The following is a 57,671-nucleotide window of genomic DNA, read 5'->3' as shown; positions in this document are numbered from 1 at the left end:
GCGAAGCTTCTGCCCTTTTTCGTTCTTGATATAATGCTGCTAATTTTCCTTTTTCTTGTTTCCATTCTTGCAGGAGAAAAGAAACGTATTTCTCCACCTCTGTCCATGGCTTAGGATCAACCGGTCTGTATATGGACCTTATTTCAGCATAGAAAGGGTATTTCCGGATGCCTTCTTCAATGGGGACAGACAATGAAATCACCTCAGTCACCGAGCTGGAATAAAAAGGGGCTTCACAATAAGGGTCAGGAACAGGTACATCATTCACGCTGTCCCCTCCTTTTTTTCATCCGTTTCTTTCCTTCCCGGCATAGATCCAGGAGCGGACAAACATCACATTTCGGCGACTGGGCCTTACAATGATACCTTCCAAAAAAGATTAAACGATGATGAGTCACAGACCATTGATCCTGAGGAATTTTTTTCATCAGTGTCTCTTCCACCTGAGTCACATTATCTTTCCACCTGCAGATTCCTAGCCGTTTAGAAACCCGTTCAACGTGGGTATCCACTGCAATTGCAGGGAAGTCAAATGCTACAGAGGATACAACGTTTGCTGTTTTTCTTCCGACACCTGCTAGCTTCATTAATTCATCCCTTGATTCGGGAACTTCGCCATTATACTCTTCAACAAGCGATCGGCTCAGCTTTTTGATGTTTTTGGCTTTGTTTCGATAAAGCCCAATGGAACGGATATCCTGTTCAAGCTCTTCCTGTTCCACAGCCAAGTAATCTTCTGGTTCTTTATATTTAGCAAATAATGAAGGAGTAACCTTGTTTACAAGAGCATCCGTGCATTGAGCAGAAAGAACGACGGCTATTAATAATTCAAAAGGATTCGTATGGGTAAGTTCACATTCTGCTTCAGGAAACATTTCTCCGATGGTTTGCAGAATCTCTTCCACCTGTTTTTTGTCAGCATTTCCATTTACTCCTTTCTGCAGATTGCACCACCCATTCTTTAGGAATCAAGCCAGTTAAAACCGGGATAATGGGGGGTTTTCTCACGCTCCTGAACTGGTCGTCGATTTGTTTGGTACTTGCGGAATTTTTCCCCGTGCTTCCTTGCTTCCTCCGCTGTTTTCACTCCGTTTTTTTGCCATTCGAACAAAATACGGTCTATGTAACGTAAATTAAGTTTTCCAGAGATCACCGCTTCTCGGAGGGCGGCATGAATAATTTCTTTTTCATATTGATCCTGCTCAAGCCACATGGCTATCGTTTCGCATTCCATTGGTGAAAGGGGCCTGCTGAATTCATGCTCAAACAGCTCATACAGCTCTCTTTCAGCCGTCTCCTTCTCTTCCTGGCATCCTTCTTCAGTTTCCTGTGCAAACATAGTAAGAAGCTGATTATAGAGCGGGTCAAGAGAATACGTTTCAAACATTACCTGATTTTCGTCCTCTTGTTCTTCGATATGGAGAAATCCCCGCTTTATTAACCCACGAAGATGGCCGGCACATGCTTTTGCTTCAAGTGTCATTTTCGCAGCCAAGTCATCTGGAGTAGGAAACGCATGGCCCTCTTCCATATAACGATGGACATGGATAAGCACCATCATTTCTTCCTCTTTTAGGCCGAGCGCTGCGTAATAATCTAAGAACAGCTTTGGTATCGAGATGTGGCCTGCTTTAAGCCATCCGATCAATTGTTTTCTTTCCATCCTTTTCCCTCCCCTGCCATGGATCGTTCCAGATCCTGCTTTTATATCAAAGAAACACCATTATTTTTAGCTCTGTACAATGGGTCCTGGACCAGTACTCTTCAAGAAGTCTTCTCACGCGCGTTTTCTCGTAAATTACTTAATAAGAAACAACATAGGTCTTTAACAGAGCTGATTTAAAATAAAATCCCCCGCATAACGGGGGTAAGGTTCTGGTATTTATCCGATGATCATCTAAGCATCAGGTCATTGAGAGATCATTTTACCATTGATTATTGAAATAAAGTAGTCTTGATTTTTTTCCTTTTATGGATATAACCGATTTAAGAGACGTGGAAATGGAATGGTTTCCCGGACATGTTCCGTCCCTGAAATCCATGCAACTGTTCTTTCTAATCCAAGGCCAAATCCAGAATGAGGAACCGTGCCGTATTTCCGTAAATCTAAATACCATCCATACGCTTCTTCAGAAAGATTATGTTCGTTATAGCGATCTTTCAGCAGCTCCAAATCATCAATTCTCTGGCTTCCGCCGATGATTTCACCATAGCCCTCAGGCGCTATAAGATCGGCACAAAGTACAACATCTTCCCGGCCAGGATCAGGTTTCATGTAAAAAGCTTTGATATCTTTTGGATAATGAGTAATAAACACTGGTTTATCAAATTTTTCAGCAATGATTGTTTCATGAGGGGCACCAAAATCTTCTCCCATTCAACCTCTTGGCCTTCTTTTTTCAAGATATCAATTGCCTCATCATACGTAATCCGTGGAAAAGGAGCACTAATTTGTTCCAGCTTGGATGTGTCACGCTCAAGAGCCTTGAGCTCCTGCCTGCAATTTTTAAGTACAGCCTGAACCACATAACTTACATATTGCTCCTGAATTTCCAGACTTTCTTCATGTTCGACAAAAGCCATTTCTGGTTCAATCATCCAAAACTCGATTAAATGGCGACGGGTTTTGGACTTTTCTGCCCTGAAGGTCGGTCCAAACGAAAACACGCGGTTAAATGCCATGGCAGCCGCTTCCATGTACAGCTGTCCTGATTGAGACAAGAAGGCATCTTCATCGAAATACTTGGTGTGAAATAAATTAGTCGTTCCTTCTGCTGAATTTCCTGTCAATATCGGAGGATCAACCTTGATAAAACCTTCCTTATCAAAGAATTCATATGTTGCCTGGATAATTTCATGTCTGATCCGGAGTGTGGCATGCTGTTTTTTTGAACGAATCCACAAATGACGATTGTCCATTAAAAATTCCGTGCCATGCTCTTTTGGAGTAATAGGGTAATCTTCTGCTTGCTGGATCACTTCAATTCCGGTAACTGTCAATTCATATCCGGAAGGAGCACGGTCATCCTCTTGAATGACACCTTTTATATATAATGAACTTTCTTGTGTGATCTCCTTTGCTTTTTTAAACAACTCCTCGCCAACTTCATTTTTGACAACGACTCCTTGAATAAATCCTGTCCCATCGCGAAGCTGTAAAAAGGCAATTTTTCCGCTGGAGCGTTTATTTGCAAGCCAGCACCCAATCGTTACTTCATTACCTACGTGACTGCCTGCTTTTTTAATGGTCGTTTTCACGTTTTTGTCCCTCCTGTCGGTTCTCGGTTCACTTATCCACAAGCCTCATTATACATGGGCTTAAAAATGGAAGTCAACGAGACCACAAAAGGACGGCTCTCTCTTAGAACCGTCCTTGTTGTTTACTGCTTTTTCTTTTCAATAAAGCGTCCAATACGTTCAATTGCTCCTTCTAATAAATCCAGTGAAGTGGCATAGGATAATCTTACGTTATCTGGTGAACCAAAGCCTGATCCAGGAACCAGAGCTACTTTCTCTTCTTCGAGAAGATCCTTTACCCACTCATCTACGTCATCATAGCCGTTCATTTTTGCAGCTTCCTTCACGTTAGGAAAAAGATAAAAGGCTCCTTTGGGTTTAACACACGTTACTCCCGGAAGCTCCACAAGCTTATCGTAAATCGTATTCAAGCGATCCTCAAAAGCTTTCCTCATGTTTTCTACAGAACCATCATCCTTCTCGTAGGCAGCAATGGCACCATACTGTGCATTGGCTGTCGGGTTGGATGTGGAATGACTGGCAAGGTTGGTCATTGCTTTAATAATCTCTTTTCTTCCAGCTGCGTAGCCAATGCGCCAGCCAGTCATAGAGTGAGACTTAGAAACACCGTTTATAATAATCGTCTGTTCTTTCAGCTTCTCAGACAGCTGAGCTACTGATGTATGTTCTGCTCCGCCATACACAAGCTTTTCATAAATTTCATCGGATACAATGAGTATATCGTTATCTAAAGCTGCTTCTCCAACCGCTTTTAACTCCTCCGGGTCGTACATGGAGCCTGTAGGGTTGCTTGGAGAGTTCAGGATAAATGCTTTAGTTTTGCTGGTTATAGCGTCTTGAAGCTGTTCAGGAGTTACTTTAAAGTCATTTTCTTCTTTACCTTCAATGTAAACTGGCTTTCCTCCAGCAAGCTTGACCTGCTCCGGATAACTTACCCAGTAAGGAGTCGGGATAATAACTTCGTCTCCTTCATCTAAAAGAGTTTGAAACAGCGTATACAGGGCATGCTTTGCTCCGGTACCCACAATAATTTCTTCAGAGGTGTAAGTAAGGTTCTGGTCTTGCTTAAATTTATGGGCGATCATTTCCTTTAATTTCGGCAGGCCGCCTGAAGGAGTGTATTTTGTATGTCCTTCCTCCATGGATTGAACAGCTGCTTTTATGATGTAATCAGGAGTGTTAAAGTCTGGTTCTCCAGCTCCCAGACCTATGACATCATGGCCCTGGGATTTTAATTCTTTCGCTTTTGCTGTGATTGCTAATGTTGAAGATGGTGTTAGTGTTGATACTCGCTTAGCTAATTTCATCTTATGGCCTCCTCTAGATTCCTTGCAAACGTCCATGACTTTATAAAAGGTTATTTTTTCAGAAAAATCACCTAAGATAAGTTTACGGAATGAGCGGGTTGAATTCAAGCTTCATCCCTTCTCCTGTATCTGAGCATACAAAGAAGAGAAAGCGCATCAGCCGGTCAGCCCATTCAGGTTGTCTCTTGCAGGCTGTACCGTTTAACGAAGGAGGCATCTTCAAAAGTAACGTAGTAATAATGAAATCTTCCTTCCTGACTGCGATACGTTATTTCATAAACAGGCTGGTTTTGGTCATAGCCTAAGCGCACCGAACGAATATCCACGCCTTCTTCCGCTTCCTCCACCATGGAACGCACCTGCCCTTTGGTTACTCCTTCACCAGCTGATCGGCGGTCAATCAGCTCCCACTCTTCATCATAAAATAATATCTCTTCTTCGCCTTCGTCATTGATAGCTCTTGCTACCCTGTATTGTTCCTCGCCGTTGTATATTTCTGCTTCTTCCACCGAAGTTATTCCATCTTCCCCCTGCGCAGCTTCTATTGTCCGGGTTTCCAGACTGGCCAGAGGGGAACGTGCACTTTGGTAAAAAAGAATACCTACAACAATAAGGGCCACGACAATTGCGACACTGAGAATCGCAACCAGATTCCGCATGCCCTTCACTTCCTTTCTATGTGCGGTATATTGTAAAAACCATCTGCTCTTTATCTTCTTCGTCCAATGCCAGTCCAAACATCAGATCTTCTTTTTTTAATGTCCGATTTAAAGAATCAACAATTTTGTAAAGGTCAGGAGTTGACTGAACCTTCACTGTCGATAATACCTCGATTTTGCTTTCCATGTTCATCCCTGCCTTCCTTTTGTTTCTGCCCCCATTTTGCATGTCTGCACTTTATCAGGGGAACTATAAAAACATACCCGTTAAGGGAGTGAATGAAAACAAACCCGCCCGTACCTCATTCATGCCTGCACCTGCCTATGGTGCAGGTTAATTTCGGTACAAACCGTTTAAACGACGGTACTGATTATTTGCTTCATAAACAATCTTCTCTTCATCAAGGGTGATAAGCTCCTTATTCCTCATTACGGCCCTTCCATTAACGAAAACGTCTGTTACATCCTGTCCAGAAGCTGAATAAACAAGATGAGAGACTCTATTCTCCACGGGCTGAAGATGAGGTTTGGAAGAATCCACTAGTATAAAATCTGCCTCGTACCCTTCTTTTATTAAGCCGCTTTCAGTGAAACCGGCTGCCTTAGCTCCATGTATCGTCCCCATTTGCAGCGCTTCTCTGGCTGTAACCAGGGATGCATCATGAAAAAAGCCCTTTTGCAGTATTGCAGCTGTCCTGACTTCCTGGAACATATCAAGGTTATTGTTGGACACAACACTGTCTGTCCCAATTGATAAATGAAGACCTTGCTTCATCATTTCTCCAACAGGCGCCACACCCGAACCAAGCTTTAGATTGCTAAGGGGGTTATGGCTGACTGAAACGTTCTTGTCTGTCAATAGCTTTATCTCAAAAGAGTTTACATGAACCCCATGGGCAGCCAGAACCGGACTTTCAAAAAAGCCCAGGTCATCTAAATGTTCAACCGGTCGTTTTCCGTATTCTTCTTCATGGCGAGCGACTTCTTTTTTTGTTTCTGCTAAGTGAATGCTTAAAGGAAGATTTTCACTTCTCGCTCTGTCTGCCACCGCCTCCAGAAAATCAGGAGTGCAGGTATAAGGAGCATGAGGGAACAAAAACCCTTTCAGTCTTTTCGATTCATGGCTTTCCCACCCTTTCGCAAGGACAGCAGCTTCATTTAGCTTGTCTTTTAATTCCTGAGGAGTAAATCCAAGGGCAATCATGCCTCTTGATAAGGCACCCTTTAATCCTGCTTCCACTACTGCTTCCGCAACGATGTCCATATGTAAATGATACATGTCTAAAAAACCTACAGTGCCTGAACGGATCATTTCCACCAGGGCAAGAGAAGTTCCTGCATGGATCATGTCCTTATCTAAAAACTTTTCCCGTGGCCACACTTCCTCTTTCAGCCACTGATCAAGGGGTAAATCATCAGCGCTCCCCTTAAAATCGACATAGGCGTGTGACAGTGAGTATTAAAAAACCCAGAGAGCAGCCATTTTCCTTTTGCATCTTTTATATTTACGGCCTTCTCTTTCAGTGCTAAAGGAGGGGGGCCTTCACTCACTTGGATGAATCTCCCCTCATGAACCAGCACAAAACCATTGTCGATCATCTCTTCGTTGTCCAGAGTGATTACCGCTGCATTGTGGATTAACAAATCATACATCTTATCTGCCCTTACTGCCATGTATATCTTATTTCCTGGATATTAATGTGAACCATTCATTTTTTTCTTTGCTCCATTTAAAAGAGATAGTGCCGTGCTTGCCAGTTTGATACACATCAATCCAGCATCATTCAGCCGTTCCAATAGCCCTTTGTCCGCCCGGTCTCCACCCAATAGAAAAACGATTGCTATCTGGGGATCCACATGGTCCAGGAACATAAGATTGGCTCCAAAATGACTCCCGAAATCTCCTACTTTTAAAAACGTTGATTTAATTCTGGGATGATCTGTCAGCGCTTCTTCTACTTCTTCCTTTGCTGTCCCCATGTATAAAAGGCTTTCTCTGCCGTAGGAAAATTTAAGGACGAGCGCGCCCTCCTCATCTTCTCCCGCAAAAAGAACCTCGGTTTCCATCCCGATAGCAGGAAAATTCACTTTCCCTTCCTCCCAATATATCACTTTAGATGAAAGTGCCGGAAACCGGTCTGCAATCATTTCAGAAGATTTCCGGCTTCCAATAATGGTGTCTATGCCGTATTGGGCGGAAAGCCAGTCGGTGTTAGCTGTATAAGCCTCATCCTCATTTGTAAGAACCAAAGCATCAATCGCATACACATCAAAGGCCTGAAGACTTTCTTCAAGCTTTGGTCTGCTTCTTTGTCCCCCGGTGTTTATCAGAACATTTTCTCCTGCACCTGATTGAAGAAGGGTAGCCTCTCCATCGGGCAAATCCATAAAGGTTATTAAGAATTCATCAGCTTCCAGATGGATGTCCATTTCTAAGGCAGGACTTGCCTCAGTGCTGGCAGGATAACTTTCCTGACAGCCCGTCAAACCAAGCAGCAAAAAGCAAAACAAACAGACATATAGCAATACATCACGCACCTGTGTCGCTCCCCTTCCTTATAAAGAGCCTCCTGAACCTTCCTTAGTGTACGTGATTTTATAGCAGCTTATGAACTTACTCATTTAAAAAACGATCAATTTCATTTAATACTTCGTCCATTGGTTTCTGAATAACCGGTACCTTTGGAAGAGACCTTATAAAATCTTTGCCATAGGATGATTGCAGCAGCCTTTTATCAAGGACCACCACCACCCCTTTATCGTTTTCCCGGCGAATCAGACGTCCGAATCCCTGTTTAAATCTCAGCACAGCCTGTGGAAGAGACAGTTCAGAAAATGGATTTTTCCCCTCTGCTTTCACTTTTTCAGATTTAGCCTGCAAAACAGGCTCGTCAGGAGGAGAAAACGGCAGGCGCACGATTACAAGGCAGCTTAAAGCGTCACCTGGAATATCAACACCCTCCCAAAAAGTGCTTGTTCCCAAGAGAATGGACCTTTCATGCTGTCTGAATGTTTTCATTAGCTTTGTTCGGCTTCCTGTTTTTACCCCTTGGCCGATCAGGACAAAATCACCTTCATCATCCCATTCTCGCAATAACCTGTACGTTTTTCTGAGCATATCGAACGATGTAAATAGTACAAGCATACGGCCTTGCGTAATAGAAGCACTATGATAAATAAACTCTGCTGTTTGCTCGATAAAAGCTTTTTCATCTGCCTTTTAATGCTGCCCATATCCTCTGGTATTAACAACTTGGCCTGTCTTTGGTAGTTAAAAGGAGAGGGAACAGATAAGGTTTCAACTCCAAAGTCATCAAGCCTAACCGTTTTTTTATAAACCGAAAAGAATTTTTAACGGTCAAGGTTGCCGAAGTCATAATCACGCTGTCTTTTTTTGCAAAAAGTTTATCAGCCAGCAGTTCGGAAACATCGATTGGACGGGCATACAAATACGTGGCATTTTGAGCGCCTTTGCTTTCTGCTTCCATCCAATACACCATATTAGGATCTTCTTCAAGGAGCAATTTTTCAAGCATGGTTCCTTCTGCCAGCAAGTCTCTTACTGCTGATAAAAAATCTGAGACAATCCCCCGTTCTTGAAAGGAGAGGAGCTCTTGATCTATATGATCACCGACTTCCAGAAGCTTCTTTCCCTCTTCTTCAAGAAGCATAACCACTCTTTTGGCCCCTTCCTGGATAGCCGACAATCCCTTTTCCTCTGATGGGGAAAAACGTATGGAAAGCCTTCCTACTTCAGAGCTTCCTCGTTTGGAGCGGCCCAGACAAAAACCATGAAGCATTCGAAAGAGCTCATCTATTTCAAATTTCAAATCAGCCAGTTTTTCAGTTCTTGCCTTTACCCATCCCTGCTCTTTTATCGGGGGACCGTCAGGAATAATGGCTACACTTTGAGCAAGAAGACCCTCATTATCCATTGTTCCAAGGCGATGAATGAGATGAGTGAACCTGGTGTAATCTGTTTCAATTCCCAGGTGCTGGCTTGCCAGCTGCTCTAAATGATGGGCTTCATCAATTACAGCATGCCGGTACCCAGGCAATAGAGACTGGTCATGTACCATGTCCGTAAACAACAAAGCATGATTAGTTACCACAATATCTCCATGAAAAGCCCTTTCTCTTGCCTGTTGATAAAAGCAGCGTGAAAACCATGGGCAGGAAGGACCCGTACATGATTCCCCGTCGCTCTTTACTTGATCCCAGAACCTCCGGGAAGCTCCACCCACAAGGTTAAGTTCTTCAACATCCCCATATTCTGTTTCTGTAAGCCACACGAGAAGCTGTCCCAGTGCCAAAGCCTGCTCATAATGTTCGGGCTGTTCATCAAGAAGCTGTTCAAACTTCCGCAAGCATAAGTAATGACTTCTGCCTTTTAACAGGGAAACATCAAAGGTATAAGGAAGAGCTTTTTGCAGAAGGGGGATTTCCTGAGCCATCAGCTGGTCCTGCAGCGTGATCGTTTGCGTAGACACAATTACAGGACGGTTCGTTTGCTTGGCAAACTCGACGGCAGGAAGCAGGTAAGCCAGTGATTTTCCTGTTCCTGTACCTGCTTCTACAAGTAAATGGCTGTTCTGATTAAAAGCATCATGTATTGAAGCTGACATATCTTCCTGTCCGGAACGATATTCATATTTGTTCATCGCACGAGCCAGGTGCCCTTCTTGCTTGAAAAATTCATTGCTGTTTATTCTCTGTTCCCCATCCGGCTGTTTTTGACTTCTCTTTTGAAAGGGAGTCTTCCTTTTAAGAGCTATTTGGCGATACACTTCAATATGAGCCGGGTCTTCAGCATCTGCTTTCACTTTTTCTCTGAGAGCACTTTGAATGATAGGCTCAATCTCGCTTTCCAGGTGTTTTGATAATGGAAGCAGACGATGCAGCGTAGCTGCTGGCAGCTCTTCAAGTTTTTTCTTCAGTTTCATCCAGATAATAGCTGTAACTTCTGCATCACTGTCCGCCTGATGAGGGCGGTCATGAACGACAGAAAAGGTGTCTGCGAGCTGATTCAGCTGATAACTTGCTTCTGTCGGGTAAAGAAGGCGGGCGCATTCAACGGTATCTATCACCGGGCCTCCAAATGGCTCATAACCTGCCCTTTCTAATTCCCCATTAATGAAAGAGAGATCAAAAGGAACGTTATGGGCGACAAAATAGGAACCTTCCAAAAACGTAAGGAGTCTCGGCACCTGTTCTTCAAATAATGGAGCGTCAGCCACATCATTATCAGTGATACCAGTTAGCTGCTGTATGAAGGAAGGAATGCTGTGCCCCGGGTTAAAAAAAGAAGAGTAGGAATCAACAATTACTTCGTTTTCTACAGCGACTGCACCGATTTGAATAATCCTGTCTCCTTTTTTGGGAGCATTTCCAGTTGTTTCTACATCTATAATTACGTATCTTTCAGTCAATTTTTTCACCCCTGCTGCCTTTCACGATGGCTAAAAACTATAGGTGCATTTTTCCACACTCATTTATTATAACAGATTAAAAACATGGATTATCTCTCGACCGTTACCAACTTATATTTCTCTATCAGGTAAAGCACCAATTACGTTTAAGTTTTGAAGCAGGGTCCTTATCTTTCGGAAGTTTTCCACAAGGGCGGGCTGAAAAAGGTACATGCGGCCAAGTATAGTAAAACATATGCTGATGGTAATGAACGATCCCACGCCTTCTGAAAACATACAAACAAACGAGCTGGAGTGAACCCTTCCAGCTCGCTTAACGAGGAGTCGAGACTTTTAAGACAACCGCCTCTCCTATTATAAAATTGTATGTGCTGGTTCTGTGGCCATTAATGTCTCAATTTCATTCTTATCATTCATTATGGCTACTTTTGGTTCAAACTTCTCCAAGTTTTTCTCTTCGACCATCGCATAAGCAATCACAATGATAAGATCCCCGGGCTGGACAAGACGGGCAGCTGCTCCATTTAAGCAAAACACTCCGCTGCCTCTTTCGCCAGCGATCACATACGTTTCCAGCCGTGCGCCATTATTATTGTTTACCACTTGAACCTTTTCATTTTCAATAATGTTTACAGCCTCTAATATATCCTGGTCAATCGTTATGCTTCCTACGTAGTTCAGATCCGCTTCGGTGACAGTTGCACGATGAATTTTCGACTTCATCATAGTACGAAACATATTCTTTCCCCCAATAAATTTAATAGGCGGCCGCAGCTTTGCGGCTGGCCTCTAATGTGATATTGTCAATCAGGCGAGCTTTCTCAAAACGCAGAGCAGCAGCTATAATTACTCTGCCCTCTATCGACTCAACAGGCTTTAAATCCGGATAAGAAAGAAGCTCAACATAATCTATTTCTCCGTCTGTTTTGGCCTCAATCATGTCCTTTACTTTTTCAATGACCTTCTCCGGCCGATCTTCCCCTTCTTTTATCAATGCTGCTCCCTGAACAAGACTCTCATACAAGGCAGGGGCCTGACGCCTCTCTTGTTCAGAAAGATACACATTTCTTGAACTCTTGGCCAGTCCGTCGTTTTCCCTTATTGTTTCACACGGCACTACCGTCACAGGGATGTTTAAGTCACTGACCATCTTTTCGATGACTGCTACTTGCTGAGCATCTTTCATACCAAAATAAATACGAGACGGCTCTACCATATGAAGGAGTTTCAATACGACAGTCGCCACCCCATCAAAATGACCCGGACGATGCCTGCCGCATAAAACGTCTGTCCCCTCCTTTACCTGCACTGTGACAGAAAGGGGCGAGGGATATATCTCCTTCGTTTCGGGGCAAAACAGTATATCTACACCCCGTTCCTCTGCCAATTTCTTATCTCTTTCAATGTCTCTTGGATAGCGGTCAAAATCCTCATTAGGACCGAATTGAAGAGGGTTAACAAAAATACTCATCACCACGGTGCCGTTTTCCTGGCAGGCTCGATCCACCAGCCGTAAATGCGCTTCATGCAAATATCCCATTGTAGGAACAAAACCAATCTCATGTCCCTCGTTTTTCTTGCGGGAAAGTTCTGTTTTAAGCTCCGCGATTGTTCGTACGACCCGCACTACTTCACACCTCCGTAAAAACTTTTCAGCTGTTCTTCTTTCATCGTAAAGGTGTGCTGTTCTTCGGGGAATCTCTGTTCCTTCACTTCGTTTACGTACTCTGCGATGGCTTTTTCGATGATAGAATCCACATCACTGTATTGTTTCACAAACTTTGGCACAAACCCATTCCCGTAACCAATGACATCATGATAAACAAGCACTTGTCCGTCTGTATCTTTTCCAGCTCCTATACCAATCACAGGGATAGAAAGTTGTTTTGAAACCAGCTCAGCAAGCTGCTTTGGCACGCACTCTAATACAATTGAAAAAGCTCCGGCACTTTCAATCTCTTTTGCCTCTTCAAGCAATGCATGGGCTGCCTCATCACTTTTCCCCTGTACTTTGTAGCCGCCTAGGACTCCCACAGACTGCGGGGTGAGTCCTAAGTGAGCCATGACAGGAACACCGCCGGATGTTAAAGCAGAAATACTGTCGACAACGTTTCCGGCCCCTTCCATTTTTACCGCATGGGCTCCGCCTTCCTGAATAAGGCGTCTTGCATTCTGAACAGTTTCTTTTGTTCCTTCGTGATAGGTTAAAAAAGGCATATCTGTTACTACAAAGGTATCCGGCGCTCCGCGGCGTACGGCCTTCGTATGCAAAATCATATCCTCCAATGTAACTGGCACAGTAGAATCATAGCCATGGACTACCATACCTGCTGAATCACCGACAAGAATTAGGTCAACCCCCGCCTGTTCTGCACCCCTTGCAGAAGGCGCGTCATAGGCAGTCATCATTGCAATCTTTTCGCCGGATGATTTCATTTTCTGAAAACCTGAAGTTGTTTTCACTACTCTTCTCCTCCTTTTTTAGCAGAGAAGATACAAAAGAAACCACAGAATGGAGTAACCACAAAAATTCCTTCTCCCTGGGGAAGAAGGATTTATACCATTTAAGCAGGATAAACTAAACCTGCTCGAGCAGATCACTCTGATAAACGGTTTCTTGCATCCCTCTGTCCCTGTCCTAATGTTGGATCAAGGCAGACATAATAATAAAAATAGTCTGGATACTGTGCTGGCACAGCCAGCTGTCATGATGGGCCAGTGCAATTCACTTGGATATTGCCTGTCCATTGATTATACCAAAATTTTAATTGGTATCGTTGTTAAATTCAATATCTGCACTGTAAATATATTTTATTTCACCGTCTTCTTTTTCCAGGATGAGGACACCGTCATCGGTTATTCCCTTTGCCGTTCCATATTCTGCTCCTTGAACGGTGCGAGCTGTGATTTTTTGGCCAAAAGAAATAGCAAGGGCCTCCCATCGTCTCCGCACTCGATCAAATCCCTCGTGCAAAAAGTGCTGATACCAATATTCATACCTTTTGAGCACTGAAGTCAATACGTCAGCCCTGTGAAACGGTGTCCCTTTTTCAATAGCCAGAGATGTGGCGATAGACTGAAGGTCTTCGGGGAGACTGCTTTTTTCCTGATTCACGTTAATGCCCACTCCTACAATGACAGCTTGTACTCTGTCTGGTTCTGACTGCATTTCTGTGAGTATGCCAGCTATTTTTCTCCCTTGTACCAAAAGGTCGTTAGGCCATTTAATTTCTGCTTTTACACCAGTTGCTTCCTCAATTCCTTCAATGACAGCTACTGCTGTCAGCAAAGTAAGCTGGGGCGCTTGCTGGGGAGGAATATCCGGTCGCAGCAACAGACTGAACCAGAGGCCTGTCCCTGACGGCGAAAACCATTCTCTGCCCAGCCTTCCTTTTCCCTTAGTTTGTTCATCAGCCACTATCACTGTTCCTTCCGCAGCTCCGTCCCTTGCCAATTTGTGAGCGACTTCCTGGGTGGAGGGTACAGACTTTTCATAATGAACCTGAGCTCCCATGATAGAGGTTGTCAGTCGTGAAGAAATTTCTTCCGCACTTACTGTGTCCGGTGTAAAAAGAAGACGATACCCTTTTCGAGGGACCGCCTCTAGTTCGTACCCGCTTTTTCTCAATTCTTCGATATGCTTCCACACAGCTGTTCTTGATATTCCCAGCTGCTCGCTTAAATACTGCCCGGATGTAAACTCATTTCCGGCTTCTGTAAGTACTTGAATCAGTTTGCCTCTCATGGATCCATCTGCTCCTTTATCCAAGTTATAAGGTCTTCTTTACAGTTCCTTACTTTGCTATTTATTACGGCTGTTTCCAGTTCCTTTAGACATTCACTTATCCAGGGCCTGGTGTTCTTTCAAGCGCCTCTGCAAGTTCACTGCCATTAACAGACAAATCTTCCCGAGAAGCAATAGGAAAACTGTCAAACCTGGCATGTAATTCTTCTTTGCTCCAGGCGTCATTTTTCTTAAAGAACACACCGTACAGTTCCTCGGCAGCCAGTGCCCCAGTCTTCCCTGCCCTGTACAAGGCTTCGTTCGTCCATTCATTAGCCTTTCTCCAGCAGCTCCAAAACATCACTTGTTTGACCTTTTTTTGCAGCGAATTAGATCGCTTCCACTTCTTTAAACGAAAACCAGGTTCCTGTTCATTCATTAAAAGTAAAAATGCAGCCCAGCTTTGGACTTCCCCCTCTACCCTTACTACTGGCTCCCAAGAGTCTGGGATTTCCCAGTTTTCAGGAAACAAGTCTTTCCTTAGAGAAGTCAGGGGCAAACAAGTAAAAAAATCATTCAGAGCTCGCTGGCTGTAAGGACCTGTGAGAATTTTCCCCCATTCACTGCCTATACGCTCTGCTGCTGTGTTGTCCAATTCTTTTGCTAAGCAGCGTATCGCGTTTTTTGTTTGTGGTTCAATGAGAAAATTATATTGGGCAATGAAGCGAAAGGCACGTATCATCCTCAAAGGGTCTTCGAGTATGCGTGCATTAGGATCTTTGACTCCTCGTATGAGTCCCCTTTCAAGATCCTTTTTCCCACCGAAAGGGTCAATAACAAGTTCATCTCCTGTTAGAGCCATAGCGTTCATTGTAAAATCTCTTTTTTCTAAATCGGCTGATAATGTGCTGCTTTCATCATTCTTTCCCCGAAACGTTGTCACTTCATAGGGTAAGCCACGGTGCAACACTAAAATGGTTCCATGTTTTTTTCCCAGAGCTGCCGTTTTCGGGTACATTCTTTCAATTTCTGCTGGCCGGGCATCTGTCGCAATATCAATATCATTTACTGGTCCATTTAGCAAGTAGTCGCGTACTGCCCCGCCAACAATATAACCTTCAAAACCGTGAAGCTTTATTTCACTCAATAATTCCTTTGCACCTCTCCAAATATCCTGCTGGCGGTCCATTTAATTTTCCTCGTTTTCTAGTGCTGTTTTGTAAATTGATTCATATTGCTCAACAATGGAAAACGATGAGAACTGCTGCTGCGCCCTTTCCTTTGAAGAAACCGACAGCTTTTTGTATAAGCTTTCGTTTCCTAAAAGCTCAACAGCTTTTTCACCTGCTGTCACAGGATCTTCTGCCGGAGTGATAAAACCTGTTTCTCCATCGAGAACTACTTCCGGTATTCCCCCGACCGCTGTGCCGACTACAGGAACTCCGCATGCCATCGCTTCTAAAGCTGCCAGGCCAAAGCTTTCTTTTTCAGATAACAGAAACATGACATCAGAAATAGATAACAGGTCTGCTATATGTTTTTGATTGCCTAGAAATTTAACTTTATCTTCAATACCTAGTTTTCTGGAAACTTCTGCTGCCTTGTTTTTTTCCGGCCCGTCTCCTACCATTAAAAGCCTGGCTTCCATTTGCGAGGCTACGACTGAGAATGCTTCGATTACATCTGTTATCCTTTTCACCGGCCGAAAGTTGGAAACGTGGATAATCACTTTTTCCCCTTCATTTATTCCGTAGGCCTCCCGTAAACCTGGTACTTCTTTTTCCTGATACACACGTTCGTCAATAAAGTTGTACACTGTTTCTATTGCTCTGTCCGTGTGAAACATTTCCCTGGTCTGCCTGACCAGGTCAGATGAGACGGCTGTGACCACATCAGAGCGGTTAATACCGTATTTGATAATTTCTTTTAAGGAAGGGTCATACCCTAAAACCGTTATATCTGTACCATGCAGAGTCGTGATAATTTTAACATCCTGCTCGGTCATATCCTTGGCAAGCAGAGCACAAACTGCGTGAGGGACTGCATAATGGACATGAAGAATATCAAGGTCCTCCTCATTAATTACTTCTGCCATTTTACTTGCCAGCGTCAAAGAATAAGGAGGGTATTTAAACACTTCATATTGGTTTACTTCTACTTCATGATAATAGATGTTTGAATACACTTTATTTAATCGAAAAGGAAGGCTCGATGAAATAAAATGGATTTCATGGCCCCTTTCAGCTAACAATTTTCCCAATTCAGTTGCAATCACCCCTGAGCCTCCGACACTTGGATAACAGGTAATTCCTATTTTCAATTTTCTCATGGCTATACTCCTAATAGATTGTCAATAAGAAGAGGGCTGTCTTTTATGAATGCTTCTGCGTACCCCACACCTGCTTGTTTACCAAAAACGTATTCCCGGGCACGAACCCCTTCCACATATCCATTCGTCAACGGGGTTTCAATTGTTCCTTCTCGTCTTTCAAACTGGCTTTTATAGCAGGAAAGGGCTTTAATCTTTTTCTCTATGTAAGCTGATACGTCCACATAAAAGTCCGCTTCCTGGATACCGTTTATCATGTAAAAATGCAAAGCATCCACTTTATGAGATTCGGTGTGAAAGGCTTGATATTTTTTGATTTTGGCGTTAAAGACGGCTTCCTTTACGATCTTTCCGCACATGCCGTGGTCAGGATGCCGATCAGGCATTGGAGCAAATACCACCTTAGGCTTTACAGCTCGAATTAAAGCCACGAGTTCTGTAAAATCCTCCCCTTCTGTATGCAAGGAACGATCACTAAATTCAAGCTGATACCTTTGTACGCCCAACACCTCAGCAGCCTCTCTTGCTTCCTGCTGTCTTTCTTCTACTGTACCATTTGATGACAGCTCTCCTTTGGTAAGAGAGCAAAGGGCCACCTTTGCTCCTTTCTCCACGTGTTTTGCAAGGGTCCCTCCCATACCAATTTCTACATCGTCCGGGTGGGCTCCGACAGCTAATATATCAGCTCTATTCATTCCGCTCCTCCGGCAATATCTTGTCTAGATGGAATCAGCCCCTCATGAAGGGCTTTTATCATTACTCTGGCACTGACTGGATTCGTGGCAGCAGGCACGTTATGTACATCACATAAACGCAACAAGGCTGAAATATCCGGTTCATGGGGCTGGGCCATTAAAGGATCGCGGAAAAAAATAACCAAATCAATATCATTACTTGCGACAAGTGAACCAATTTGCTGGTCTCCTCCAAGAGGTCCAGATAAAAAGCGAGTTACATCCAGATTCGCAGCTTCTGTAATTCTCTTTCCTGTAGTTCCTGTTGCATATAGTTTGTGATCTTTTAATATCTCTTTTGCTTCTATAGTAAACGTGACCATATCCTGCTTCTTTTGATCATGAGCAATCAAAGCTATATTCATCAGATCACCTTATTCCATTATATTTTCTAAGCCGTATACAAGAGTATCAAGTTTCATTGCAGTTTCCACTGCGAGCTTTACACCAGGCATAAACGATTCTCGGTTAATGGAATCATGCTTTATGGTAAGAGTCTGTCCACTGCTGCCAAACATCACTTCCTGGTGTGCCACAAGGCCCGGCAGACGGATGCTGTGAATGTGCATACCTTCCATACCAGCTCCTCTTGCACCTTCCCATTCTTCTTTTTCGTCTGGATGCCCCTGCTTTTTCTCTTCTCTTACTTCACTAATTAGTTGCGCCGTTTTGATTGCTGTGCCAGAGGGTGCATCAAGCTTTCTGTCATGGTGCTTTTCTATAATTTCAACGTCTTCAAAATACTTTGCTGCCATCTGGGAAAATTTCATCATTAATACAGCACCTACAGCAAAGTTAGGGGCAATGATCGCTCCAAGCTCTTTGTCCTCAGCTTTCTTTCGCAGGCGCTTTACATCCTCTTCTGTAAACCCTGTTGTCCCGACTACCGGACGGACATTATAATCTAACGCTAAATCCATATGTACTTTTCCTGCTTCAGGGTTCGTAAGATCTATGAGACATCTGCTTCCACGTCCTGAAGGCATCGTTCCATATCTGTGTACACTCTCGCTGATTCATCAGGCATCCCTTCAACTTCTCTTAATTCCTTTCCTTCGTTTCTTGAATCAACTGCTGCTACTAACTCAAGGTAGGTGTCCTGTTAACTAATAACACTGCCTCTTTCCCCATGTTTCCTCGCGGCCCTGCTATAATCACTCGAATCGTTTCAGCCATTACTGATCATCCCCTTCATTTATTTTCGTCCATCGATCCTTATCTCTCGTATTAAACTTTTCCATTACCAGATCAAAGGATTCTTCCATATTAATATCCAAAGAATTAGCAAAGCAAATAAGGACAAACATCATGTCTCCAATCTCCTGCTCCATTGCTTTTACATCTTCAGTGGACTTTTTAGGCTTTTCTCCATACAGATGATTAACTTCGCGGGCAAGCTCACCCACTTCTTCTGTCATCCTTGCAAGCATAGCAAGCGGGCTGAAGTACCCTTCTTTAAATTGGCCAATATACTCATCAACTTCTTTTTGCATTTGTTCCATGGTTTTTCTCTCCATTGTTTCCACCTCGCACTTCTCCCTTATGGTAGCGAAAGAAAAGCTGTTTGACAATCATGTTGTTCGTTGCTCGCCCTTTTTCAATCCCTTATAATGAATAAGGCTTTACTAAGTTTTCGTTTCATGCGAGGAGGCAGTAATTTTGAGCATAGGAATACATCTGAAAAATTGTTTTTTTGTTTTACTGGGTTCTGGGGTGATGGCCTTTGGGCTCGTCTACTTTAATATGCAAAATAACCTGGCAGATGGAGGCTTTACAGGTATTACCTTAATTTTATATTTTATGTTTACGATAGACCTGCGTTTTCTAATTTAGCATTAAACATTCCTCTTTTCGTCATTGGTTATCGAATACTGGGAAGAACGGCATTTGCTTACACTGTCATTGGCACCATCGGTCTTTCTTTTTTTCTGTGGCTTTTTCAAGTCTACCCCGTCGTACATCTTCCTCTTGATGAAGATATGACTCTGGTCGCCTTATTTGCAGGGGTGTTTCTTGGTGTCGGATTAGGTATTGTCTTTCGCTACGGAGGAACCACTGGTGGAGCGGACATTATTGCCAAGCTGGGCTTTCGCTATTTTGGATGGAGTATGGGGAAAACGTTATTTGCCTTTGATTGTATAGTCATAGCTTCCTCTTTGATTTACTTGAATTACCGGGAAGCCATGTATACACTGCTTGCAGTTTTTGTTGCCGCAAAAGTCATAGACCTTATCCAGCAGGGAGCCTATTCTGCAAAAGCTTCATTTATTATTTCTGAAAAAGCTCCTGAGATCGCGGAGGCTATTTTAAAGGAAATGGATAGAGGAGCGACGACATTACAAGGAAAAGGAAGCTTTACCGGTTCAAGAAAAGAAGTTCTTTACTGTGTGGTCGGAAGAAGTGAGCTAATGAGGCTGAAAAACCTGGTTACTCGCATTGATCCTCATGCCTTTGTCACCATTAACGACGTTCAGGATGTTTCTGGTGAAGGATTCACGCTCGATGAAAACAAAAAGCCATTAGGGCACCAGTAAGCCCTGGCAGGTGCCCTTTATAAAGTGGACCAACTAAAAAACCTCCAGATTGGAGGTTTTTTTAGTCGTCGTTCATCATGAAATACATCATCACAAAACGAACCAATTCAAGAACTGCCACTAGTGCTGCTGCAACGTATGTCAAGGCTGCTGCATCTAGTACCTTTCTCGTTTCACGTTCTTCATCATTTCTTATAATCCCAGTGGCTACGACCTGGTGCATCGCACGACTGGAAGCGTTAAATTCAACCGGCAGAGTTACCACTTGGAAAAGCACTGCTGCAGACATGAAAACAATCCCTAACAGCAACATACCTGAAGCCTGCATAAGGATACCCGCAAGAATGAGGAAGAAAGAAATATTGGATCCAAAGTTTGCAATGGGAACTAAGGCATGGCGGAAACGAAGGAATGCATAGTCTTCTGCATCCTGAATAGCGTGACCAACCTCATGGGCTGCCACAGCTGCACCAGCTACAGACTGACCGTAATAGTTTCCTTCTGAAAGCCTTACAACTTTGGAACGGGGATCATAATGGTCAGTAAGCTGCCCTTTGACCGGCTCAACCGCTACATCAAACAGTCCATTTTCGTCGAGGATCTTCCTTGCCACGTCAGCTCCGCTCATCCCTGAGGAGTTCTGAACCTGTGAATACTTTCTATAAGCGCTTTTCACTCGCATTTGCGCCCAAATCGGGATCAAAATGAGAAGCCCGAAATAAATAATCATCATTGTTAAACTCATAATTTCACCTCCACCCTCCAATCTATCTCTATTTACCTATTATTTTACTGAATCCGCTGTAAGGCGTCAATCGAAACGTTTTAAGCCTTTGTGACAGATTCTACTGCTTCATTTTTTCCCGTCCTTTTTCTCCCTTATATTTCTTCCACCCTGCATAGGTAAGAGAAAGAATGACCATTCCTCCTACGGATATCATCACCCAAAGCAGGGATGGATCAATAGCAGAATCTCGGTTTTCTGGATGAAAAAGAGACTTCATTTCCTTTTCCAGCTTTTCTAAGTGTTCTCCCCCATCTTCCTGAAGCCATTCCCTTCTGTTTTGATCCATAAACTTTACATAAGAAGAAACCCGTTCATAAACAGCCGGTTCTTCACGTATTGTAAAAGCAGGGCGAATGATCTCAAACTGTCTCAGCCACTCATTAAAAACACGCTGGGCTTCCTGCTCTTCCTGATTCACTGCATGCTGGTACACTTCCTTCAGCTTTTCTTGAAGCGTAGGCTCTGTTTTTTTCCATAAGGGGTTTTCCCTGCTGATTACACTGTCTAGAGCAAGTCTGAAAGTAAGAAGATGGCGGACTCTCTCTTCCGGCGGAAGATCAGCAGCTGTCACGCCCTCCTGTGCTCCTTCATAAGCTCGTATTAGGGTGCCCATATCTCTTGAATTCAGATCTTCCTTTTCATAGTCCATTTCCGGAAGCCTGTCTCCTATCCAGTTAAGTACCTGCTTGCCCTCTTCATATCTTTCTTCTTGCACGAGGCGCAATGCCATATCCGCTTTTTTATTTAGTGAATGGAAGTCAACTGTGTCATCAGCCAGCGCTTGACCATTGAACAGAAAGCTTATATGAACAACGACTAATAGGAAGCATACACAAACACGCAACGTTTTCCCTCCTTTTTCCTCTCTCTCATCCTTATGCTTTTTGGACAAGAGTAGAACAAAGGAAAGGGTTGCTAAGGAAGCTGCAGTTTTTTGCGCTCGCTTCTGACACCAGTTACATACACGATCCAGATAGAACCGATGGAAAGCCAGAATGTAAAGTATGCAACATGGTGGATGTGATCTGTTAAAAGCCCGGAAACCCATGGATGCATGCCGTAGATGTAATCTATAACATCATTGTGCAGCGTCCAAACCGACACAACAGCCAGGTGCCATACCTTTATACGGTAAAAAGGAGCAAACAACAGACCTTGAATGGCCATGCCAAGGTGAGAAGCGATCAGCAGATAATTCTGCCACCCGAGTTCTGCACCCATAAAACCGGGCACGATGTTCATTACGACAGCCATATCCCATACTTTACCAGCGTTACTGCCGCCAAAGCTTCGATTAAACCGTTATTTTTTCTAAACAAAAACAAAAGCAAGTACAAAGCAAAAAAATAAACTTGCGGTCGGGCTGTCTGGTACAAAAATCAAAAAGTGAGTGGGGGTGATCGCAAGTTGATCTTTGTACCACCAGTATCCATAAATCGTCCCAAGGATATTTATAATCAGCAGAACGGCCAGCATGAAGGGAGAAGCCAGCCAGTACAGCAATTTTGACATGAAATATCATTCCCCGTTTCCAACTTTGTCATCCCGTGTTGCTCCCTGCTCTTTTCCTGATCCTCTGCAGAATCTGCTGCATTAGCAGAGGTTTTATGTACAGTGGGGTACACTCATCTACAAGAAAAAGCTGACCTTTCAGTCAGCTTTTCCAGTAATTCTTATTCTTCTTCGTCTTCTTCTTCCTCTTCATCATCTCCGCCGTTGCCTTCTCCATCAGGCTGTCCGTTAGCGGCGATGTATTCAGCAAGAATTTCAAGCTCTTCGTCACTGCCGTCAAATACTCCAGGCATTTCTCCAATACCTTCTACGGCAATTTCAGCAATTTGATCAACATCATAAGGTACATCATACAGGTCAGGACCTGCTGCTCCGGCACCTTCCATCTGGTCACCGTGACAGCCGATACAGCCTTGCTCAACGTATATGTCATAACCCTCATGATCTTCCACAATATCAATCAAATCGTCCTCGTCCATCATCTCACCTTGTTCAGCTGCCGCTTCCCAGTCATGCTGGTCTACAGATTCCCAAGTAAGATAAATGGTAGCAATAACACCAAGAAACATCATTGCACTTGCAATCGGACGACGAGACGCTCTTCTTTCTTTCCCTGTGTCAAGCCAAGGTGCAAGAAGAAGTGCCCCAAAAGCAAGTCCCGGGATAATTACAGCTCCAACAACCGTATAGGCCCCGGCAGCAAACTCATACTTTAAAAGCTGGTATAAAAACAAGAAATACCAGTCCGGCAATGGAATATAGCCAGAGTCCGTTGGATCAGCCACGCGCTCCAGTGGTGCTGGATGTGCAATAGTTAAACACAAATACCCAATGAGAAAGACAGCCCCGACCATCCATTCACGCAAAAGAAAGTTTGGCCAAAAGGCTTCGGTCTTACCCGGATATTCCGAATAGTCTTTAGGAATATTGGGTTTACGGTCAGCAGGAACACGGGAGTCCCCAACGAACCTCATACCTTTTCCACGATGCATCGGTTTCCCTCCTCAGTCTCAGTACAAAAAACAAATAATCAGTAACGCTGAGGCCTACAATGGGCCAGAGATACCTTGTCTTCTGATCATAATAAAGTGTGCCGCCATAAGTCCCAATAAAGCGCCAGGCAAGAAGAATACATGAATAGCGAAGAATCGGGTCAGAGTCTGGGCACCAATAATTTCACCGCCGGCAAGCAATGTAGCTGCCAGTTCACCGACAAACGGAACGGCTTCAGCAATCTCAAGTCCTACGACAGTTGCGAAATATGCTTTCATATCCCAAGGCAATAAGTATCCAGTAAAACCTAAAGCGAGCATTGTAAAGAAAATAAGTACACCTACAACCCAGTTAAGTTCACGCGGTTTTTTGTACGCTCCTGTGAAGAATACGCGCAGCGTATGTAGGAACATCATTACAATTACTAAACTAGCTCCCCAGTGGTGCATGCCCCGGACAATCATTCCAAAAGCAACCTCACTCTGGAGATACCTTACAGATTCATAGGCATTAACGATATCGGGTACATAGTACATGGTCAAGAACATCCCGGACAAGATTTGAATAACTGTAATAAAGAAAGTTAGTCCGCCGAAGCAGTAAACAAATGCCGAAAAGTGATGTGCCGGGTTAACATGCTCAGGCACCTCATGATCGGCAATATCTCGCCACATCGGTGTAATGTCCAGGCGTTCATCAATCCAATCATAAACTCGTTGAAGCATGGATGACGCCCCTCCTAAATTTGTGGTTCTGGTCGACTAGATAAACAGTGCCATCGCGAACTTCTAGTTCATAGCATGAAGTGGCTCTGTTGGAGGTCTACCTGGCACATTAGTTCCATCTTTTTCAAATAAGCCAAAATGACACGGACAATAGAAATGCTCAGGGTAATCGTCGCTACCCTCCCAGTTAACTGTACATCCTAAGTGAGTACAGATTGGAGAAAGAGCTACGATTTCGTCGCCTTCCTGATAAATCCAAGCTGTATTAGTCGTTTCAGAAGTGTACCAGCCGTCTTCTTGTTCAAAACTAAAGTCAAAACGCTGAGGCTCCTCAGTCAGCTCATCCACTTCCGCTACAGCAATAAAGTCACCTTCCGCTCCTACCTGCAATACAGGATCAATTGCAAACCGAGCCATAGGTAAAAGCATTCCAGCCGCCATGAATCCACCTACACCCGTTAAAGTGTATGTAAGAAATTGACGTCTTGAGACATTATGATTCTTTTCACTCACCACATTTCCCCCCTACTATATAGGTTAAGTCCATCCGGACACGTTTATCACACACAATATAACACTAGGACATACTCATGATAGCCTAGTAAAGCTTTGCCTGTCAATCTTTTGCTGAAGGAATTTAAGATCAATTTCACTCTAATGGATTGTTCTTCCATTTATCGACCATTAAGGGAAGGAGCTGCTTGATCTGCTCAGAAATGATTTGCTTTCTATATGCATATCCAGGTGCTCAAAAGGGATAACAGGCATCCAGATAAGCATGTTGTGGAGGTCTCCTTCTTTCTTTTTCCACTCATGATCAGATGTCACAAAGAAGACATATTTAAGACCTTGTTCTCTCATTACTGAAACCCATTTCTCGAGCCTCTCTATTCTCGTATCCAGATCTTCATCTGCCATGTACGTAAATGGAGGAACCTGAAATACTCTTCCTTTAAACTGCTTTTCTACTTCATCACAAATCACTGTAATAAACTCTCCCATTGCTACATGGTTCTTCATTTCACTGCCAAAGCTTACTGGCACGAGAGGAAGCACTGCAGTATCAACATACTCCCTCGCATCCAGGTAGGTTTTTACATCTTCGGTTGTCCACTTTCATGGCCTCCACCCTTTCATTCAATTGAATGCGCAAGAAAAAAGCCTTATTGTTAAGGGCTTTGTATCATTTTCTTTTTAATTGTATCATTTCCAAGGACAATCTTTCAAAAGAGTCCCTGTCCTTTTTTAAAAGTGCTTCATCAATCTCCACTTTCAGAGACTGAAGGCGAAACGAGCGAACTGCCTCTTCTGTAATTATTTCAGCCATAAGCCTGAAAAATACATTTTCTTCCGTCCGGTTTGGAAGGTAAGGGTTCTCTTCGAGCACTGAGATATACTTGTGACTGCCTTTGGAATCCTGAAAATTTAACTGTAGATAAATATCTTCATCAGGATTCAAGCGTATATCATGAAATGAACGTTCTGCGTTCATGGTTACATGCTGGTTTTTGTGGAAGGAGAAGGGTATATGGTCTACATCATTTGCAGAAATAACCAAGGCTTTAGGGCAAAATTCAGCTTTTTCAACTATGTGCACTTTTTCAAGCAAAGTGTCCTCACTTATCAAATAATTTAAAAGCCATGCACACTCTCTTCTCTTTAGCTCGTGTACATTAAGAAACCAACGTAAAAAGTCGCGCTTTTCAATGAGTGATTTAGTGCTGCCCATGGTAAGACCCTCCAATACGTTGAAAGACAAGATTCAGAGAATCCAGTGTCCTATCTTAATATTATAGGAAGACTCTTCGACAATACGAACTAAATGTCCTTTAATTTTCAATAAAAATGTGACCATTTTTAAAACATTGCTTCTTCTAATTCCATTATAAGCTCTTCAATATCATGACGGGAAGGATTCTTTTGTAAAAGAATTCTAAATTGATGCAGAGCCTTTTCTTTGTGTCCCATTTCTAAAAGTATACGTCCATATTCTTCAATAAATTCTATATCCTCTGAAAAAGCCGGAAACGCATTCTCATAGCTTGTTAATGCTTCCTCCAGCTCATCCATCAGGTTTTTCGCTTTGCCTTCATACCACGTAAATACTGGATCTTCCTCTCCCATTTCCCTCAAATGAGAAACCAGCTCAAGGAGCTCTTCTCCTTGTTCCTGCTCTTCCAGGTAACTTAATAATGTCAAAAAAGCTTCCTGATTGCCTGGGTTGATGGCAAGAGCTTCTCTAAGCATTTTTTCCCCCGGCTCTTTTTGCCCTGATTTTACATAAAGTTTTCCGGCCTCCACGTATAAATCATCATTAAATTCATCAACTTTGATTCCTTCTTCTGCGACCTCCAGAGCCTTCTTAAAATCATTGACTCCTTCGTACGCTCTTGCCAGGTAAGGATAAAGGCTGGCAAATTCTTCATCCATGCTCCTTACTTCTTCAAGCTTTTTTGCCGCCAGTTCATAATCTCCTACCTGAAGAGCTGTATAACCATATCCAAACAAGGAGCTGAGCTCTGTTTTCTCCTTTAATCCTTTTTCATAAAAAGAAAGAGCCTCTTCAAATTGGCCGGTGGCACTGTATGCTTCCGCCAGACGAAGGGCCAGGCTCCCTTCTGGAAATTGAAAGCCTTTTTCATTCGCTTGCTTTAAGTAAGGAATACTCTTGTTAAAGTCTCCTCTTTCAATATAAAATTCACCTAGTCCAGCCAGCAGCACTGGTTCTTCAGGAGCATGCTGCAAGGCTTTTTCATTTGTCTTCCGCAACTTCATCCAGACCCTGGAGCTGGTACAAGTCAGCAAGAAGCAATTGGGCTTGAAGGAACGTACTATCCTCTTCCTTTATCTCAAGAAGCCATTCAATCGCATCCTCTTCTTCATCCAGATCAATAGCAATCTCGGCTGCCAGTATATATAACTCCCCTTCATCGATAATAAGTAAGAAGCTCTTCAACAAGAGGACGTGCACGATCAGACCGGCCCAGCTCCTGATAAAGCGCTGCCAGATCATACTTCGTTTGATGGTCAGCCTTTTCTTCGAGCGAATGGAGATGGGCGAGCCCTTCCTCTACGTTCCCTTTTTCAATTACCCTTAACGCTTGTTCTAATTCACTGTTCAATACTTGATCCTCCTTTATTATCCTTCGGCTCTACTCTTCTTTACCAGAGTATTTTCCCTTATGGCTTTTTTTTAACCTTAAAACGTCCATAAATCCTAGCAGCGATTGAAATCTTGCCACTCGTCATTTTATCAACTTTTTAGTATAGCAGAAAATAATCACACACCATAACTAGAAGCATAAGTAATTCCCAAAAAAAGCAAAAAAAACTGATTTGTAAGAAAACGCTTACAAATCAGATTAGCAAAAAGCTATAAATGAGTATGGATAGGAGTGGAGAGAAACCATACACTACCTTTATTATATCTTTTTTCCTCAATATGTCAATATATTTAAAAAAAGAAATGTAGAATTCCAAAAGAAAGGGCTGTCCCTATCAGCCTTTCTTTTGGATATGAATCTTCTTTTTTACTTTTCAGTGCCTCTAAGCTTGTCAATATGCTCGTAAAAGGTTGGATAAGAAACATTAATTGCTTCTGTATCGAGGATTGTGCTCTCCCCTTTTGCAATTAAGGCAGCAATGCTCATGGCCATTCCAATGCGGTGATCCCCAAAACTATCGACCTCAGCTCCTTGCAATTGTGCAGAGCCGCGAATGATCATACCATCTGGAGTAGCTTCGATATCAGCTCCCATTTTCTTCAATTGGCTGACTACCGTATCAATTCTGTTGGTTTCCTTTACCTTCAGCTCTTCAGCATCTTTAATTACAGTGGTGCCCACAGCCTGGGAAGCCATGACTGCAATAATAGGAATCTCATCGATTAAACGAGGGATGAGATCTCCTTCAATGGTTGTCCCCTGCATGTTTGAAGTTTTCACCACAAAATCTGCCACGGGCTCCCCGTTGACATCCCTTTTGTTTTTTTCCTTAAAAGACACTCCCATTTTTTTCATTACGTCAACAATTCCCGTTCTCGTCGGATTCACTCCTACATTTTCGATAGTAATGTCACTGTCGGGAACAATGGCTCCTGCTGCAAGCAGAAATGCAGCAGAGGAGATATCACCTGGTACAAACACCGAGCGTCCCTTCAGAGCTTGCCCGCCTTCTACAGAAACAGTCTTGTTGTCACGGGTTACTTCCACTCCAAAAGCCTCAAGCTTCGTTCTGTATGGTCTCTTGAAAGTGAAGGTTCTTCAACGGTCGTTTGGCCTTCGCTTTGAAGCCCCGCCAAAAGAATGCATGACTTGACTTGAGCGCTGGCAACTTTTGAGACCCAGTGAATACCTTTCGTCTCTCCGCCACGAATGGAAAGCGGTGTGTAGGTCCCATCTTCCCGGCCGTCTATTTCTGCCCCCATTTGCCGTAAAGGCTCTGTCACTCTGGACATTGGCCGTCTCGCTATCGACTCATCGCCAATGACTACAGAGTGAAAAGGACGACCAGCAAGAATGCCAAGCATGAGCCTTGTAGTCGTTCCTGAGTTTCCCACATCAAGTATTTCTGACGGCTCATTTAATCCACTCCATCCTTTTCCGTAAACAGTCACCTTATCCCCCTTCTGGAGGATATCAATTCCCATTTTCTGAAAGCATGCGATTGTACTTAAGCAATCAGCCCCTGGGAGGAAACCAGTGATTTCTGTTTTGCCTTCAGCTATTGCTCCAAACATTACTGCCCGATGGGAAATTGATTTATCCCCGGGCACCTGGACGGATCCCTGTAATCCTTTTTGCAAACATGTTAATGACTTATTGCTCATCTTCCAGCCTCCTATTCCATCACGTATGTTTCGTACAGCTCCCGCTGCAAACATTTTTCCCTCGTTCCCGGTCTTCATCAGATCGGAACGTAAGGCGGAGTACCCCCATAATATCCTCACGAGTTTCGATAATTCGAATGTTTGTTATACTGATTCCTTCTGTAGCTAATAACCCGGTTACATCAGAAATGACGCCGGGATGGTCAGGCACGTCCACGTACAGATCATAAAAGGAAGGGATGGCACCTTTTTTTCTCGAAGGCAGGCCATCTCTAAACAGCTTGGCTCTTTCAAAAAACGATATATTTCTTCTTTGTCACCCTGTTTAATAAATGTATGAATTTTATCCATTTCTACCTGCCACTTTTCAAGAAGGTCAAGGAGAGGCTCTTTGTTATGTAAAAGAATGTCCCGCCACATCACAGCTGGCAGAAGCAATCCTCGTAATATCACGAAATCCTCCAGCTGCGAGGGTCTCTACCATATCTTCTTCCTCTTTCATTGACGCGACCTGGTGAACAAGCCCGGCTGCAACAATATGAGGAAAGTGACTGACAACACCAACTAATTTATCGTGCTGGTCTGGAGTCATTTCAATAAATTTAGCTTTCGTTCCTTTCAGCCAGTTTTGAAGCTGAATGACTTTTTTTAAAGGCGTATCCTTTGCAGGGGTCAGGATGTAATAGGCATTTTCAAACAGGTGAGCCTTTGCCGCCTGCACTCCCGTTTTATGGGAACCTGCCATAGGATGCCCGCCAATAAAGGTAATGTCATGTTTTTGAAACCCCTGGGACTTTTCAAAATTTTCTTCTTGGTACTCCCTACGTCTGTAATGATCACTCCAGGTTTCAGCTTTTCATCCTTCAAACTCTCCACTAACTCTTCTGTCTTGGTCACAGGGGTAGCAAAAATAATAAGGTCAGCTTCACATACTCCTTCGGCTAAAGACCTTGTTCCCTGGTCGATAATCTTTAGTGATTCAGCCAGCTTTAACTGGTTCTCATCAACCTCTACCCCTATGATAAAAGCGTCATGTTCTCGTTGAATGGCAAGGGCGATGGAACCGCCAATCAGGCCTAACCCTACCACGCATACTTTCCGGCTCAATGAAGGTTCCTCCTTTAGATTCCCATGCTTAGTTCCTCGGTAAAAAGGCATGGAGAAAGCCCCACGCATGGGCTGAACTCCTTTATCTCTCGGCTACTGTTTTTGCTTCCTCGATCGTTTCTTTTAAAGCCTTCATGCATTTACGGTTTTGCTCTTGATCTCCAACAGTGATTCTTACACAATTTGGAAATCCGAGCGCTTCCCCGGACCTGAGGATAAAACCTTTTTTAAGCATCGAATCAAATACAACATCTCCGGAGATACCTGTGTTGATTAATAGAAAGTTAGCCTGAGAGGGATAATAGTATAGTCCTTCTTCTTTACAGAAAGCAGTAAATTCCTTAAGGCCTTGTTTGTTTTTCTCATGACACTCTCTGACATAATCTTTGTCCTGCAAAGCTGCAATGGCCGCTTCATGAGCCATGACTGTCGTATTAAATGGAGGACGGACTGGATCAACCGTACGAATTAATTCCCTTGATGCCACACCAAAACCTATGCGAAGAGCTGCCAGGCCATAAGCTTTAGAAAATGTTCGGAGAACCATCAGATTTGGGTAATCATCAAGAAGTTCAATGGTGTTTGGATAATCTTCCGCTGTTACGTATTCAATATACGCTTCATCAGAAACGACTAAAACGTCTTTAGGTACCTGTTTAAGAAAACGTAGAAAGTCCTCCTCATTATTATAGGTTCCAGAAGGATTATTAGGATTGCATACCCATACAATTCTCGTTTCCTCATCTATTTCTTTGAGCATAGCGTCTAGATCATGCACACCATCAGTTAGAGGAACTTCTCTGATTTCAGTACCTTCCACAATTGCATTATGCTTATATTGTGAAAACGTTGGGGCAGCCATGACGGTGTTCGTTTCAGGTGTTAAAAAGGTGCGGCAAAGCATTAAAATGACCTCATCGGATCCAGCTCCAAATATCAGCTGTTCTTTCTCTACTCCAAGTTCTTTTGCCACTGCTTCCCGCACGCGGGCTGCATACCCGTCCGGATAAATTTCAGGTGAAGACGAAGCCGCGACCATCGCTTCCTTGGCTTTTGGAGAAGGACCAAAAGGGTTTTCATTAGAGGCCAGCTTTATGATTTCATCCAGTCCCAATTCTTCCTTTACTTCTTGAATGGGCTTCCCCGGCTTGTATGGAGTCAGGCCCAGTACTTGTTTTTTTGCTTTCATGTTAATAGCACCTCACCACGTAAATTCATTGCTTCTTCTATGTTACGATGAAATAATGCCGGCGACAAATTCTTTCAATGAATTTATTGCTTCTTCCCTTTCGCTTTCCTTCTTCAGCCTGTCCTTGTGTTTTTCAACCTCTTTCATAATTGCACTGCCGATAATTACTCCGTCGCAGGAGCCTTGCAAATCTTTTACATGTTCTTTTTTTGAAATCCCAAACCCAACAGCAACCGGGACTTCGGCGTGTTTCTTTACCTGCTTAATAAAAGAAAATGCTTCAGGAGGGAAATTCTCTCTCGTTCCGGTCACTCCCAGACTTGATACACAATATAAAAATCCTTGAGCCTCTTTTGCAATCTTTTCTATTCGATGCTTTGAGGTAGGAGCGACGAGAGAAATAAACGACAACCCATTTTCTTTTGCGTTCTTTGCGAACTCCTGACTTTCTTCAAAAGGAAGATCAGGTACTAACACACCATCTGCCCCTGACTCTTTGGCACAGTTGATAAATCTATCCTCGCCAAACTGAAGGATCGGATTATAATAGGTAAAAATAACGACTGGAATCGTAAGGCCCCTTTTTCTCATTTCCGGAATAAGAGTAAGGGACTTTTCAAGGGTTATTCCCTGTCCCCGGGCCCGCTCAGCCGACCGTTGAAGGACCGGACCGTCTGCCAGGGGATCCGAGTATGGAATACCAAGCTCTAATATATGAGCCCCTTGTTCTTCAAGAGCCAAGGCTAATTGGATGGTGGTTTCTTTGTCTGGGTCTCCTGCCATAATGAACGGAATGAATAATGGGTAGGAAGCTTTTTTTGCAGCTACCTGTACATTGTCCCTAAGGGTTTTCATTGGCTCTCCCCCTCTGTTTTTAACTTTTCACGGATCGTATGGACATCTTTATCCCCTCGTCCTGAAAGGCAGATAATCAACGTTTCTTCCTTACTCATTGATTGAGCGGTTTTAAAGGCAAGGTGAAGAGCATGGGAGCTTTCCAGTGCTGGCAGGATCCCTCTGTCTTTGAAAGCTTCTTAAGAGCCTGCAGCGCTTCTTCATCCGTGACTCCCTCGTACACAGCCCGGCCGCTGTGAGCCAGGTGGGCATGTTCTGGCCCGATGCGGGATAATCTAATCCTGCTGAAATAGAATAAGGTTCGATGATCTGGCCTGCTTCATCCTGGATTAAGTAGGTCAGGGATCCGTGAATAACGCCTCGTGTTCCTTTCGTGATTGTAGCAGCATGCTCATCAGTATGAAGGCCTTTACCTGCTGCCTCTGCTCCGAAAAGCTTCACATTATCCTGAAGGAAAGGATAGAATAAGCCAATTGCATTGCTTCCCCCTCCTACACAGGCAACCGCTGCTTCTGGCAGGCGGCCTTCTTTTTCTATAATTTGCTCTTTCGCTTCATCTCCGATCACTCTTTGAAAGTCCCGGACCAATTTTGGATAAGGATGGGGACCGACAACCGAACCAATTAAATAAAAAGTATCCTCCACGTTTGCCACCCAGTATCTTAGCGCTTCATTTGTAGCGTCTTTGAGTGTTTTACTCCCTGAAGAAGCAGGTACGACCTCAGCACCTAACAGCTCCATGCGAAATACATTCAAAGCTTGCCTTCGAATGTCCTCTTCACCCATAAACACCTTACATTCCATTCCCATTCTTGCTGCAACTGTCGCAGTAGCGACCCCGTGCTGTCCTGCTCCTGTTTCGGCTACAATCTTATTTTTTCCCATCCGTTTTGCAAGGAGAACCTGTCCGATTGCATTGTTCAGCTTATGAGCTCCAGTATGGAGAAGGTCTTCCCGTTTTAGATAGATTTTCGCTCCGCCAAGCTCTTCTGTCAGCCTTTGGGCATACGTAAGCGGAGTAGGTCTGCCTGCATATTCTCTTAACGTATCAGCATACTCCTTTTGGAATGCTTCATCAGCCAAAGCTTCTTCTAAAGCCTGCTCTAATTCTTCAAGGGCATACATCAGTGTTTCAGGAACAAACTTCCCTCCAAATTCACCGAATCTGCCTTTATGATCTGGATACATTACGCTCATGAGTTTCCAACCTCTTTTCTATCTCCTGAATGATTGCGGGATCTTTTTTGCCTGCTCTTTCTGTTCCGCTGGAAATATCCACTCCATAAGGCGAAAAAGAAAGGAGATCTGCTATATTGTCTTTATTGATGCCGCCTGCAATAAAGAGAGGCAGATTATATTCACAGCCTGCTTGCTTATAAAAAGGAACAGCCTCCCAGTCAAAGGAGGTTCCTGTTCCTCCCCAGGCCCCTTTGACCCTGGCATCAATAACTATCCCATCGGCCTCCTTATACTCCTTCAGCTGAGAAATCGTTTCTTCCCCGTGGTGAAGAGCTTTCCACACCAGGCAGCCTGTCCGCTGCTGCACGGTTTTAAGGAAGCTGCCTGATTCTGTCCCATGCAGCTGGATAATATCAATGGGCACTTCATCTAGTACCGCTTCTATTTCTTCAATAGACGGGTTCACAAATAAAGCGACAAGCTCCTTATTTCCTTTCTCAGCTGTTTCGATCCAGGGTTTTACTTGGCTTGCCGTGACCTTTCTTTTGCTTTCTGCAAAGACAAACCCTAAATAATCTGCTCGGCTCCCCATAGCCGTTTCTACATCCTCTAAGGAATGAAGACCGCACATTTTAAATTTAGTCTTCGCCATGAAGTGTTTCCCCTTTCAGCCGTTTCACAGCCTCGCCGGGATCCCTTTGTCTCATTAGTGACTCACCTACCAGCACAGCATTTGCTCCTGCTTTTGCCACTCGCTCTAAATCCTTTGGTTCATGTATACCGCTTTCACTTACAAAGACCGATTCTGCGGGGACCAAAGATCCTGTTTTTTCCGTCACTTCCAGACTTGTGACAAAAGTAGAAAGATCACGGTTATTCACTCCAATAATCTCAGGGGTGAAAACGTTCATAAGCTCCTCTAATTCCTGGGAGGAATGAACTTCTACCAGGCACTCCATTCCCTTATTGTACGCAAGGTCATACAGCTCTTTAAGCTTTTCAGGTTCTAAGGCCGCGCCTATTAACAGGATAGCATCGGCCCCCAGAGCTTCACTTTCCTCTACTTGCAAAGGATCAACAATAAAATCTTTCCGAAGGACTGGGATCTTCACGTGCTTTTTTATCTCTGTTAAATATTCTCGGTTCCCTTGAAAATACGTCACATCTGTTAATACAGAAATCGCATCGGCCCCTCCACTTTCATAGGACAAGGCAATCTCCAACGGGTTAAAATCCTCTCGGATTACGCCCTTTGAAGGTGAGGCTTTCTTTACTTCTGCAATTACGTGAGCTTGGCTTCCTCTGCGGGTTAGATAAGCTTTTAAGGAACGTCTTTCCCCTTGGTAAGGATCAGGAATGGTAAGAGAAGCAATCTCTTCCTTTTTCGTTTCAAGAATTTTAGTTAGCATTCGTCTGTTTCATCCTTTCTTCCTTAAGCTCTTCTAACTTTCGCAAGACCGTGCCATTTTCCACACACTGCTTTGCACGTTCATACCCTTCCTTAAGACTTCCAGCTTGGCCGGCAACATAAAGGCCGGCAGCGATATTTAATAATACAATGTCTTTTGCTGCCCCTGTTTTTTCACCAGAAAAAATACTATAAATCAGCTTGCTGCTTTCTTTTGGGGTGTTTACCTGAATGTCTTTAAGGGTCCCCAGGTCTGCCCCTATTTCTTCAGGTGAGATCTCATAATGGGTAATGCTTTCACCATTTAGTTCTGTTACATACGTGTTTCCCGTGATCGTAATTTCATCAAGACCGTCTGCACCTGTCACAATCATCGCCCGTTTTGTTCCCAGGCGTTTTAAGACCTCAGCCATTTTTTTCCCGTACTCTTTATCAAAAACCCCTATCACCTGAGCCTGGGCGTTTGCCGGATTTGTTAATGGTCCGAGCAAATTAAAAATGGTGCGAAATCCAATGTCTCTTCTAGGTTCCACAGCGTGTTTCATCGCAGTATGGTACAAAGGCGCAAACAAAAATGACATCCCTTGCCGGGCCAATGTCTGAGCTGCTGACTGTGGTGTGCTTTGTACTGGTACTTGAAGCTCTTCAAGAACGTCTGCACTCCCGCTTTTCGAAGAAACAGAGCGGTTACCGTGCTTTGCCACCTTAATGCCTGCTGCTGACAAACCAATGGCCGCTGCCGTAGAGATATTAAATGTAGACGTTCCATCGCCTCCTGTTCCGCATGTATCAATGACAAAGCTTTCTTTATGTGGAATTTTAACAACGTGATCCCTCATTGAACGGGCAAATCCAGTCATCTCTTCGACTGATTCCCCTCGAAAGCGAAGAATGGTTAACAGGCTGGCAATCTGACTTGGCGTTGCCTCTCCTGCCATGATTTCATCCATCACTTCTTTAGCTTCATGTTCAGTCATATGTTCTCCATTAATACAAGCGTTCAGCATGGCTTTGATCATGGTTTCCACTCTCCTCATTCTTTTCTCGGCTAAACATGGTCTCTGCTGTTTCAATAGCTCTGATTAAAGCGCCAGCTTTGTTTTTGCGTTTCTTCAAATTCCTTTTCTGGAACAGAATCCGCTACAACGCCTGCACCTGCTTGAATATACGCCTTCCCATTTTTGACTACCATCGTGCGGATAGCAATACAAGAATCGACATTTCCGTCATACCCCACATATGTCACGGCTCCTGCGTACACTCCCCGGCGATCAGGTTCAAGTTCCTTCAGAATTTCCATGGCCCGTATTTTGGGCGCTCCAGACACCGTTCCTGCAGGAAATGCTGCCATGAGAGCTTCCAAGGGCTGCTTTTGCTTAGACAGTCTGCCGGTAACTTTGGAAATAATATGCATGACGTGAGAAAAACGTCCAATCTCCAGGAGTACAGGCGTCTCCACGCTGCCATACTCGGCTATTCTGCCTACGTCGTTTCTTGCCAAATCCACAAGCATGTAATGCTCAGCTCTTTCTTTCTCATCATCAAGGAGCTCCTTTGCCAGCGCTTCGTCTTCTTCAAGGGTTTGACCCCGTTTTCTTGTACCGGCAATCGGGTGGATTTCAACATGTTCATTATGAATCTGGACCAGTCTTTCCGGAGAACTCCCCACTATTTCGTAATTTTCAAAATGTAAATAAAACAAGTATGGAGAAGGATTAATCATTCGTAAGACACGGTAAATGTCAAATGCTGTTACTGTAACTTCCCGCTCAAAACGCTGAGATAAAACAGCTTGAAATATGTCCCCGGCATGAATGTATTCTTTGATCTTTTTTACATCTTCTTCAAATTGTTCTTTATTATAGTTAGAACGTACCGAAGAAAAATCGGGTGTCAAGTTAGCAGTTATAGGCTCAGACAGCAGTCCTTCCTGTGAGCTGTTCCTGAATAAGAGCTCACTCTTTCAACTTCTTCCTGTGCTTTTTATAAGCTGTTCCCGCTGTACTAGATTGAGTATCAGCATGGTGTATAATAGATAATTCCTTGCTGTTATGGTCTAACGCTATAATTGTTTCACAGAATAAAAAGTGAATGTCTTCTCTTTCTTCATCCCTGCTCTGCTCTTTTAACACCGGCTCGAAGTCTTCAGCCGCATCAAAAGGAACCACTCCAACAGCTCCCCCTGAAAAAGGCACTTCAAGCTCTGAGGGTGCAGGATTAATCCACTGGAGTGCATCTGCAAAAAGACTTGTTAAATCTGTAGATGCCAAGACAGTTTCCTTATTCATCCTCTTAAAGGTAAATTCCCCCTGTCTCCCATCAATGCGATAGATAGGGTTCAATCCTATAAAGGAATATCTTGACCAAGGAGACGCCTCATCCTTGCTTTCAAGGAGGAAAACAGCTTCATCTTCTACTTGTTTATAAAGTTGTATAGGTGTTAACGCATCTGCAAAAAACGGCGGACATAAGGCACCGTGCGATAAGTATGGGAATATTCAAGAAATTGACTGTTCGTTGTTTCAGACATTTTCATTCACCTCTCTACGAAAATTTGTACCGTGAGAGGAGTACAAGAGGAGGGGGAGGGGAGACTTTATTTATTTATTTATATAAATTAAATTGAAAAGCCTAAAGCGCTGGAGCTTTAGGCTTAAAAGGACATAACTTTTCCTTCTCCGCTCAACTATACTCTGCTCAACTCTCACTCTGCTCTTTTCTTTCATCTTCCAATCTTCATCCTAATCTCAGCTCTAAACTTCTTTCATGTTACCTTGCATCTTGAGAATTTGTCAAACCTAAATCAGGACGAAGAACGGATGCTCCGCCAAGGTATACATGGTTAATTTCTTCCTGGGCTTTGGCTGTATCAACGGTTACCATGATCCTTATGCACTTTTCAAGACTGCCAGGCACAGGAATTTCAGTCGCACACATAACTGGAACGTATTGCCAACCGTCAAAGGATCTTGTGACCTTTGCCGGAAAGGCAGTATCCAGATCCTTTGTTACTGTAAACCAAATGTGGGCGACTTGCTCAGCGTTTATTCCATTTTTATCAATCATCTGCTGTAATAATGATGTGGTAGCTTGTAAAATGTCTTCGGACTGGTTGTTTTCTACAGTAATAGCCCCCGAATACCTCTAATCATTGTCCTCCCCCTTTACTTATCAGCCAATACATTCTGAATAACTTTCTCTTCCACGGCAGCAATCATTGGTTTTCCTGTTTCTGGAAGAAGAACCATTCGTATCTGGCCTTTTGAAGACTTTTTATCCTTTTTCATTGTCTCAATTAACTCTTTATGAGACAGGTCTTTATGTTTATTTACAGGGTATCCCAAATCTTTTAACCATTTTTCTTCACTTTCTACGTCCCAGGCAGACAGTTGCAAAGCGTTGCTTACTTTCATTGAAAATAAGATGCCGATAACGACAGCCTCGCCGTGAGTAAGGCCTCCATAGCCTATGTTTTTTCAATAGCGTGGCCAAGAGTGTGGCCGAAATTCAAATACCCTCTGACCCCTGATTCTTTTTCATCATCTTGAACGATGTCAGCTTTCACTTGGATGGAGCGAGTAAGCAGATCTTTTATCTGGTCAGACTTTAAGTCTGAAATCGACTGAACTTTCTTTTTAAGCAGCTCCACAAACTCTTGGTTACTGATATAGGCATGCTTAATCATTTCAGCAAAACCTGACCTCCACTCTTCATCCGGCAAGGTAAGAAGAGTATTTGTATCATACAAAACGGCTTTCGGCTGATGAAAAGCTCCCACCATGTTTTTGCCAAGAGGGTGATTGATCCCTGTCTTCCCCCCGACACTGCTGTCATGAGCAAGAAGAGTAGTCGGCATTTGAATAAAAGGAATCCCTCTCATATAAGTAGCTGCCATAAACCCGGCAATGTCACCAATTACCCCCCCGCCTAGTGCAACGATAATTGACTGGCGGTCCAGTCCCTTTTCAAGAGCCTTTGTCGGTAAATTTTCATATTGAGTGAAAGATTTGGTTTCTTCCCCTGCCGGTAACACAGCTGTTTCTACAGGAAGAAAAGGAGCAAAAGCTTCAGACACCTCTGTGAGATATGCAGAACCTACCTTGCGATCAGTCACAATAAGGACTTTGCTTTTTCCGCTGAGGATGTCTTTTAACAGCATCCCTGCCTGCTTTCTAATGTTCGCTCCAACCCAGATAGGATATTCTCCTGAGGAGGAACGGATAGTTAACGTCGGTTCCATTAAAATTCCCTCTCCCACTGTCGCTGTTCTTCAAGATTTCGTTTCAAGGCATCCATTCTGTCCGCTCCGAATGCTTCTACAATCGCTTTTGCCACTTCAAAAGCTACTACATTCTCCATTACAACCGAGGCTGCGGGCACTGCACAGCTGTCAGACCTTTCGATACTTGCCTGAAAAGATTCTTTGGAATCGATATCAATGCTATTTAAAGGCTTATATAATGTAGGAATCGGCTTCATGACACCCTGGACCAAAACTGGCATACCGTTTGTCATACCGCCTTCAAATCCCCCGAGGTTATTTGTTTTTCTTTTATACCCTTCCTTTTCATCCCACGTGATCTCATCATGAACCTTGCTTCCCGGCTTGCGTGCGGCTTCAAAACCAATGCCGATCTCCACACCTTTAAAGGCGTTAATACTCATTACCGCGCCTGAAATTTTCCCATCAAGCTTTCGGTCGTAATGAACATAGCTTCCTAGCCCAACGGGAAGGCCTTCTACTACAGCCTGCACCACACCGCCGATAGAATCTCCCTCTTTTTTTGCCTGGTCGATAGCATCCATCATTTTCTTTCCCGCTTCTTCATCTAAGCAGCGAACAGGAGACGATTCGGTTCGTTCCTGAAGGTCCTTAATACCGTTATACTCGGTATTTTCAGCTTTCACCCCGCCGATTTCTAATACCTGGCCGGCCACTTCAATGCCAAGGCTCTTTAACAACTTTTTAGCTACAGCTCCGGCGCATACTCTGGCAGTAGTTTCTCTAGCAGAAGAGCGCTCTAGCACATTTCTCATATCTCGGTGATTATATTTAATGGCTCCATTTAAATCAGCGTGTCCTGGCCTTGGCCGGGTGATTTTCCTTTTCACTTCTTTTTCTTCCTCTTCGGAGAGAGGTTCAGTACCCATTATTTTTGTCCAATGTTTATAATCATCATTTTTTACGACCAACGTAATGGGCGCACCTGTCGTCTTACCGTGCCTGACGCCGCTTAAAATTTCCACCTGATCCTTTTCAATCTGCATGCGGCGTCCGCGGCCATATCCTCCCTGCCGGCGCAGCAGCTCTTTATTTATATCTTCCTGCAATAATTCGAGGTGGGCAGGTACTCCTTCAATAATCGTAGTTTGCTGCGGGCCATGAGATTCTCCTGCTGTCAAATATCTCATATTACAACTCCACTCCTCTTCTCACTGTTCTTATCTCTTTAGCGCTTTTATGCATTAAATGATAACATTTCTTGCTTTCATTTGAAAGCTCATACCAAAATTCTTCTATTATTTTGAATCTTCCTGCTGGTTTTAAGGATGAAAGGGGACAGTCTGACCTCTCTCACGCCTACACATTCTTTGTTTTTTATAAAAAATGTATCCTCTGCTTCAAAACCATATTGTTCAGGGTTGAAAATCTGCTCAGTGCTTCCTACAAAAAGAACTCCCCCGATCGTTAACGCTCGGTTAAATTTCTTGTAAAGAATTTCTTTTGCTTCTTCGGTAAAATATATCAGTACATTTCTGCATATCACCAAATTCAAGCCATTGCTAAAAGGCTCGGACAACAGATTTTGTGTAGTAAAACTGACATTTCTCTTAATGTTTGGAACGACCCTGTAGCCTGAAGACTCTTTTTGAAAAAATTCATTTTTGGCCAGCGGAGGAACATTTTTTAAGGAACGTTCACTGTAAAAGCCTGCTTCTGCCCTTTTAATTACAGATTGATCGATATCTGTGGCTAAAATTTTGTATCGACAGTCGGGAAAATGAGACTCCATGATCATGGCCAGCGTATAAGGCTCTTCCCCTTGCGAACAAGCGGCAGACCAGGCATTAAGACTCTTTGTTTCCAATAATAAACGAGGCAGTATTTTTTCTGATAAAGCCTGCCAACGCCCTTGGTTTCTGTAAAATTCAGACACGTTAATCGTGATTCTTTCAAGAAAATCATCTAACAGCTCAGATTGTTTTGTTAAACCATGCTGAAAAAAGGCTGAAAAAATTGGAGAATCCTTGTTTTTCGTAAAATGCTGTAAGCCTTCTTTTCATCTGCGCTTCTTTATACAAATTCAAGTCTATCCCTGTTTTTTTCAAAATCTCGAATTTAAAACGTTCATAATCCTGCTTATCATCGAGAAGGACCCTGTAATTTTCTCTTCCCCCATCTTCTTATGTCCCCTCCGCTGTCAATAAATATGTAATTGTAATAGTCTCTTTGTACCACAAAAAGAATGAACCTGCCAGCATTTTCAAAAGCTCTCCTGTTCCACCCTTAATAACGTTCTTCCAGAAGTATTACAGCCTGTATTAATAAAGAAGTCTTGAAAATAACAAAAAACCGGCATCTGCCGGTTTCTTATTTCTTATACCCAAGTACCAATCGTTTTTGTATAAGACTGAAGTTCACTTTTCTCAAAAAATAACCCTATTTCTCTTTCTGCGCTTTCACTTGAATCAGATCCATGAATGATATTCATTCCTACTTGAACGGCAAAGTCACCGCGGATTGTTCCAGGTGCTGCATCACTAGGATTGGTAGCTCCCATCATCTGACGAGCGGAAGCGATTACATTTTCGCCCTCCCATACCATTGCAAACACTGGGCCAGAAGTAATAAAATCAACCAGCTCTCCAAAAAACGGCTTATCTTTATGCTCTCCGTAATGCTTTTCAGCTAATTCATTGGAGATTGTCATTAATTTGGCACCTGCTAACGTGTACCCTTTCTTTTCAAAGCGGCTGACAATTTCCCCTACTACATTTCTTTGTACGCCGTCAGGCTTCACCATTACAAATGTTTGTTCCATAAGAATCCCTCTCTTTATCATATGTATAAATAGTTAACTCGTTTCAACCTTCATAATTGTACCAAAAGTTCCTTGCTGCAGCAATATTAGTAACGTTCTTTTTTTTCAATCTATTGGAATCGTTTTCTTTTTTTCATATTGGCAGAGCATTGTCTCAGCTTCCTCGGGGCCTGCGGCCCGAGGGCGTCTTACGCTTTTCACTACAATCAAGTGACCCAAAAATGAATATTTGCTCCTTTTATGGAAAAGAGCCGACCCAAACAAAGCTCTGCCTATATAAAAAAGACAGAGCTTAGCTTAATGATCTCTTTTCCCAATATATTTTGCAATGCTTTGAAGTGACTCTGTTGCTGATATATCCGGCAGCCCTTCAAGTGCTTCAAAGGCTTTTTTTAAATAACGCTGGCTCATATCTTTGGAAAACTCCATACCCCCGGATTCCCGGATTTCCTGAAGAACTTCCCTAATTTGTCCCTCTTCAGGATCTTCATTTACAAAGATTTCTCTTAATTTCTCTCGCATAGAAGAGTCCTTCTCCATAGCATACAACACTGGTAAAGTAATATTGCCCTGCAGGAGATCACTCCCCGCCGGCTTGCCCAATTCTTTTTCTGTTCCAACAAAATCCAGAACATCATCAATAATTTGATAGGACATCCCCAGGTTGTATCCGTAAGCATGAAGTCGTCGCTGGTCAGCCTTACTCGCATCTGAAGCCATCGCTCCTAGTTCACAGCTTACGGCAATAAGTATGGCCGTTTTGCGTCTAATACGTCGTAAATATGTACGAAGATTTTGATCCCAGTTATATTGGTCCCTGATTTGCTCTACTTCCCCAATACACATTTCAATCATCGTATTAGATATAACCTTATGGATTTCCGGTTTTTCAAAAAAAGTAGCTTTCTCTATCGCTTTTGCAAACAAATAATCTCCTGAATACATTGCTACCCTGTTATCCCACTGCGCTTGATGGTCTTTTGCCCTCTGCGAAGCTCGGCATCGTCAATGACATCGTCATGAACAAGGGAAGCCATATGAATTAATTCAAGAGAGACAGCGATGTGCTTTATCCGTTCAATATCATACGTACCGTAATTCCCTGCAAGTAACACCACCACAGGACGAATTCTTTTCCCGCCGGCTTTAAGCAAATGAAGGGACGCATCTTCCAGTACAGGATGAGTGGTTAAAACGGAGCGCTCCAGCTCCTCTTCAATTTTCTGAATCTCTGGTCTTAAATAATTATATAAATCTGCCAACTTCATTGCGTTCACCTTCAAATAATGGTTTGGCTCTCTAAACCTTTCTTCCACATGGACAGCTGTTTTACAGGCTGTTCAATAAATCTGTGTTTGTACACTAAATGATAGTAATAGAGTAGGCCTTCTTTTTCCTTTTCTGTAAAATCATAAACTAATCTACTGAAATAATGATCCCAAAACTCTTTTCGTCCGCCATGCTTATGAATAATTTCTTGAATCATGGTCTGGAAATTGGTCTGAATGGACAGCTGTTTACTTCTTTGGAGGTCCTTATAGAGTTCTTCAAGCAGTTGATTTTCTTTTCTTGCAATATCTTTTCTTACAGCAATCACTGCAAATGTCATAGGAAGTCCTGTATTTTCATACCAGAGTCCCCCGATATCATAAACATACAGCCCTGAAGACTTTTCCCAGCTCTTAAAGATGGCATCATCACCAATAAGAAGACATGCGTCATGGTCTCTGAGCATCTCAGCTCCATTTGGCTCCATCAAATTGTACGTAATATTTTCATGTTTGTAAAACTCTTTAAGGATCACTTTTAATAAATGGACTGATGTGGCGCTGCTGTTCGTTAACGCAATGTCACTGTGTGAAAGCTCAGTTATAGGCTTTTTGGAAAATAAGAAAATAGAACCGACATTTCCCTTAGCAGAAACAGAAAGATCGGGAAGGAGGTCATAGAGCTCAGGATTCTGTCCGTAGGCAAAGGAAGAAATCCCCCCTACATGAACGCTTCCTTCCTTCATAGATTTATTCAGTTGCGCCGGAATCTGGGGAACAAAGGAGCACCCTTTTTCCTCTAACTCCTCACGCTTTAAAAAATAATAAAGGGGCAATATGTTTGTATAAGAAATTTCCCCGATTGCAAGCTTCACTGCTGTTCCCCCCATCGTGTAAATAAGGTATGTTCTACTCCTAAATTATCAAGCACTTTCCCTACTACAAAGTTAACAAGATCATCAAGTGATGCAGGAAGGTGATAAAAGCCTGGCATTGCCGGAATAATATGGGCTCCTGCTTTTGAGAGAGCAGTCATGTTTTCTAAATGTATTTGATGCAAAGGTGTTTCTCGTGGCACAATCGTCAATCGTCTTCCTTCTTTTAACATCACATCTGCCGTTCTTTCTAAAAGATTCCCTGAGTTTCCATTAGCAATTTTGGATAACGTTCCCATGGAACAAGGAATAATAATCATCCCGTCGTTTTTGTAGGAACCGCTGGCTATGGGAGCTGTAAAATCACGAAGACTGTGTGTGTGCAGGTGCTCCTGATTCCCTTCTCCAAATAATTGTTCAAGGCAGGCACTCCTATTTGATGTATCGAGCCTCAGCTCTTCTCGAAACACCTGCCAGCCGGCTTCTGATATAAGAAGGTGTACCTTACAATGGTTTTTAAGCAGCTCCTTTGTTAACCGCACACCATAAATAGCCCCGCTTGCACCTGTGATTGCTACTGTGTAAATCTTTTGAGGGGTGTTCATATTAATAAATCTCCTATCGTGAAAATAAGCATCACTATGCTTATCACTCCGTTCATCGTAAAAAAAGCCACATTTACTTTTGATAAATCGTCTGCTGATACCAGAGAATGTTCGTAAACCATAATGGCGCCTGCAATAAGGACCCCCACTAAAAATACCCAGCCTAACGTTGAGGCGGCAAACAGCCATAATAGAAGGGAAAAGCTGAGTATGTGAAAGGCCTTTGCAAACATTAATGCTTTTCGGATGCCAAACCTGCTGGGAATCGAATGAAGACCTGCTCCCCGGTCATAGTCAGCATCCTGCGTCGCATAGATAACATCAAATCCTGCTGTCCAGAAAGCAACAGCAAAAAACAACAGATAGGCTTCAAGCTGCAAGGTTCCTGTCGCACCAACCCAGCCGCCCAGCGGGGCTATTCCAATCGTAAGACCGAGAAATACATGACAGAGCCAGGTAAAACGTTTCGTGTACGAATAAAAAACAAGAAAGAAAACAGCCAATGGCAGTAAATAAACAGCCAGCATATTTAACTGAAAGGCAGAAACGAACAAAAGAGCAAAGGAAAAGAGAATAAAGGCTAGGGTCTCCACCTTTGATATCAACCCTGCTGGTATGGCCCGCCCTGCTGTCCGGGGATTGTCCTTATCAATTTTGGCATCAATGACTCTATTTAGACTCATGCAGCGCTTCTTGCCCCTACCATTGCAAGGGTGATCCAAAGCCACTCCCACCATGTCGGCCATGTCCCTTCTACAACAAAGCTTCCAAGTACTGCTCCTAAAAAAGCAAAAGGTAAAGCAAAAATAGTGTGTTCAAATTTTATCATTTCAAGTATTATCTTTAATTTTCGCATAACAGTAATTTACCCCAATTCATCCTCTAGGACAGCTGATCCTTTCTTAACAGCAAAATGCGTCGCAGCCACTCCTCCGGAGTACGATTGAACGTCTACGCGGTCAAAGCCTGCACGGAAAAACATTCCTGTAAGTTTATTTTTATCTGGAAAGTTCATTGTAGACTCCTGCAGCCAGGAATATTCATCATAGCTTTTGGCAAGGACTTTGCCAAATGCCGGCATTACATACTTAAAGTATAGGTTGTATACCTGTTTAAATCCCGCCTTTTCCGGCTGGGAGGTTTCCAGACAGGCCGCTTGTCCACCTGGTTTCAGGACCCTATGCATTTCCTGTAGTACTGTATCATAGTCCGGCACGTTCCTAAGGCCAAAACCAATGGTAACAAAGTCAAAGGAATCATCTTCAAATGGAAGGTTCATAGCATTTCCCTGCATCAGAGTGATATTGCCATACTTTGAAGCATCTACTTTCTGTTGACCTACCTGAAGCATATTCGCACTGAAGTCCAATCCAGTGACTTCCCCCGACTCTCCTGCTTCTTTTGCTAACGCCAAGGTCCAGTCTCCTGTCCCGCAGCATATATCAAGAGCTTTTGCTCCTTCGAAAACTTTCATTTTTTTCATGGTATCCTTGCGCCAGGCTTTATGGCGCTGAAAACTGATTACAGAATTCATCATATCGTATTTATCATGTATTGACTCAAATACTTGATGCACTCTTTCTTCTTTTGTTTTTGCCATCTTTACCCTTCTTCCACTGCATTATCCTGATTATAGCTGCCTTTTGAAATTACTTCCTGAATCCGGTTCCCCATTGGAGCTGGAAGCGGATGACTGGAAAGAAAAGACTTAAGCTCACCTTGAAATTGCTCTTTCTTCTCAGCTGCCCAGCGTTTTGTTTCGATACTTGGCCAGTTCTTCGGCTGGCTTTCCGCTCCCCCGGTAACATAACGGTTAATGGCGCTCGCCACAGCAGACAACACAACAGAAGAGTCTTTGTTTACTTCTTCAGAAATACGTTTATAAACAAAGAAGATTTCAGCCACGGTACCTATCCATTCCTTCCCATAAAACTCAGCCATATTTCTGATTAACCCGGTTTCGGCTCCTGTTATTCCTTCCACCAGCGCCTCTTCACTTAGGACCTCTGATTGATGGAGAGTCATTTTGTGTTCATTCATTTGTTGTATGGAGGCCGTAAACACATTTAACACGGAAAAATGTTTTCCTTTGGTAAGAGTATGGTAATAAAGACTGCTGAAGAAATCTCCTGCCAGCACAGTTAATTGCCTGGACTTTTTCTTTTGATCACAATCTAAATTCTGTAATGAAATGGATTCATGCACTTCAAACGCCGCCTCCACTAAAAGGGCAGCGAGAATTTGGTCTTCTTGTTTTTTCTGTGGTAAATGATCGGTTATCGTATAAAAGAAAAGGATCTTATCTTCGTCTACGGTCGGATCCTTTACATATCGGGCCAAATATGAGTGATCAATAAGCTCGTAAAAGCTTTCTTTGATCTCAGCAATCTTAGATGCCAGAATATGTTGACTGTTCATTTGTGACGTCCCCCATACTCTATTCTGTTCATAAATGACTGTCTTACGTTTCGACAGAAATTCTATGTAATGTGACAATAAAAGCAGTCATGTCTTTATATTATAGCATAAAAAAGAAAAACCCTTAAACAACTTGTTTTTCCATAAGTATTCTAAGCAAACCCTTTCAAAAGAGCAAAAAGAGTGCTTTCACAGCAGATGCGGTGAAAGCACATAAGTTAAGATTCTGTATCCATCTCGCCGTGGCTCGTTTGGATTACTGCTTTGCCACGAATTTTGACAGCTGAAGTATGTTCAGTAAATTGGGCGATCATTACTTCGCCTTTGTCCAGTTTTTCAGAATGATGAAACGCGTATCCGTTCCCCGTGTCAGGCCAATCACGTTCACACCGTCTTCTTTTGCTTTTATGACAAAAAAGTCATCCTTCCCATCCATAGCACTGGTTCCTCCTCTTCACGTTTCCGTACTCAGCGGTTTATTAAAGAAAGGACTTCTGCTCGCGAAGCTTCATCTTTTTCAAAAACTCCTCTTACAGCAGAAGTGATCGTCATAGATCCTGGCTTCTTTACACCTCTCATCGTCATACACATGTGCTCTGCTTCCACTACGACTATCACTCCATGAGGTTCCAGCATCTCGACAATGCTGTTTGCAACGGTTGATGTTATCCGCTCTTGAAGCTGAGGTCGTTTTGTAACTGTTTCTACGGTTCTTGCCAGTTTGCTTAACCCGGTCACTTTCCCGCCTTTTGGTATGTACCCGACATGAGCTTTCCCGTAAAAAGGAACTAAATGATGCTCACACATAGAATAAAAAGGGATATCCTTCACAAGAACAAGTTCCTCATGGTCTTCTCCAAAGACAGTGCGCAAGTGCTCTGATGGATCTTCGGATATCCCGGAAAAGATTTCCTGATACATTTTTGCTACACGCTTAGGAGTATCTATTACGCCTTCTCTGTCCGGATCGTCTCCTATGCCTTCCAAAATCATCCGAACGGCTTGTTCAATTTTCTCTTGATCAAAGGTGCTCACTCGTTAGCCCTCCATAAAATAATGTATTATCTTGAAAAAGTTTAGCACAGGGACCTCTTAAAAGCAAAGAAAGTCAGCTACCTGCTCCTTGTAATGCAAAAGCAAAAAAACCTCCTGAAGGAGGCTTTCCACTTTTTTCTGCCGCTGCATTTCTCAGCTATAAAATGATCGCAATGAGCCCGCCGGACCCTTCATTGATAATCCTTTCTAACGTTTCTTTAAGTTTGTACCTTGCATTTTCCGGCATCAATGAAAGCTTTGCTGGATTCCTTCTCTTACAATGGAATTAAGGGAACGTCCAAATATATCGGAATTCCAGATAGATAAAGGATTTTCCTCAAAGTCTTGCATCAGATAACGGACAAGTTCTTCGCTCTGCTTTTCTGTTCCAATAATCGGGGCAAATTCCGACTCGACATCAACTTTAATCATGTGTATGGAAGGAGCCACTGCTTTCAGCCTTACGCCAAATCTTGCACCCTGCCTGATAATCTCCGGCTCATCAAGACTCATATCAGTCAACGCTGGCGCTGCTATTCCGTATCCAGTCTGCTTTACCATCTTTAAAGCGTCAGCTACCTGATCATATTCACTTTTTGCATAAGCAAAGTCCTGCATAAGCTGAAGAAGGTGGTCTTTTCCTCTAATCTCTACTCCTACAACTTCTTTTAATATTTGATCATATAAATCATCGGGCGCGTACAAATCAATTTCAGCTACCCCCTGCCCCATTTCAATGCCTGCAAGACTAGCGTTTTCAATAAACTCAAATTCAGTGGCAAATTGGTCTACTACCCTGTCTACATCCCGAAGCCTTTTAATATCTTTTACTGTGTTTCTTACAGATTCCTCATATTCATTTCTGAGCCAATGATCTTCTCTTAGCACCATTACCCAGCTCGGAAGGTTTACATTTACTTCATGCACCGGAAATTCAAACAATACTTCGCGGAGAACATTATGAATGTCATGCTCACTCATACTTTCAATGCTTAAAGCCAGGACAGGTATATCATGCTCCTCGGCTAACTGTCTCCGCAGATCTTCTGTTTCAGGATGCTGGGGCCTGACGGTGTTGACAATCATGATAAACGGTTTTCCAACTTCCTTTAGTTCTTCTATGACCCTTGTTTCAGATTCCAGATAGTCGGCTCGAGGGATTTCACCAATTGTGCCATCTGAAGTCACCACAACGCCAAGGGTTGAATGCTCTTGAATTACTTTTCTCGTCCCTATTTCTGCGGCTTCTTGAAAGGGAATCGGTTCCTCATACCAAGGAGTATTTATCATGCGAGGACCATTTTCATCCTCATAGCCCTTCGCACCAGGGACAGCATACCCAACACAATCCACAAGACGGATATTAACCTTAAGTCCTTCATCAACTTCCAGGGAAACAGCTTGATTAGGCACAAACTTCGGTTCTGTGGTCATAATTGTTTTGCCGGCCGCACTTTGCGGAAGCTCATCCTGCGCCCTTGCCTTATCGGCCTCACTTTCCATATTTGGAAGTACCACTAACTCCATAAATTTCTTGATGAATGTGGACTTCCCAGTCCGAACTGCCCCAACCACCCCTAGGTAAATGTCTCCGCCGGTTCGTTCGGCGATATCTTTAAAGATATCAACTTTTTCCACGAGATCCCCTCCCGTTCAAGATAATAGTTCCTTTTTAACGAAATTATTATGGCAGACGTTACATTCTATGATGTTGTCCACACGATATGACTGAAAATATGAAAGTGAAGATAAGGAAAGCTGTCTTACTTGGCTCCTGCCGGAAGAGGAGAAAATGTCTGCCAACGGTTTGCCTGTCTCCTCTTGGTAAGTAGAACCTGCTCCCGGCACACCCGTTGTTGCACAAAAAACCTCTTTCAACCATTATATAAGGGAGAAAGAGGTTTAGAACTGTTATATCTCTTCTGTCATGAAAACTGGTTCATCATCTTCTATCGTATAAGGACAGAGAATGCCGGAACAACAGGAAATTCTTCAGCCAAAAGCTGCCTGATGTCTTCTCCTTCCTCATAACTGTGGTCAAATTCACGTAGAGCCATATTCAAATCAATTGAATAATCTATATAGATCTGGCCGCTTCTATCCATTAAAAGAGGGAGATAAGTGTCGAAATAAGGACTTTGCACTCTTGCATCTCTATGGTAATTTAACCGGTCCAAATCGATCGTGAACAACCCTGGAGCGACTGTCTCATCTACTGGCGCAAAACCGTTCTTATTAATATACTGATTGACAAAACGCTGGAATTCCTGGATTTCACGCATAAGTGAAAGCTGAAGCACTTTCACTTCTGGATCTTCCTCGACATTCATCAGTACGTATTGAAAAGTACCTCCATTTTCAAAAGAATTACCTGGAGGTTCTTGAATATAACGAGGCATTAACCTTCTAAAGTCTATCACATATCTTTGATATTCTTGTATGTTTCCATCTCGTGTCTGAATAGGCAGCACACCGTGGTCCTGCTGATATTGATCTACTGCAGTCTGGACAGACTGGATTTGGTTGTCGTAAGGCACTTGGTTTTCAGCACGCTTTTCCTGTGGATACATGCAGCCGTTCAAAATCAAAGATACTAAAATCAAAATACTTATAAGCTTTCCTTTTCTCATGGTGCTACACCTCTTTACGTCAATTGCACTATACTCCCAGGTCTAGAGAGGCCTGACTTACAGCAAAGTAGCCGCTTCAGCCAGTGGGCCGCGAAAAACAACAAGAAATACAATCAATCCAGCAATCATTAAACAAACAAAGGAAAAAGATAATACGATAAATCGAAAAATACCTGATAGCTTTTCTCTTGCTAATAATGCAAAAGCTACGGATACAAACATTAAAAATAATCCTACAAAAGAAAACCACATATTATCTAAAGCGCTCATAGCTCACCCTCCTTTTTCACCGTACATATTATAACACAGGCTTGTCTGCACGCCAGGATTTTCATGACAATTTTATGTATTTCTATTCGTCTTCAAAAAAAGAACTGGAGAACGGGGCCTCTCCAGCTCTTTGCGACTAAATTCTTTCTATAAGCAGTCTGCTCCATAGTTTCCGATTCATTTTAGTATATGCTTAGCATTTATTTGTTCCTTCACACCGGCCCATTTTTTTAAAATATATATTTTCCAGAAAGGGTTATTTTCTAAATAGCTGACTTATAGAGGCAAAGTCCATAGGGATGTTATTGTTTACAATAGCTTTAACAAGTTCATCTTCCTTTTGTTTGGAGACCTTTACTCCTGCCAAACGAGCAACATCATGAATCAGCCTTCGAACCGTTGATTCATCTTGAAAGTTAGCCCCTTCCACTGACTGGGCCAACTTAAATAAATCTTCCTGTTTAACATTTGTTTTTCGTTCTATATTATCAAAAAAGCCATCCTTACCACTCACATTTATGCCTCCCTTTCGTTTCTTGCTCAAGGTATCTTATGCAAAAGGGAGGAAACTGTGCTAGATGTCTTCGCTTCTCGGAGGAGAAGTTTTTTCTGAATAACCATCTTGAAAATCCGGTCCCAGAAGAAAAGAAAGGTTTTCGACTTCATGTTTTTTCACACGGCCCATCAGCCTTTCAACGGCTTCTTCAGGAAGGCGGTCATTAAATAAAACGTCATATAGTGCTTCTGTAATTGGCATCTCTACATTTTCTCTCTCAGCAAGCTGATAAGCAGCTTGAGTCGTTCGCACTCCTTCGACAACCATTCCCATTTCTTTAAGTACCTGGTTTAGATCCATGCCTTTTCCAAGCATATTACCAGCCGCCAGTTTCGGCTGTGGGTGCTTGTACAGGTAACAATTAAGTCACCGAGCCCTGACAGTCCGGCGAAAGTCATCGGATTTGCTCCCAGTTTAATACCAAGCCGTGCAATTTCAGCCAGGCCTCGTGTCATTAAAGCTGCCTTGGCATTATCCCCATATTCCAGGCCGTCAGTTAAACCGACACCTAATGCAATAATGTTTTTCAAGGCTCCCCCCAACTCTACCCCGATCAGGTCAAGGTTCGTATAGACACGAAAATGCTTGTTCATAAAGAGGTCCTGAGCCTGTTTAGCGCTTTGTGCGTCCAAAGATGAAACCGTAACGCTTGTAGGCTGCCTCTCACATACTTCTTCCGCATGACTTGGTCCTGACAACACGACGGTAGAGGCGATCAGGTTATCCTCTACTTCATCTTCAATCATTTCGGAAATTCTTTTTAAAGTGTCTGGCTCAATTCCTTTACTTGCATGGATAAGCACAGGTTCGGAATTAAGATAGGGCTTCATATGCTGAAGAGTTTCCCTGATTGCTTTTGTCGGGACGACAAGCAGTACAAAGGATACCCCAGATACTGCTTCCTTCAAATCATGATACCCTTTAATATTTTCAGGAAGCACCCGTCCGGGAAGATACCTCGTATTGGTATGTTCCTTATTCATTTCCTCTACCTGCTCTTTGCGCCGGGCCCAAAGCCTGACGTCATGTCCATTATCAGCAAGGACCATAGCAAGGGCTGTTCCCCAGCTCCCTGCTCCAATCACTGCTACTTTTTCTTTCACATCCCTCACTCCTTTCCCTCACACCTCTATACCCTATATGTATCATTACTATTTTGTTTTTGCGCCAATTTTACTTTCGGTGCCCTTTGCAAGCCGTTCTAAATTAGTACGATGACGCCAAATAGAAAGAAGACCAACAACTATTGTGAAATAAAAATAAGGCATAGGATGATCATAATGCTCCAGCGTCAAAAAGACAGCAAGGGGAGTCAGGGCAGCAAAAATAAGAGAACCCAGTGAAACGTAACGTGTAATAATAATAGACAATATAGCGATCACACCGACATATACAGCAGGAAAGAAAACAAGGCTGGCTACAACCCCTATAGTGGTGGCTACTCCTTTTCCTCCTTTAAAGCCGTAATAAATCGGCCAATTATGACCAAGGATAGCAGCCAGGCCTGCAAGGGCAGGAGCCACTCCCTCCATCTCTCCAATCACGGTGAAAGCTGGCAGCACCTCGGCAGCTCCAGGTAACGAGCAATAACTACAGCAGCAACCCCTTTAAAAATATCTAACGCCAGCACCAGGACCGCAGGGCCTGTACCAAGTACCCTAAGTGTATTGGTAGCACCGGCATTCCCGCTTCCATGCTGGCGGATATCAATTTTTTTAATTCTTTTTGCTATGACGTAGCTAAAGCTGATGGAGCCGATAAGGTATGCCAAAAGGACTGATACAATCGTTTCCATACTATTTTCCTCCCCCTAGGAACACTTTATCTTCAGTTATTCATTCTTTTTCCTCGCAATAATTCGCAACGGCGTTCCTTCAAAGTGAAATGCCTCTCTCAGCCGGTTTTCTAAAAACCTCTTATACGAAAAATGCAGAAGTTCAGGATCATTCACAAAAAGAACAAACGTAGGAGGCGCTACCGTTACTTGTGTGACATAATTGATTCTTAGCCTTTTTCCATGATCTGTTGGTGTTGGGTTCATTGCCACAGCATCCATAATCACATCATTTAATACGTGAGTTGGAATTCGCTGGTTATGATTGTCCGCTACATTGTTAACTAAAGGAAGCAAGTGCTGAAGGCGCTGCTTCGTCTTTGCTGACAAAAAGAGGATTGGGGCATAGGAAAGAAATAAGAATTGCTCTCGTATATTTTCAGTAAACAAAGCCATTGTTTTGTCATCTTTTTCTACGGCGTCCCATTTATTTACGACCATAATGACTGCCCGCCCTGCTTCGTGGGCATAGCCTGCAATTTTTTTGTCTTGTTCAATGATCCCCTGTTCCCCATCGATCACTATTAAAACCACATCAGAACGTTCGATAGCTCTTAAAGCTCGGAGCACACTATACTTTTCTGTGCTTTCATATACTTTTCCTCGTTTTCTCATCCCTGCTGTATCAATGAGTACATATTTTTGGTCGTCTTTTTCAAACGGTGTATCGACGGCATCTCTTGTTGTACCAGCAATATTGCTGACAATAACACGCTCTTCTCCCAATACGGCGTTTACAAGAGAGGATTTACCTACGTTGGGACGTCCAATGACAGACACTCTGATTGTATCTTCCTCATACTCGTCTTCTTCTTCCTCAGGAAATTGATTAACCACCTCATCGAGCAGGTCACCAAGACCTAGGCCATGTGAGCCTGAAATAGCTATAGGCTCTCCGATGCCAAGAGAATAAAATTCATAAATTTTATCCATCATGTCAGGATTATCAATCTTATTTACACCGATAATGACAGGTTTTTCGTACGGAAAAGGAGATTGGCTACTTCTTCATCAGCTCCTGTAACTCCTTCTCTGCCATTTACCATAAAAACGATAACATCAGCTTCATCGATTGCGATTTGAGCCTGCTCTCTCATTTGAGTTAACAACGGCTCGTCCCCAATCTCAATACCGCCTGTATCAATTAAATTAAATTCCTTATTAAGCCATTCAGCTTTACTGTAGATACGATCCCTTGTTACTCCAGGAACGTCTTCTACGATGGCAATTCTTTCACCTACTACACGATTAAAAATAGTCGACTTCCCAACATTAGGGCGTCCTACAATGGCTACTACCGGCTTGGCCATGTTTTCCCAACCTTTCTTTCCACTTCTTATTCCATATTCTTGTTGCTGTTTATCCGCTTTCAGAAGAGCTTTGTGTCAGCTTCTCAGTTTCTTCCATGCAACATCTGCATACACTATACCTGTATTCTCCACAGAAGAAAACCCTTCTTTTCTCTGGAAGAAGGGAACATCAGCTTTCTTATTCTATCAGAGTGATATTCTCTTCGACAAGTTCTTTGAAGGAAAAGACTGCCTCTTGGACACCTGGTAGAGTCCTTCTTCTAAGCAGCCCCATAAATAAATAATAAAAACAGCCGCTGCCCATTTATCAAAAAAAATAGGAGGCGCAATAAACATTCCTTCCGTTAAAGAAGATAAGACCATAGATGCTACCACCTCTCCCGGAAAAAATATAAGAAAGGTTGCGGCAACCCTTTCCTTTTGCCTTTGGAGCAGTAGTATAATAGAAAATGCCATAATACCCGCGGGTACAAATGTCAGATGCCAAAGGAAAAAAACAGGATCATACCATTCGATAAATCGAAGGGCTGCGTATAAAAAAAGTAAGGCCAAACTGTTTCCAGCCACCCTGAAAAGTGAAAAACCTTTACACCTGCCGGCATAAAGAAAGCCTGCTGTAAACAACAAAATAAATGCTAGATTTATATTTATGTCCCCCCATTGAACATGAAACGAAGAAGCTATAATACCAAGGAGGGTAACAGAAGACCACCATAATCGTTCATTTGTTTCTTTATGAAAAAATGTAAGACATATCCACAAGAACCAGCCTATCAAATAAAACCAGAGTCCAACCATTCTAAACTCCTTTTTATTGCCCAGTATAGACAGAAAGCTACGATCCTAACCTCGCTTATATACAAGAGACCTGGACAAAAACCAGTAAAAAAGAAGAGGTATTCTCAAAAATGAAGATTTTGAGGGCGCCTCTTCTCTTACTTTTAACAATCAGGAAAGCAAGAACCTCTTAGTGAGAAAGGTTTTTCCCCTTCTCTACCTGCGGCTGTAGATTTCCGTAGCAATGCCTCTTTCACTTAGCCAGTGAGCGGTTTCCCCACTGATCACAAGAGGAGCTTTTTGCAGGCTGTCAATGTCAGGAGTTCCTAACGCAGTCATAACCGCTTGTAATTGACTCTCAGCAGTCTCGATATATGATATGACCCCATCGGTACCTGATTCTTTCAGTACTTTCAGCATACTGCCGGCAAGGCCTGCTGCTGAAGCTCCGAGTGCGATGACTTTGGCAATATCTGCTCCATCCTTTATGCCCCCTGAACCAATAATGCTCACTTTTTCTTTGCACTGAGCAATCTCTGCAATAGATGCTGCCGTTGAAATCCCCCAGCTGTCAAAGAAATCCAGCGGGATCTCTCTTCGTTTGTTTTCAATGGTCGAAAAATTAGTTCCTCCCTGGCCGCCTGCATCTATAATGGAAACCCCTGCATCCGCAAGTTCTTTGGCCGCTTCCTTTGCTATCCCAAATCCCACTTCTTTAACAATTACAGGTACTCCTATCCTTTCAGAAATAGAAGAAATACGAGCTACGGTTCCTTTAAAATCTCTGTCCCCTTCTGGCATTACGAGCTCCTGAATCACATTTAAGTGGATCTGCAGGGCATCTGCTTCCAGCATATCTACGGCAGCCTTTGCCTGATCTACCGTCGCCTCGCTTCCAAGATTAGCGAAAATACACCCATTTGGGTTTTCCTTTCTTACAACCGTATATGTATTCTCCACCGCCTTGTCTTTTAAAGCTGCCATTTGTGACCCTACTGCCATAGCTGCATTTGTAGCAGCGGCAGCTTGTGCCAGCTTGCGGTTTATCGTTTCCGTTTCCTTTCCTCCGCCCCCAGTCATGGCGTTAATAATAATCGGCGAACTTAATGTAAGTTCGCCGATTGCTGTAGAAATATCTACTTCCATAAGGGAGGTTTCGGGTAAACTATTATGAACGAAACGGACGTCATGTAAACCGTTACCACCGGAAAAACCAGTGGATAAGGCGTGCGTGATGTGGTCTGCTTTACGTTTCGCTCTTGTCACCTTCTCTATGCCTCCTTATTTTTTATATTTTTTTAACTGATCTCCAATCATATCTCCAAGAGAAAAACCGGAATGATCTTCTTCAGGAGCTTCATATTCCTGCTGAACCTTTTTCTCTGGAGTGGCTTTCTCTTCAAGCTCTCGTATGCTTAAAGAAATCCGCTGTTCTGACGGGTTAATATCAAGGACTTTTGCTTTTACTGACTGGCCTTCTTCAAGGACTTCACCAGGTGTTCCAATATGACGGTTGGCAATCTGGGAAATGTGAACAAGACCTTCCACGCCAGGTGCTACTTCTACAAATGCACCGAAGGAAACAAGGCGTTTAACCTGGCCTTCAATTACATCTCCAGGCTCAATTTGGCCTTCAATCGTTGTCCAAGGCCCAGGAAGAGTTTCTTTGATGGAAAGAGAAACTCGTTCGCTTTCCGCATCAACAGCAAGGACTTTTACGTTAATTTTGTCCCCTTCTTTCACAATCTCTCCTGGGGATTCCACCCGGTGGTGGGCCATTTGTGAAATGTGAACTAGACCGTCAACTCCGCCAATGTCCACAAAAGCACCAAAGTCTGTCAGACGTTGAACCGTTCCTTCTACAGTGTCGCCAATTTTCAGGTCTTCTAACACCTGCTGTTTTTACTGGCTGCTTCATCATCTAACACAGCACGCTGTGATAGGATAAGCTTGTTTTCACTCGGATCGATTTCAACTACCTTGAGGCGAAGTGTTTTCCCTTTGTAATCAGAGAAATCTTCAACAAAATGACGTTCAACCAAAGAAGCTGGAATGAAGCCACGGACTCCTAAATCTACCACTAATCCGCCCTTTACTACTTCAGCAACCTCAGCTTCGATAATCTCACCTGACTCAAATTTCCCCTGTAATTCGTCCCACGCCTTGTCGGCTTGCGCCCCGCGACGTGATAAGACAAGCTCATCATCCTCCATTTTGGTAACTTTCAGTTCTACTTCGTCACCTTCATTAAGGATGTCACTTACTTTTTCTACATGCAGGCTGGAAAGTTCACTGATTGGCACAATTCCATCTACTTTATAACCTACATCTACGAAAGCCTGCTTTTCCTCTACTTTCGTTACTTTTCCTGTTACAGTACTGCCTACTGAAAATTCAGCCATACCGTTTCCTTCATTGTTCATTTCTTCAACCATTGACAAAAGCCTCCTTCACTGCCCTTTAGGGAATAGAACTAAATTAAAATATATAAAC

49 protein-coding genes and 18 pseudogenes (1 of these 67 running past the window's edge) are annotated in these 57,671 nt (G+C 43.1%); 1 reads left to right on the top strand and 66 read right to left on the bottom strand.

Annotated features, from left to right (window positions below):
- From JCM19033_RS06325 to JCM19033_RS06225, 22 genes and pseudogenes are all read right to left on the bottom strand, one after another.
- Positions 1-268: the 5' portion of a YpoC family protein gene (locus JCM19033_RS06325; RefSeq protein ID WP_054635682.1), read on the bottom strand. 260 nt of this gene lie to the left of the window's left edge; 268 of the gene's 528 nt are visible here — the first part of the coding sequence; it begins with the start codon at positions 266-268; the stop codon falls past the left edge of the window.
- Positions 261-905, bottom strand: coding sequence for an endonuclease III (nth, locus tag JCM19033_RS06320; RefSeq protein WP_269758001.1), 645 nt, complete (start codon positions 903-905; stop codon positions 261-263). Before nth ends, JCM19033_RS06325 begins: the two co-directional genes overlap by 8 nt.
- Before the next feature lie 56 nt (positions 906-961).
- Positions 962-1,663 (bottom strand): DnaD domain-containing protein, encoded by a 702-nt coding sequence (locus JCM19033_RS06315; protein ID WP_054635681.1) that lies wholly within the window; start codon positions 1,661-1,663, stop codon positions 962-964.
- A gap of 306 nt (positions 1,664-1,969) precedes the next feature.
- Positions 1,970-3,258 (bottom strand): annotated as a pseudogene (gene asnS / locus JCM19033_RS06310) (asparagine--tRNA ligase).
- A 122-nt stretch (positions 3,259-3,380) separates the two neighbouring features.
- Positions 3,381-4,565 carry a pyridoxal phosphate-dependent aminotransferase gene (locus tag JCM19033_RS06305; RefSeq protein ID WP_054635680.1) on the bottom strand — a complete coding sequence of 395 codons (1,185 nt, stop codon included), beginning with the start codon at positions 4,563-4,565 and terminating at the stop codon, positions 3,381-3,383.
- 173 nt (positions 4,566-4,738) lie between these two features.
- Positions 4,739-5,224, bottom strand: a complete 486-nt coding sequence (locus JCM19033_RS06300) for a hypothetical protein (protein WP_054635679.1) — start codon at positions 5,222-5,224, stop codon at positions 4,739-4,741.
- A gap of 16 nt (positions 5,225-5,240) precedes the next feature.
- Positions 5,241-5,411, bottom strand: a complete 171-nt coding sequence (locus tag JCM19033_RS21985; protein WP_083465308.1) for a YpmA family protein — start codon at positions 5,409-5,411, stop codon at positions 5,241-5,243.
- Between the two features lie 147 nt (positions 5,412-5,558).
- Positions 5,559-6,605, bottom strand: a complete 1,047-nt coding sequence (locus tag JCM19033_RS06295; RefSeq protein ID WP_054635678.1) for an amidohydrolase — start codon at positions 6,603-6,605, stop codon at positions 5,559-5,561.
- A gap of 8 nt (positions 6,606-6,613) precedes the next feature.
- Positions 6,614-6,898 (bottom strand): hypothetical protein, encoded by a 285-nt coding sequence (locus tag JCM19033_RS06290; protein ID WP_054635677.1) that lies wholly within the window; start codon positions 6,896-6,898, stop codon positions 6,614-6,616.
- 21 nt (positions 6,899-6,919) lie between these two features.
- Complete coding sequence (locus JCM19033_RS06285) at positions 6,920-7,762, bottom strand: ComEC/Rec2 family competence protein (RefSeq protein WP_054635676.1); 843 nt, start codon at positions 7,760-7,762, stop codon at positions 6,920-6,922.
- 76 nt (positions 7,763-7,838) lie between these two features.
- Positions 7,839-8,342 (bottom strand): helicase C-terminal domain-containing protein, encoded by a 504-nt coding sequence (locus JCM19033_RS23215; protein WP_269758000.1) that lies wholly within the window; start codon positions 8,340-8,342, stop codon positions 7,839-7,841.
- 127 nt (positions 8,343-8,469) lie between these two features.
- Positions 8,470-10,653 (bottom strand): ATP-dependent DNA helicase DinG, encoded by a 2,184-nt coding sequence (dinG, locus tag JCM19033_RS06275; RefSeq protein WP_054635674.1) that lies wholly within the window; start codon positions 10,651-10,653, stop codon positions 8,470-8,472.
- Positions 10,654-11,007: 354 nt separating this feature from the next.
- Positions 11,008-11,391 carry an aspartate 1-decarboxylase gene (panD, locus tag JCM19033_RS06270; protein WP_054635673.1) on the bottom strand — a complete coding sequence of 128 codons (384 nt, stop codon included), beginning with the start codon at positions 11,389-11,391 and terminating at the stop codon, positions 11,008-11,010.
- A gap of 19 nt (positions 11,392-11,410) precedes the next feature.
- Positions 11,411-12,280: a pantoate--beta-alanine ligase gene (panC, locus tag JCM19033_RS06265; RefSeq protein WP_054635672.1), complete on the bottom strand. Its 870-nt coding sequence runs from the start codon at positions 12,278-12,280 to the stop codon at positions 11,411-11,413.
- Positions 12,280-13,116, bottom strand: coding sequence for a 3-methyl-2-oxobutanoate hydroxymethyltransferase (panB, locus tag JCM19033_RS06260; protein WP_054635671.1), 837 nt, complete (start codon positions 13,114-13,116; stop codon positions 12,280-12,282). The genes panC and panB overlap by 1 nt, the downstream gene beginning before the upstream one ends.
- A gap of 301 nt (positions 13,117-13,417) precedes the next feature.
- Positions 13,418-14,398: a biotin--[acetyl-CoA-carboxylase] ligase gene (locus JCM19033_RS06255; protein ID WP_054635775.1), complete on the bottom strand. Its 981-nt coding sequence runs from the start codon at positions 14,396-14,398 to the stop codon at positions 13,418-13,420.
- Between the two features lie 97 nt (positions 14,399-14,495).
- On the bottom strand, positions 14,496-15,566 hold the full coding sequence (locus JCM19033_RS06250) for a CCA tRNA nucleotidyltransferase (protein WP_054635670.1): 1,071 nt from the start codon (positions 15,564-15,566) through the stop codon (positions 14,496-14,498).
- Positions 15,567-16,706 (bottom strand): N-acetyl-alpha-D-glucosaminyl L-malate synthase BshA, encoded by a 1,140-nt coding sequence (gene bshA / locus JCM19033_RS06245; protein ID WP_054635669.1) that lies wholly within the window; start codon positions 16,704-16,706, stop codon positions 15,567-15,569. It abuts the gene before it with no gap.
- Between the two features lie 2 nt (positions 16,707-16,708).
- Positions 16,709-17,401 carry a bacillithiol biosynthesis deacetylase BshB1 gene (gene bshB1, locus JCM19033_RS06240; protein ID WP_054635668.1) on the bottom strand — a complete coding sequence of 231 codons (693 nt, stop codon included), beginning with the start codon at positions 17,399-17,401 and terminating at the stop codon, positions 16,709-16,711.
- A complete protein-coding gene (locus JCM19033_RS06235; protein ID WP_054635667.1) occupies positions 17,398-17,805 on the bottom strand; it encodes a methylglyoxal synthase in 408 nt (135 codons plus the stop codon). Before JCM19033_RS06235 ends, bshB1 begins: the two co-directional genes overlap by 4 nt.
- Positions 17,806-17,814: 9 nt before the next feature.
- Positions 17,815-18,616, bottom strand: a pseudogene (gene dapB / locus JCM19033_RS06230) (4-hydroxy-tetrahydrodipicolinate reductase).
- Entirely contained in the window at positions 18,616-19,011 is a 396-nt protein-coding gene (locus tag JCM19033_RS06225; RefSeq protein ID WP_083465291.1) for a nucleotide pyrophosphohydrolase, read from the bottom strand. The pseudogene dapB and the gene JCM19033_RS06225 overlap by 1 nt, the downstream one beginning before the upstream one ends.
- 145 nt (positions 19,012-19,156) lie before the next feature.
- On the opposite strand from JCM19033_RS06225, the pseudogene JCM19033_RS06220 reads away from it, so the two are divergent.
- Positions 19,157-19,974 (top strand): annotated as a pseudogene (locus JCM19033_RS06220) (YitT family protein).
- Between the two features lie 61 nt (positions 19,975-20,035).
- On the opposite strand, the gene JCM19033_RS06215 reads toward JCM19033_RS06220, so the two are convergent.
- The 44 genes and pseudogenes from JCM19033_RS06215 to rpsA form a co-directional block, all read right to left on the bottom strand.
- Complete coding sequence (locus JCM19033_RS06215) at positions 20,036-20,719, bottom strand: zinc metallopeptidase (RefSeq protein ID WP_054635665.1); 684 nt, start codon at positions 20,717-20,719, stop codon at positions 20,036-20,038.
- 100 nt (positions 20,720-20,819) lie between these two features.
- Positions 20,820-21,605 carry a sporulation protein YpjB gene (locus tag JCM19033_RS06210; protein ID WP_054635664.1) on the bottom strand — a complete coding sequence of 262 codons (786 nt, stop codon included), beginning with the start codon at positions 21,603-21,605 and terminating at the stop codon, positions 20,820-20,822.
- 71 nt (positions 21,606-21,676) lie between these two features.
- Positions 21,677-22,273, bottom strand: a pseudogene (locus JCM19033_RS06205) (DUF1405 domain-containing protein).
- Positions 22,274-22,434: 161 nt separating this feature from the next.
- Positions 22,435-23,265, bottom strand: a complete 831-nt coding sequence (locus JCM19033_RS06200) for a menaquinol-cytochrome c reductase cytochrome b/c subunit (protein ID WP_054635663.1) — start codon at positions 23,263-23,265, stop codon at positions 22,435-22,437.
- A gap of 54 nt (positions 23,266-23,319) precedes the next feature.
- Positions 23,320-23,991: a menaquinol-cytochrome c reductase cytochrome b subunit gene (qcrB, locus tag JCM19033_RS06195; RefSeq protein ID WP_054635662.1), complete on the bottom strand. Its 672-nt coding sequence runs from the start codon at positions 23,989-23,991 to the stop codon at positions 23,320-23,322.
- Positions 23,972-24,504: pseudogene (locus JCM19033_RS06190) on the bottom strand (ubiquinol-cytochrome c reductase iron-sulfur subunit). The gene qcrB and the pseudogene JCM19033_RS06190 overlap by 20 nt, the downstream one beginning before the upstream one ends.
- Positions 24,505-24,675: 171 nt before the next feature.
- A complete protein-coding gene (locus tag JCM19033_RS06185) occupies positions 24,676-25,035 on the bottom strand; it encodes a DUF2487 family protein (protein WP_269757999.1) in 360 nt (119 codons plus the stop codon).
- Positions 25,036-25,174: 139 nt separating this feature from the next.
- Positions 25,175-25,720, bottom strand: a complete 546-nt coding sequence (locus JCM19033_RS06180; RefSeq protein WP_054635660.1) for a ReoY family proteolytic degradation factor — start codon at positions 25,718-25,720, stop codon at positions 25,175-25,177.
- A gap of 128 nt (positions 25,721-25,848) precedes the next feature.
- Positions 25,849-26,760 (bottom strand): lipopolysaccharide assembly protein LapB, encoded by a 912-nt coding sequence (locus JCM19033_RS06175; protein ID WP_269757998.1) that lies wholly within the window; start codon positions 26,758-26,760, stop codon positions 25,849-25,851.
- On the bottom strand, positions 26,744-26,947 hold the full coding sequence (locus tag JCM19033_RS25135; protein WP_269757997.1) for a hypothetical protein: 204 nt from the start codon (positions 26,945-26,947) through the stop codon (positions 26,744-26,746). Before JCM19033_RS25135 ends, JCM19033_RS06175 begins: the two co-directional genes overlap by 17 nt.
- Positions 26,919-27,113, bottom strand: coding sequence for a hypothetical protein (locus tag JCM19033_RS25130; protein ID WP_269757996.1), 195 nt, complete (start codon positions 27,111-27,113; stop codon positions 26,919-26,921). The genes JCM19033_RS25135 and JCM19033_RS25130 overlap by 29 nt, the downstream gene beginning before the upstream one ends.
- A gap of 408 nt (positions 27,114-27,521) precedes the next feature.
- A pseudogene (gene aroA, locus JCM19033_RS06170) lies at positions 27,522-28,819 on the bottom strand (3-phosphoshikimate 1-carboxyvinyltransferase).
- An 11-nt stretch (positions 28,820-28,830) separates the two neighbouring features.
- Positions 28,831-29,926: pseudogene (locus JCM19033_RS06165) on the bottom strand (prephenate dehydrogenase).
- An 82-nt stretch (positions 29,927-30,008) separates the two neighbouring features.
- Positions 30,009-31,115 carry a histidinol-phosphate transaminase gene (gene hisC / locus JCM19033_RS06160; protein WP_054635659.1) on the bottom strand — a complete coding sequence of 369 codons (1,107 nt, stop codon included), beginning with the start codon at positions 31,113-31,115 and terminating at the stop codon, positions 30,009-30,011.
- A 42-nt stretch (positions 31,116-31,157) separates the two neighbouring features.
- Positions 31,158-31,970 carry a tryptophan synthase subunit alpha gene (gene trpA, locus JCM19033_RS06155; protein WP_054635658.1) on the bottom strand — a complete coding sequence of 271 codons (813 nt, stop codon included), beginning with the start codon at positions 31,968-31,970 and terminating at the stop codon, positions 31,158-31,160.
- Positions 31,967-33,167, bottom strand: a pseudogene (trpB, locus tag JCM19033_RS06150) (tryptophan synthase subunit beta). Before trpB ends, trpA begins: the two are co-directional and overlap by 4 nt.
- Entirely contained in the window at positions 33,142-33,801 is a 660-nt protein-coding gene (locus tag JCM19033_RS06145) for a phosphoribosylanthranilate isomerase (RefSeq protein WP_054635657.1), read from the bottom strand. The pseudogene trpB and the gene JCM19033_RS06145 overlap by 26 nt, the downstream one beginning before the upstream one ends.
- Positions 33,788-34,558, bottom strand: a complete 771-nt coding sequence (gene trpC, locus JCM19033_RS06140; protein WP_054635656.1) for an indole-3-glycerol phosphate synthase TrpC — start codon at positions 34,556-34,558, stop codon at positions 33,788-33,790. The genes JCM19033_RS06145 and trpC overlap by 14 nt, the downstream gene beginning before the upstream one ends.
- Positions 34,548-35,576 (bottom strand): anthranilate phosphoribosyltransferase, encoded by a 1,029-nt coding sequence (gene trpD, locus JCM19033_RS06135; RefSeq protein WP_054635655.1) that lies wholly within the window; start codon positions 35,574-35,576, stop codon positions 34,548-34,550. The genes trpC and trpD overlap by 11 nt, the downstream gene beginning before the upstream one ends.
- Positions 35,545-37,087 (bottom strand): annotated as a pseudogene (gene trpE / locus JCM19033_RS06130) (anthranilate synthase component I). Before trpE ends, trpD begins: the two are co-directional and overlap by 32 nt.
- Positions 37,088-37,326: 239 nt before the next feature.
- Positions 37,327-37,656 (bottom strand): chorismate mutase, encoded by a 330-nt coding sequence (gene aroH / locus JCM19033_RS06125; RefSeq protein WP_269758012.1) that lies wholly within the window; start codon positions 37,654-37,656, stop codon positions 37,327-37,329.
- Between the two features lie 65 nt (positions 37,657-37,721).
- On the bottom strand, positions 37,722-37,970 hold the full coding sequence (locus tag JCM19033_RS25125) for a hypothetical protein (protein WP_269757995.1): 249 nt from the start codon (positions 37,968-37,970) through the stop codon (positions 37,722-37,724).
- Between the two features lie 53 nt (positions 37,971-38,023).
- Entirely contained in the window at positions 38,024-38,797 is a 774-nt protein-coding gene (aroB, locus tag JCM19033_RS06120; protein ID WP_269757994.1) for a 3-dehydroquinate synthase, read from the bottom strand.
- On the bottom strand, positions 38,797-39,969 hold the full coding sequence (aroC, locus tag JCM19033_RS06115) for a chorismate synthase (RefSeq protein ID WP_054635654.1): 1,173 nt from the start codon (positions 39,967-39,969) through the stop codon (positions 38,797-38,799). Before aroC ends, aroB begins: the two co-directional genes overlap by 1 nt.
- Before the next feature lie 185 nt (positions 39,970-40,154).
- Positions 40,155-40,890, bottom strand: a pseudogene (locus JCM19033_RS06110) (protein-glutamate O-methyltransferase CheR); the annotation flags it as partial.
- 266 nt (positions 40,891-41,156) lie between these two features.
- A complete protein-coding gene (gene ndk / locus JCM19033_RS06105) occupies positions 41,157-41,600 on the bottom strand; it encodes a nucleoside-diphosphate kinase (RefSeq protein ID WP_054635653.1) in 444 nt (147 codons plus the stop codon).
- 297 nt (positions 41,601-41,897) lie between these two features.
- Positions 41,898-42,868 (bottom strand): annotated as a pseudogene (gene hepT, locus JCM19033_RS06100) (heptaprenyl diphosphate synthase component II).
- Between the two features lie 11 nt (positions 42,869-42,879).
- Positions 42,880-43,758 carry a menaquinone biosynthetic enzyme MqnA/MqnD family protein gene (locus JCM19033_RS06095; RefSeq protein ID WP_054635652.1) on the bottom strand — a complete coding sequence of 293 codons (879 nt, stop codon included), beginning with the start codon at positions 43,756-43,758 and terminating at the stop codon, positions 42,880-42,882.
- The gene (locus tag JCM19033_RS06090) at positions 43,740-44,348 is read right to left on the bottom strand and encodes a UbiX family flavin prenyltransferase (protein ID WP_054635651.1); all 609 of its coding nucleotides are present in this window, start codon (positions 44,346-44,348) and stop codon (positions 43,740-43,742) included. The genes JCM19033_RS06095 and JCM19033_RS06090 overlap by 19 nt, the downstream gene beginning before the upstream one ends.
- Positions 44,345-45,204: pseudogene (locus JCM19033_RS06085) on the bottom strand (UbiA-like polyprenyltransferase). Before JCM19033_RS06085 ends, JCM19033_RS06090 begins: the two are co-directional and overlap by 4 nt.
- Before the next feature lie 9 nt (positions 45,205-45,213).
- The gene (locus JCM19033_RS06080) at positions 45,214-45,948 is read right to left on the bottom strand and encodes a demethylmenaquinone methyltransferase (protein WP_054635650.1); all 735 of its coding nucleotides are present in this window, start codon (positions 45,946-45,948) and stop codon (positions 45,214-45,216) included.
- Between the two features lie 2 nt (positions 45,949-45,950).
- Entirely contained in the window at positions 45,951-46,766 is an 816-nt protein-coding gene (locus JCM19033_RS06075) for a heptaprenyl diphosphate synthase component 1 (protein ID WP_054635649.1), read from the bottom strand.
- A 218-nt stretch (positions 46,767-46,984) separates the two neighbouring features.
- A pseudogene (gene mtrB, locus JCM19033_RS06070) lies at positions 46,985-47,202 on the bottom strand (trp RNA-binding attenuation protein MtrB).
- Between the two features lie 32 nt (positions 47,203-47,234).
- The gene (gene folE, locus JCM19033_RS06065) at positions 47,235-47,801 is read right to left on the bottom strand and encodes a GTP cyclohydrolase I FolE (RefSeq protein WP_054635648.1); all 567 of its coding nucleotides are present in this window, start codon (positions 47,799-47,801) and stop codon (positions 47,235-47,237) included.
- A 157-nt stretch (positions 47,802-47,958) separates the two neighbouring features.
- Positions 47,959-49,439 (bottom strand): annotated as a pseudogene (gene spoIVA / locus JCM19033_RS06060) (stage IV sporulation protein A).
- Between the two features lie 311 nt (positions 49,440-49,750).
- Complete coding sequence (locus JCM19033_RS06055) at positions 49,751-50,431, bottom strand: hypothetical protein (protein ID WP_269757993.1); 681 nt, start codon at positions 50,429-50,431, stop codon at positions 49,751-49,753.
- 57 nt (positions 50,432-50,488) lie between these two features.
- A complete protein-coding gene (locus JCM19033_RS06050; protein WP_054635647.1) occupies positions 50,489-50,701 on the bottom strand; it encodes a DUF2768 domain-containing protein in 213 nt (70 codons plus the stop codon).
- A 256-nt stretch (positions 50,702-50,957) separates the two neighbouring features.
- Positions 50,958-51,215, bottom strand: coding sequence for a stage VI sporulation protein F (locus JCM19033_RS06045; protein ID WP_054635646.1), 258 nt, complete (start codon positions 51,213-51,215; stop codon positions 50,958-50,960).
- 60 nt (positions 51,216-51,275) lie between these two features.
- A pseudogene (locus JCM19033_RS06040) lies at positions 51,276-52,306 on the bottom strand (NAD(P)H-dependent glycerol-3-phosphate dehydrogenase).
- 102 nt (positions 52,307-52,408) lie between these two features.
- Positions 52,409-53,052, bottom strand: a pseudogene (gene plsY, locus JCM19033_RS06035) (glycerol-3-phosphate 1-O-acyltransferase PlsY).
- A gap of 36 nt (positions 53,053-53,088) precedes the next feature.
- Positions 53,089-54,401 (bottom strand): annotated as a pseudogene (gene der / locus JCM19033_RS06030) (ribosome biogenesis GTPase Der).
- A 186-nt stretch (positions 54,402-54,587) separates the two neighbouring features.
- Positions 54,588-55,199 carry a hypothetical protein gene (locus JCM19033_RS06025; RefSeq protein WP_054635645.1) on the bottom strand — a complete coding sequence of 204 codons (612 nt, stop codon included), beginning with the start codon at positions 55,197-55,199 and terminating at the stop codon, positions 54,588-54,590.
- A 195-nt stretch (positions 55,200-55,394) separates the two neighbouring features.
- A complete protein-coding gene (gene fni / locus JCM19033_RS06020; RefSeq protein ID WP_054635644.1) occupies positions 55,395-56,444 on the bottom strand; it encodes a type 2 isopentenyl-diphosphate Delta-isomerase in 1,050 nt (349 codons plus the stop codon).
- Positions 56,445-56,459: 15 nt separating this feature from the next.
- Positions 56,460-57,613 (bottom strand): annotated as a pseudogene (gene rpsA / locus JCM19033_RS06015) (30S ribosomal protein S1).
- Positions 57,614-57,671: the final 58 nt, after the last annotated feature.

The organism is Thalassobacillus sp. C254 (assembly GCF_001310615.1).
This window is presented reverse-complemented; position numbering and strand designations above follow the sequence as displayed.

Excerpts from the sequence above, each read along its gene's own strand:
- JCM19033_RS06315 (WP_054635681.1), bottom strand. The coding sequence starts at position 1,663 with ATGGAAAGAAAACAATTGATCGGATGGCTTAAAGCAGGCCACATCTCG.
- JCM19033_RS06305 (WP_054635680.1), bottom strand. The coding sequence starts at position 4,565 with ATGAAATTAGCTAAGCGAGTATCAACACTAACACCATCTTCAACATTA.
- JCM19033_RS06300 (WP_054635679.1), bottom strand. The coding sequence starts at position 5,224 with ATGCGGAATCTGGTTGCGATTCTCAGTGTCGCAATTGTCGTGGCCCTT.
- JCM19033_RS21985 (WP_083465308.1), bottom strand. The coding sequence starts at position 5,411 with ATGGAAAGCAAAATCGAGGTATTATCGACAGTGAAGGTTCAGTCAACT.
- JCM19033_RS06290 (WP_054635677.1), bottom strand. The coding sequence starts at position 6,898 with ATGGCAGTAAGGGCAGATAAGATGTATGATTTGTTAATCCACAATGCA.
- JCM19033_RS23215 (WP_269758000.1), bottom strand. The coding sequence starts at position 8,342 with ATGCTCAGAAAAACGTACAGGTTATTGCGAGAATGGGATGATGAAGGT.
- panD (WP_054635673.1), bottom strand. The coding sequence starts at position 11,391 with ATGTTTCGTACTATGATGAAGTCGAAAATTCATCGTGCAACTGTCACC.
- JCM19033_RS06255 (WP_054635775.1), bottom strand. The coding sequence starts at position 14,398 with ATGAGAGGCAAACTGATTCAAGTACTTACAGAAGCCGGAAATGAGTTT.
- JCM19033_RS06250 (WP_054635670.1), bottom strand. The coding sequence starts at position 15,566 with ATGGACCGCCAGCAGGATATTTGGAGAGGTGCAAAGGAATTATTGAGT.
- bshA (WP_054635669.1), bottom strand. The coding sequence starts at position 16,706 with ATGAGAAAATTGAAAATAGGAATTACCTGTTATCCAAGTGTCGGAGGC.
- bshB1 (WP_054635668.1), bottom strand. The coding sequence starts at position 17,401 with ATGAATAGAGCTGATATATTAGCTGTCGGAGCCCACCCGGACGATGTA.
- JCM19033_RS06235 (WP_054635667.1), bottom strand. The coding sequence starts at position 17,805 with ATGAATATAGCTTTGATTGCTCATGATCAAAAGAAGCAGGATATGGTC.
- JCM19033_RS06215 (WP_054635665.1), bottom strand. The coding sequence starts at position 20,719 with ATGAGTTTAACAATGATGATTATTTATTTCGGGCTTCTCATTTTGATC.
- JCM19033_RS06200 (WP_054635663.1), bottom strand. The coding sequence starts at position 23,265 with ATGCATCGTGGAAAAGGTATGAGGTTCGTTGGGGACTCCCGTGTTCCT.
- qcrB (WP_054635662.1), bottom strand. The coding sequence starts at position 23,991 with ATGCTTCAACGAGTTTATGATTGGATTGATGAACGCCTGGACATTACA.
- JCM19033_RS06180 (WP_054635660.1), bottom strand. The coding sequence starts at position 25,720 with ATGGGCAGCACTAAATCACTCATTGAAAAGCGCGACTTTTTACGTTGG.
- hisC (WP_054635659.1), bottom strand. The coding sequence starts at position 31,115 with ATGAAAGCAAAAAAACAAGTACTGGGCCTGACTCCATACAAGCCGGGG.
- trpA (WP_054635658.1), bottom strand. The coding sequence starts at position 31,970 with ATGAAAACCCTTAGGGACAATGTACAGGTAGCTGCAAAAAAAGCTTCC.
- JCM19033_RS06145 (WP_054635657.1), bottom strand. The coding sequence starts at position 33,801 with ATGGCGAAGACTAAATTTAAAATGTGCGGTCTTCATTCCTTAGAGGAT.
- trpC (WP_054635656.1), bottom strand. The coding sequence starts at position 34,558 with ATGCTAACTAAAATTCTTGAAACGAAAAAGGAAGAGATTGCTTCTCTT.
- trpD (WP_054635655.1), bottom strand. The coding sequence starts at position 35,576 with ATGATCAAAGCCATGCTGAACGCTTGTATTAATGGAGAACATATGACT.
- JCM19033_RS25125 (WP_269757995.1), bottom strand. The coding sequence starts at position 37,970 with ATGAAAGTAAGCAACGCTTTGCAACTGTCTGCCTGGGACGTAGAAAGT.
- aroB (WP_269757994.1), bottom strand. The coding sequence starts at position 38,797 with ATGGAACCGACGTTAACTATCCGTTCCTCCTCAGGAGAATATCCTATC.
- aroC (WP_054635654.1), bottom strand. The coding sequence starts at position 39,969 with ATGAGATATTTGACAGCAGGAGAATCTCATGGCCCGCAGCAAACTACG.
- ndk (WP_054635653.1), bottom strand. The coding sequence starts at position 41,600 with ATGGAACAAACATTTGTAATGGTGAAGCCTGACGGCGTACAAAGAAAT.
- JCM19033_RS06095 (WP_054635652.1), bottom strand. The coding sequence starts at position 43,758 with ATGGGGGGAACAGCAGTGAAGCTTGCAATCGGGGAAATTTCTTATACA.
- JCM19033_RS06090 (WP_054635651.1), bottom strand. The coding sequence starts at position 44,348 with ATGAACACCCCTCAAAAGATTTACACAGTAGCAATCACAGGTGCAAGC.
- JCM19033_RS06080 (WP_054635650.1), bottom strand. The coding sequence starts at position 45,948 with ATGGCAAAAACAAAAGAAGAAAGAGTGCATCAAGTATTTGAGTCAATA.
- JCM19033_RS06075 (WP_054635649.1), bottom strand. The coding sequence starts at position 46,766 with ATGAACAGTCAACATATTCTGGCATCTAAGATTGCTGAGATCAAAGAA.
- JCM19033_RS06055 (WP_269757993.1), bottom strand. The coding sequence starts at position 50,431 with ATGAGAAAAGGAAAGCTTATAAGTATTTTGATTTTAGTATCTTTGATT.
- JCM19033_RS06050 (WP_054635647.1), bottom strand. The coding sequence starts at position 50,701 with ATGAGCGCTTTAGATAATATGTGGTTTTCTTTTGTAGGATTATTTTTA.
- JCM19033_RS06025 (WP_054635645.1), bottom strand. The coding sequence starts at position 55,199 with ATGGTTGGACTCTGGTTTTATTTGATAGGCTGGTTCTTGTGGATATGT.